The sequence below is a fragment of the Micromonospora inaquosa genome (assembly GCF_003857055.1).
Lineage (GTDB): Bacteria > Actinomycetota > Actinomycetes > Mycobacteriales > Micromonosporaceae > Micromonospora > Micromonospora inaquosa.
This window is the reverse complement of the sequence record NZ_QGSZ01000178.1, coordinates 1-55,020: the sequence shown is the minus strand read 5'-3', so window position 1 is coordinate 55,020 and position 55,020 is coordinate 1. Positions and strand designations below refer to the sequence as shown.

The following is a 55,020-nucleotide window of genomic DNA, read 5'->3' as shown; positions in this document are numbered from 1 at the left end:
GCTCGACGGCTTCGACATGCGGGTCGACGCGGGGCAGGTGCACGGCTTCCTGGGTCCGAACGGGTCCGGCAAGACCACTACGCTGCGTACCCTGCTCGGCCTGATCCGACCCGATGGTGGCCGGATGGCGCTGCTCGGGCACGAGGTCCCCGACGCGCTGCCCACCGTCGCCGGCCAGGTCGGCGCGATCGTGGAGAGCCCGCAGTTCTTCCCGCACTTCACCGCCCGGGACACGCTGTCCCTGCTCGCGGGGGCGGGCGAGGTGCCGGCCGTCCGGGTCGACGAGGTGTTGGAACTCGTCGGGCTGCGCGACCGGTCCGGCGAGCGGGTCAAGACGTACTCGCTGGGCATGAAGCAGCGGCTCGCCGTGGCCTCGGCCCTGCTGAAGAACCCGAAGCTGCTCATCCTCGACGAGCCGGCCAACGGCCTCGACCCGGGCGGTATCAGGGAGATGCGCACGCTGATGCGTACCCTCGCCGAATCGGGGATGACAGTGGTGCTGTCCAGCCACATCCTCGGTGAGATCCAGCTGATCTGCGACTCGGTCACCATCATCTCGCTGGGCCGGCGGGTCGCGTTCGGCGCGGTCGACGAGGTGCTCGCGCAGCACTCGTCCGGTGCCGTCCGGATCCGGCTGGAGGCGGTCAGCGACCTGCCGATGGCCACCGAGGCGCTCACCGAGGCGGGGATCCGGGTCACCGGTCACCCCGACCACCTGATGCTGGCCGGCGTCGACAAGCCGGCGACGGTGACCCGGCTGCTCGCCGAGAAGAACCTCTATGTCAGTGAGCTGGCGCCGATCGCCGTCGACCTGGAGAGCGTCTTCCTCGAACTGACCGCCACCGCGCCGGTACCCGGTCAGCACCGGCAGGTCGACGAGTCCATGAAGGTCGGTGGGACGGGTCAGCCCGGTCCCGCCGGGGGAGGGTGGGGCGCGTGAGCCTCTTTCGTACCGAGCTGCGCCGGCTCAGCAAGCGGCGCTTCACCCGCTACATGTCGCTGCTCGGCCTGCTGGTGCTGGCCGCGGTGGTGGTCGGGGTGTTCTTCACCAACCAGAAGATCGACGCCGGCCAGCTCGCCCGGGCCGAGCGTCAGGCCGACCAGCAGTACCAGGAGCAGGTGCGCTGGAGCGAGCAGGAACGCGCCGCCTGTGAGCAGGCCAAGACGGCCGGCACCGCGACCGACGGCCGCTACCCGGACGACTGCTCGATGATCACGGCCCCGTCCCGGGACCAGATCGAGGCGAGCTGGTTCCTGCCCTCGACGTTCGACTTCAAGGAGACGTTCGACGAGACCCTGATCCCGTTCGCGGCGATCCTCGCCCTGGTCGGGTTCGTCATCGGCGCGTCCTTCGTCGGCGCCGAGTGGAGCACCGGCGGCATGATGAACCTGCTGCTCTGGCGGCCGAAGCGGCTCACCGTACTGCTCACCAAGCTGGCCGCGCTGCTCACCGGCATCCTGGCGGTGACGCTTCCCGCCGCGGTGCTGTGGTTCGCCGGGTTCTGGGCCGTCGCCACCTTCCGGGGCAGCACCGAGAAGATGACCTCCGGGGTCTGGCAGTCGTTCATGCTGACCGGCGTACGCGGTGTGGTGCTGGTGTTGGTGCTCACCACCATCGGCTTCGCCCTCGCCTCGCTGGGCCGGCACACCGCGATGGCCCTCGGCGGCGTGGTGGCCGTGATGGTGGTCGGCCAGTTCGGCCTGGGCATCCTGCTGTCCATGGCGAGCGTGCGGTTCGCCGAGGCCTGGCTGCTGCCGACGTACGCGCTGGCCTGGATGACGAAGACGGTCACCTTGCAGGACTGGAACTCCTGCAACGCGACCTACTACGGGGAGTGCAAGCCGGCCACGATGGACATCACCTGGCAGCAGTCCTCCGTCCTGCTCTCGGTCGGGGTGGTGGTGATCCTCGGGGCGGCGCTCTGGGCGATGCGTCGCCGCGACATCTCCTGACCCGACAGAAGTGACGCGGCGCGGTCGGCCCGGCCGTCGGGGTTCCCGGCGGTGCGGACCGGCCGCGCCGCTTGCTGCGTCCCTGCTCGCCGCTGGCTAGGCTGGGCGACATGTCCGCCGACACCACCCCGGCCGCCCCCGAGCCGTCCATCGACGCTCGTCCGGGTGAGGTCGCAGGTGCCGCCGGGCCGGCCGTCCCGAATCCCCGACCGGTGCCGCCCATCGAGACCGCCGACACGCCTGCCGCAGACGAGTCGGCGCGGCCCACCGTTCCCGCCCCGGGGCTGACCGAACGGGAGCGGGCCATCCTCGCCTTCGAGCAGCAGTGGTGGCGACACGCCGGTGCGAAGGAGCAGGCCGTCCGGGACACCTTCGGAGTCTCGTCGACCCGGTACTACCAGCTGCTCAACGGTCTGCTGGACAATCCGGCCGCCCTCGCCGCCGACCCCGTGCTGATCAGCCGGCTCCGCCGGTTGCGCTCGTCGCGCGCCCGTAACCGCCGCCGCTGACCGCCCGCGATCTTGCACTTTCTGTCGCCGTTTCGTGGCTTTTGCGCGTCTTTGTCGGGACACAAAGTGCAAGATCGCCGCGCCGGCCGCCGGCCGTCGGTCCGGCATGACGGCATGGCGGCTGGCCAGGCGGGTAGGCGGGAGGCGCGCCGAGGCCGCTTGCGACCTCGGGCCCAGGAAGGGAGCGGGGTATGACGGCAACGAACCAGAGCAGCACTGGACAGCAGGCCCGACAGGAGGCCTCGCGCGTCGGCCAGCAGACCGCGCAGGCCGGGGGTCAGGTCGCCCACACCGCCGCTGAGCAGGGCGGTCAGGTGGCCGCAGAGGCGCGGCGACAGGCGCAGCAGTTGACCGGTGAGGCCACCGGGCAGCTTCGGGAGCAGGCGCAGACACAGCAGCGGCGGGCCGCCGCAGGCTTGCGCGACCTGGGTCAGAACCTCGGTTCGATGGCCGAACGGGACGGCGATTCCGGGCTGGCCGGTCAAGTGGTACGCAAGGCGGCCGACGCCGCCCAGCAGGCCGCCGGCTGGCTCGACGAGCGTGAGCCCGGCGAGGTGCTCGACGAGGTTCGCACGTACGCCCGGCACCACCCGGCGACGTTCCTCGCGGGCGCGGCGGTGGCCGGGCTGCTGGTCGGGCGGCTCACCCGTGGCCTGACCGCGCCGGCCTCGGGTAACGGTCAGGGTGGCAGCGCGTCCGGTGCTCCGTCACCCGCGCAGGGCGCACCGGTGGACGCCGGTCAGCAGCCGTACGTGGGGACGGCACGAGCGCAGAACGTCTCGCCCGCCGGTCAACCGGCGCGGGACCTGCCCGGCGGGGTGGCACCGTGAGCGCCCCGGAAAAGGAGCGGACCCAGGCCTCGGTCGGCGAGCTGATCGGCGACGTGACCAGGGACATGTCCACCCTGGTGCGCAAGGAGGTCGAGCTGGCCAAGGCCGAGCTGCGCGAGGAGGCCAGTCAGGCAGGCAAGGCCGGCGGAATGCTCGGCGGTGCCGCGCTGGCCGGGTTCCTGGCGGTCCTCTTCGTGTCGTATGCCCTCTGGTGGGGGCTGTCCAACACGATGGACCAGGGGTGGGCGGCCCTGATCGTCGCGGTGCTCTGGGCCGCCGTCGCCGGTGGCCTCTTCATCAACGCCCGGACCCAGTTGAAGCGCGCGCGTACGGCTCTGCCCCGGACGAAGCAGACTGCCCGGGAGCTGCCGGACGCCCTGCGGGGCCGGTGAACGAGTCGGGAGGGAACAGGTCATGTCCAGTGATCCGGATCGGATCCGGCGGGAGATCGAGACCACCCGCAACGAGTTGAGCAGTGACGTCGACGCGCTGACCGACAAGGTCAACCCGCGTCGGATCGCCGGTGACCGCGTCGGGCAGGCCCGCGGGGCGGTCACCCGAGCGAAGGAGAAGATGATGGGCAGCTCGAATCACCTGGGGCAGCAGGCTGGCCAGCGGATGTCGCACGCGGCCGGCTCGGTACGTGACGAAACCCGTTCACTCGGGCAGCACTCCCGCGAGCAGGCTCAGGGCAACCCGATGGCCGCCGGCCTGGTTGCCTTCGGAGTCGGTCTGCTGGCCGCCTCGTTGATCCCGCCGAGCGGGCGTGAGCGGCAACTCGCCGGACGAGCGCGGAACATGGTGAGTGAGCACTCCGGTGAGCTGCGCGAGCAGGCGAGCCAGGTTGGCCACCAGATGCAGGACAACCTGCGGGAGCCGGCGCAGCAGGCGGCGCAGTCGGTCCGGTCCAGCGCCCAGCAGGGCGTGTCCGCGGTACGCGACCAGGGCCGTTCGGCCGCCGGTCAGGTGCAGGGAGAGACACATGCGGCCGTCGACGACCTTCGACAGCGCTGAGCCGTTCGGTGGGCCGGGGCCGGCGCCGGTGATGCGGGTACGCTCCGCGTCCGCGCCGGCCCCGGGCCGGCCGGTGAACGAGGACCTGGTCTTCCGGTTCGGCCCGTTGGTGGGTGTCCTGGACGGCGCGACAGTGCCGGACGGCTTCGACACCGGCTGCGTGCACGGGCCCGAGTGGTACGTCCGGCACCTGGCCGCCCGGATCGGCGTCGCCGAGGCGGTACGCCCGGCCGCCCGGCTGACCAGCAACCTGGCTGCGGCCATCCTCGCGGTGCGCGCCGACCACGGCGGTCAGTGCGACCTCGACCATCCGGGCACCCCGTCCAGCACGGTCTGCCTCCTGCGTGACTGCGGTGACCAGGTGGATTACCTGGTGCTCTGCGACAGTCCGCTGGTTCTCGACGTCGGCGGGCAGGTCAGCGTGGTCTCCGACAACCGGCTGGACTCGGCGATGACGGAGTTGCGGGAAACCGTGGCGATCGTGCCGGGCGGCGCGGCTGACCCGGTCACCCGGTTCCGGCACGCCGTGAGCGTCCAGCGGGAACGGATGAACCGAACGCACGGCTACTGGGTGGCGGCTGCCGACCCGGACGCGGCCTTCCATGCGGTGACCGGGACCGCACCCCGGCGCGGTCCGGGGGCGCTACGGCGGGCGGCCCTGCTCAGTGACGGCGCGTCCAGCGCGGTGGAGCAGTTCGGCCTGACCGACTGGGCGGGTCTGCTGGACCTGCTCGGCGCCGACGGTCCGGGCGCGTTGATCGACCGGGTGCGGGACGCCGAGCGCGACCACCCCGACCGACTGCGCCGGCACAAGTCCACCGACGACGCGTCGGTGGTGTTCTGCGAGTTCGAGTCAGCGGTTTGAGCGTTCGACACCCGGTCGGGTGACAACAGAGCGTGATGCGGAACACCAGGGCCGCCCGACCGGCCGGTACCGCTGTCCGGACCGCCAGTGGATGGCCAATGGGGTGGACTTCGGCCGATGAGGGCGGCAGACTGCGGCACGTGGCGGGTGCGGTCCGGCTGGAGCCGGTGGACGAGCGGAACCTGGAGCCGTTGCTCTCCGTAGCGGCTGCGGAGGCGGAGCCCGGCGATGTCATGCCCCCGGTCGAGGCCCCCGCCGGCTGGTCACTCGCCCGCCGCGAGGCCTTCCGGGACTTCCACCGGGCGAGCTTCGGCGGGCTGGACGGCCCGACCCGTTCCCAGATGTACGCCATCCTCGTCGGTGGCGAGGTGATGGGCATGGTGCGGATGACGCGCTGTGATGAGCCCGGCACTGTGGAGACCGGGATGTGGCTCGGCCGCTCGGCACGGGGGCAGGGGATCGGCGCCGCCGCCCTGCGGGAGCTGTTGAACTCCGCCGCTCGGGCGGGCATGCGGGCGGTGGTCGCCGAGACGACCCCGGACAACATCGGTGCGGTCGCGGTCCTGCAGAAATGCGGCGCGAAACTGCGCGAGGACGACGGCAAGATCCGCGCCGAGATCTGCCTCGACTCGACGCCGCCCGCCTTCTGAGGTGCCCGTTGGGCCGGCGGCGACCCCAGGGGCCGCCGCCGACCACCCAGGTCAGGCCGGCAGCCGGACGATGTCGTAGTCGGTGCTCGGCGTCGACTCCACGTCGAACCGGCCGTTCACCACGTACAACGCCGAGCCGAGCAGGTCACCGGTGGCCGGCGACCGTAGCTGCGGGCCGGTGATCTCCCGCTGCACCACCCCGGCGTTGAAGCCGGCGTTCATCCGGACCACCGCGATGACGTTGGACAGGTTGCGGATCACGTAGAGGGTGTGTCCGCGCAGCACCAGCCCGTCGGCCCGCTCGATCGAGTAGCCGCCGAGGTCGACGAGGCGGCTGCCGCCGGTACGCGGGTCGACGCGTACGAGTTGACCGTTCAACATCTGCGCCACCAGCAGATCGCCGTCCGGCAGTGCCACGATCCCGTTGTGGTAGACGTCCGGAGTGGCGGCCGGACCGCTGAGCTGCAGCACCCGGAAGGCGGTGGGGGCGGGAAGGCGGCCACCAGGGCCCAGGGGCACCACGTACAGCACCTGGCGCGCGGAGTCGGTGAAGTAGACCGCTCGCTGGGTGATCACCAGGTCGTTGATGTAGCTGCCCGGCACATCGGTGAACTGGTAGTGGGCCAGCTTGGTGCCGGTGTTCGCGTCGTACACGCTCGCGCCGCCGCCGGAGAAGTCGGCGGTCCAGAGCCGGCCCTGCGGGTCGAGCTTGAGGCCCGCCTTGTCGGTGCCCGGTGTGCCGGGGATCAGCACCGAGCCGCGGCCGGTGCGTAAGTCACCCCGCCATACGGCGCCGTCCAGAATTGACCCGACGAACACGGTGGTGCCCCGGCCGATCGTCAACCCTTCCGGGGTGAACCCGTCCGGCAGCGCGATCCGGGCGGGGAACGGCTTCGCCGGATGGGCCGTCGCCGGTGCGCCGACCGAGACCAGGGCCGCCGCCGCAACGAGGGGGACGAGGAGGAGAGAGAGCCGCTTGCGCAAGGAACACCACCTGACGTCACAGTGGATGACTCCACTGAGGAATATGACGTACTAGGAACGCCCTGGGCGTGACGAAAGGTTGTACTGGTTGGTCACTCCCGGTTGGCGGCGTACGCGGCCAACCAGGCGACCTGGGCCGGGTCGAGCGACGGGCGTACCCGGGCCCGGGCGGCCGACACGTGTTCGGCGGTGACCGTGGCGGCGGCGAGCGACTCCCGCATCGCGGCCAACGCCGCTTCGCGGACCAGCGCCGCGCAGTCCGCGGCGGAGAAGCCGGTCAGCTCGTCGCCGAGGGCGGCCAGGTCGACCTCCGGTGCCAACGGCACCTGCCGGGACGCCGCCCGCAGGATCTCCGTGCGGGCCGGCCCGTCCGGCGGTGGCACGTAGACCAGTCGCTCCAACCGGCCCGGCCGCAGCAGCGCCGGGTCGACCAGGTCCGGCCGGTTCGTGGCCCCGACCACCACCACGTTGCGCAGCGTCTCGATTCCGTCCAACTCGGTGAGCAGGGCGGCGACCACCCGGTCCGTGGTGCCACCGTCGGTGGCCTGGCCGCGCACCGGTGCCAGCGCGTCCACCTCGTCCAGGAAGATCAGGGTGGGGGCCGCCTCCCGGGCCCGCCGGAACAGCTCACGGACCGCGCGTTCGCTCTCACCGACCCACTTGGAGAGCAGTTCGGCGCCCTTGACCGACAGCACGTTGGCCCGCCCCGACCCGGCCAGCGCGGTGACCAGGTAGGTCTTGCCGCAACCCGGCGGCCCGTAGAGCAGCACGCCGCGCGGCGGCTGCACGCCGAGCCGGGCGAAGGTGTCCGGGTAGGTCAGCGGCCAGAGCACCGACTCGGTCAACGTCTGCTTGACCTCGTTCAGCCCACCCACGTCGTCCAGGGTCACCGACGCCAGGTCCAGGGTGGACGCCGCCATCGTGGTCGGCCGGACCACTTCCCGGGCGGCGGTGAAATCGGCCATCGACACCGTCGGCGTCTCGGCGGACTTCTGCCGCAGCGCCGCGCGAACCCCGGCCTCCCGGACCAGTGCGGCCAGGTCCGCCGCGACGAACCCGGGGGTCCGCGCGGCCACGTCGTCCAGCCGGACGTCGTCGGCCAACGGCACCTGCCGGGTCAGCACGGTGAGCTGTTCACGGCGCAACGCCTGATCCGGCAGCGGCACGCTGATCCGCAGCGACAGCAGGTCCGGCGCGCGCAGTGCGGGGTCGACCGCCTCCGGCCGGCCGGTGGTGCAGACCACGGCGATGCCGGCGCGGACGCTCTCCGCGAGCACCTGACGGAACACCGTCGCCACCGGGCCGGGCTCATCCGCGGGTACGAGCGCCTCGACGTCGGTGACCAGCAGCACCGCCGGCCCGCCGGCTCGGGCCGCCGCCGCCGCGGCGCGCAACCGTTCGGCGGCGGCCTGACTGGTCAGCGCCGCCACCTCCGGCGCCCAGAGCGGGTGCACGCGGGCACCGACCCGGGCGGCCACCGCCCGGACCAGCGCCGACTTCCCGGAACCCGCCGGGCCGACCAGCAACACGCCCAACGAGATGGTGGTGCCGAGCCGGCCCAACACCTCCCGGTGGTGGAAGCCGAGGTCCAGCAGCTCGGTCAGTTCCTCGGCCTGGGCCCGCAGACCGGGCAACTCGTCCACGTCCGGTGCGTCCTCCACCGGAACGGCGTCGGCGCTCGCACCCGGCCGGGCCGGCGTCGCGCCGCCCGGAGCAGGCCCGCCGTGGGTGGTCGCGCCGTGCTGCCAACCGACCGACGTGCCCATGGTGACCAGCGCGCCGGCCGCCGGCTCGACACTGACCACGGTGAGCAGCGTGCTGGTCCAGGCGAAACCCACGGTGTTGGCGAGGCTGCGCCGCGCCGCCTCGACCAGGCTGCGGACCGAGGCGTCCGGCAGCACGTCCTGCGGCAGCAGCGACACGTCATCCCCGGCGGTGAGCACCTTGCCCAGCAGGGCCAGCCGGAGCATCTCGGGGCTGACCGCCGCGACGACCTCCACCGGCCCGGCCAGGACTACCCGGCTCGCCGGAACCAACGGCACCGGACTCACCAGCACCTGACCGCCGTCACGCAGACCCAGGTTGCCCAACGTCAGGTCGTCGGCGTACAGCAGAGCGCTGCTCGCGCCCGGCCCGGCGGCCACCGCGATTCCGGCCGTCTCCCGGCGACCGGCAAGGCGGACCGGGTCGCCGGGGCGCAGCCCCAGCGCGGTCAGCGCCTCCGGGTGCAGGCGCACGACGCCCCGTCGGGCGTCCAGCGCCGCCGGCCGCAGGCTCGCCGTCAGAGTCAGGTCGGGTTGCGCCACTGCCCGACCGTAGCCGCCAGCAGCCAGCCCCGCCGGTCAGCGCCGCGGATCCAGCTCGTCCAGCAGCGTCGGGTCGCGTCGGATCAGCTCGGCCAACCGGGCCGCCGGGTCCGGGGTCAGACCGTCCGGGCCCGGCGCCCAGGCGGGCACCGTCCGACCCGAGAGCGGCCAGGCCGGCGGGGGTTCCACCGGGGTCGGCGGAGGCACCGGCCCGACCGTGACCGCAGACCCGTCCCAGGACACCCGCATCGGGTACGCCCGCCCGGCGTGCTCCACCTGCACGGTCACCGCCAGCCCGGGGTGGGCCCCGACGACCTGGCGGACCGCCTCGGCCACCTCCTCGACCGGTCCCCATCCGGCCACCTCGCTCGGGGACTCCACCCCCGCGTGCCGCGGGTCGTGTCGACCCGACCGGGCGTTGCGGGTGTCGCCGCCGGGGCCGGGCGGGCTCGACGGTGCGGTGGTGTCGTCACGCTCGGCGGCCCGACGGCGCGACGCCTCCTCACGTCGGGCCAGCCGGGCCAGCGTCTCGTCCAGGTCGCCCCTCACCAGATCACCTCTTCCCGCCACGGCCGGAGCTGGCTGGCTCAGGCCTTCCTGTCCCGGGTAGCGCGGTCCAGCGCGCGGTCCAGGACGACCAGTAGGGCGTCCCGCACCGAGCGCCGGTCGCGGGCATCGAACTGCACCAGGGGTACATGATCGCCGATGGCCAGCGCCCAACGGATCTCGCCGAGCTCCAGGGCCAGTCGCCCGTCGAAGGCGTTGACCCCGACGACGAACGGCAGCCCGGCCCGCTCGAAGAAGTCGATGGCCGGGAAACAGTCGTCCAGCCGGGCGCTGTCCACCACCACCAGCGCGCCGAGCGCTCCCCGGGCCAGGTCGTCCCACATGAAGCCGAACCGGGTCTGCCCCGGCGTGCCGAACAGGTAGAGCTTCAGACTCCGGTCGATCGTCACGCAGCCGAAGTCCATCGCGACCGTGGTGGTGGTCTTGGCCGACCGGGCACCCGGGTCGTCCACGCCGATCCCTGCGCTGGTCATCTCGGCCTCGGTGGTCAGGGGCGCGATCTCGGAGATCGCACCCACTGTGGTGGTCTTACCCACCCCGAATCCACCGGCGACCAGGATCTTGACCGGGATCGGCGGTGCGGCCGGCCTACCGACCGGAGGCGGCACCGACCCTGTCCCGGACGAGGGCCGGTACGGCGGCGGCGCGGTCGGCGGTGGCCCGGCCCGCCCGACTATCGGCCCGGTGCCCGAAGACATGCCGTAACGGGCGGCGGCGCTGTTCGCGGCGACCCCGCCGAGCGGGGCGGCCGGCCATTCAGGAGATCGCACGGAGTCCATCAATCACTCGCAGGATGAGATCGGGGTCGACAGCGTCGTCGGTGTCGGTGACGTGCACGTCCAGGTGCCCGGCGGCGCGTAGGTCGCCGACCAGGACCCGGACCACGCCGAAGTGCAAGCGGGCGCGGGCCGAGATCTCGGCCACCGAGATCGGCTCGACGCAGAGCGCGATGATCGTCTGAAGCTCCGGTGCCAGCAGGGCGCCCGGCGGGCCGACCCACCCGGTGCTGTCCATGCGGACGGTCACCTGGGTCTCCAGCCCGATCGCCGGGTCGGCACCCGCCACCCGCCCGGCGGTGAGCACGAACGGACGGGGGCCGGACGGTTGGTCCCCGTCCGGCTCCGGCAGCACCGGTGTCGCCGCCGCGCCGTCCCCGAACGATGCTGACGTGCGCAGGTACGGGCGGATCCGAACCCTGGGTTCCGAATCCGGATCCTCGCCGGCGACGTCGGGGGTCACTGCTGAACGGCGTTCTTCAACTCGACGATCAGTCGCGGGGTCAGGGCGCCACCGGCCCGCCCGGCGAAGAGCGTCATCTCGTACGCGACGGTGCCCAGGTTCGCCGACCGGTCGGCGACCACCCCGAGCACGGAACCGCTGCTGATCGCGCTGATCAGCAGGTAGCCGTCGGCCATGTCGACGATCACCCGGTTCAGGCCGCCGAGCGCGTACCAGCTGGCGGCCCCGCCGGCGAGGCTGGTCATCCCGGACACGACGGCGGCCAACCGCTCCGCGTTGGACCGATCCTTGATCGCCGACATGGCCATCAGCAGACCGTCCGAGGAGACCGCGATCGCCTCCAGGACCCCGGCGGTGCTGGAGGTGAAGGAGTCCAGCAGCCAGTTGAACGTACGGGCCTCCGGGCTGAGGTCCCCATTGGTGCTGGGCTGGGTCTGGTCGACGTTGTCGTGCAGGAAGGGGCTGGTCACCGTGATGATCCTTCTTCGTTCCGGTGGTCGGGGCTGACTTCGCGGAGAGCGCGGGCGACGCCCGCCTCGAACTCGCTGATGAGGTCGCGGACCTCGGTCGGGTCACCGAGATGGGTGGTGGGCGGTTGGCAGGCCGGGACGGCGGCGAGGTTCGCCCCCGGTACCCGTCGGCTCAACCGGGGCCGCTCCGGTGCGGCATCGGTCGAGCCGCCATCACGCGGCACCGTGGGGCCGGCGCCTCCCGGTGTGCTGGGCAGGTCGACGGTCGGGCCCGGTTCGGCCACCCCGGCCCGCGCCGACGGGTCGCTGGTCGTCCGCGCCGACGCACCGTCGAGGCCCGGTGCCACCTGCATCTCGGCGCGGCGTACGCCGGCTTGGAACGCCTCGACCAGCGCGCGCGCGGCGGCGGGGTCCGCGCTGGTGGCGTCCACCGGCCGGGTCGTCGCGCCGGTGGCGTGCAGAGTGGCCCCGGGCACCCGCTGCCGCACCCGCGACCCGGCCGGCGTGCCCGCCGGCTGCGGGCTCTGGGGTTCGGGAACGGTCTCCTCCGGCTGGCCCCGACCGAACGCGTTCCAGGACGGGCCGGCGTCCAGGCTGCGGGTGGCCCGGCTGAGCAGGTCCGAGTCGAAGCGGGCCGGCACGGCGACGGCCGTCGCGCGGGGCGGCGCGTCGTGCTCGGGGTCGAGGGTCGCCGTGGTGCGCCGATCCCGATCCGGCACCGCGGCGCGGGCCACGGTGGCGCCGGCGCGGTCGGCACGGCGCAGCACCAGCGACGTCGACGGGATCTCCAACTGCGCGGTCACCCCGCCGCCGCCGGTGGAGGCCAGGGCAACCTGCCAGCCGTGCCGGCGGGCCAACCGGCCCACCACGAAGAGGCCGAGCACCTCGGTTGGGGCCAGGTCGAGCCGTTCCCGGCGGGTGAACCGGGCGTTCTCCTCAGCCAGCCGTTGCTCGCTCATGCCGATGCCGTGGTCCACCACCGTGAGCCGCGCACCGAGGCCGGACGTCTCGGCGGTCACCAACACCCGCGTGTGCGGCGGGGAGAAGACTGTCGCGTTCTCCATCAGCTCGGCCAGCGCCAGGACGAGGTCACCGACCACCGCCGGTGCGGCCGAGACGCCCGCCGGCACCTGTACCTCCACCCGGGTGTAGTCCTCGATCTCGCCGAGCGCCAACCGGACCACGTCGGCCAGCGGCACCGGCGCGGTGTGCGCGTCGGCCCCGGCCGAACCGGAGAGCACCACGAGGCTGCCGGCGTTGCGCCGCAACCGGCTGGAGATGTGGTCGAGTCGGTACAGGTGCTCCAGGCGGCCCGGGTCGGCCTCCTGCTGCTCCAGCCGGTCGATCAGCGCGATCTGCCGACCCACCAGATTCTGGGTACGCCGCCCGACGTGGCCGAACATCTGCGCCACGTTGCGTCGGCCGGCGACCTGCCGTTCGACCAGCTGCGCCGCGGTGCTCTGCACCCGGTCGAAGGCCCGCGCCAGGTCGCCGATCTCGTCGTTGGCGCGGATGTCCACCGGCTCCAACCGGACCGCCTGGGGTCTCTCCGTCTCGTCGTCGGTGACCCGGACCAGCTCCGCCTCGGCGACCCGGGCGACCCGGTCGGCCGAGCGGGTGAGCCGGGTCAGCGGTCGGGCCACCGTCCGCGCCACCGCCACGCTGAGCAGCACCACCAGCGTCAGGATCAACGCCGCCATGGCACCGACCAGGTACGCGGCGGTCAGCGCGCGCCGTTGCTCGGCCGTCACCTCGGCGAGCACGTCCGCGACCAGCTTCTTCTCGACGAACTGACCGAGCCGGATCATCGTGCGGACGGCCGGGAAGAGCGCCTCCATCGGCACGTCGCGAACGGCGCCGGCCGGATCCCGGGCGCTGGTCACCAGGAAGTCGGGGCTGGTACGCGCGGCCACCGCCGCCTCGTTGAGCTGGGCCACCGTGAGCTGCTCAGGCGTGATCAGGCTGCGGAAGCGCGAGTTGTCGACCTGGAGCGCGGCGATGCACGCCACGTACCCGGCGGTGGTGTCCGGGGTGCCGATCGCCTTGACCAGCAGGCTCAGGGTGGCGCAGGCGCCGAGGCCCTCGTCAGCGCGGAGCAACCCGTCGAGGGCGAGCACCTGCCGGCCCGGCAATGTGTTGGTGTCCACGCTGAACGGCAGCCGCAGTGACTCGATGATCCCCTTGTTGACCGGGCCGAACGCGTCCATCACCTGACCCGGGTTGGCGGCCCGGGCCAGGACGGCCGCCCGCAGGTCGATGAGGCTGGACACGCCGTCGAGGGCGCTGTCGACCTCGTCGGTCAGCGCGTCGCTGCGGGCCGCCCGGAGGTCGGCCACCCGGTCGTCCACGTCGGCGGACTTACGGACCAGTTCACTGCGTTCGACCCGGCCGAACAGGAAGCCGACGGAGAGGATGCGTTCCTGCTGGAGATCCTGGACCAGGCTGCCGACCCGGCTGGCCAGCCGGACCCGTTCGGCGGTGTCACCGGCCCGCTGCGCGGCGGCGACCCGGTCGAGCATCACCGGCACGGCCAGACCGACCATGCTGAGCAGCGGGATCACCACGAGCAGGGCGAGCTTGCCGCGGATCCGGAGCCTACCGAGCAGCATCGAACGCCCCCCACTGTGTGGTCTCCGGCTCACCGGCCGCGCCGGCCGGTTGCAGCGCCCGTGGCTCGTCGGCCGGCGGTTGCCACAGGTCGCGGTACAGCGGGGTGTCGTGGCCTTCCACGTGGGTCGCGGCCTGGGCGGCCCGACGCCGGGCCCGGCGAGCGGCGGCGATCAGCAACGCGGCGAGCCAGCTCAGCAGCAGCGCGGCAACGACCCCCGCTCCGGCGGTCAACCAGCGGTCCCGGTTGAACCGGTCGATGCGCTCGACCAGCAGGGTGTCCAGTTCGGTGAGGATGACCGGCTGAAGTTGGCGGGCCGAGCGGTGCGAGTTGAGCGCGGCGGCACTCAGCTGGCTCGGGTTGACCACGCCGGTGTCCTTGCCGGGCACTGAGTACGCGGCAAGCGCCTCCGCCGAACGCTGGTAGGTGTCCAGTGGGGTCAACACGTTGGCGCCGAGGTCGGTGCTCTCCGAACCGTCGACGGCCGAGCGCAGGTTGTCGACGAGGTCGGCGGCGGGTGCCAGGGCGGACACCCGTAGGCCGCTCAGCTCCATCAGGCCGCGCGGCTGCTCGGCGGCGGGCCGGCGGGAGACCAGCGTGCCGAGGTCGGCGAGTCGGCCGGCGGCGACCACCGCCTCGGGCAGCTCCTGGCCGGCGCTGTCCTGGAGGAAGAACGAGTCGGGGTCGGGGTCGCGGACCAGCCCGGAGCTTTCCCGGACCTTCCGGTGCAGGGCCAGCAGCAGGTCGGCGACCTCGCCGTAGGCGGTGTAGGCGGCCTCGGGGTCGGTGGCGCTACGGCCGCGCAGCGCCTCCAGCTTCGCCCGTACGCCGGCCCAGCGTTCCTGACTGAGCAGTTCCGCGCCGATGCGGGCGTCCACCGCGGCGGCCTCCTCGACCGCGCTGTTCAACGCGTCCCGTGCCACCGGGCGGCCGTTGACCGCGTTGGACTGGGCCTCCACGAGGGCGTCGGTGACCGCCGCCAGTGCGGTGAGGTACTGCACGCCGAGCCGTTCCCGGGCGGCGAGGTCCCGGTCGTCGGTGATCTGCCGCCAGTTCGACGTGACGAGCAGGCCCAATGGTGCCAACAACGCTCCGATGAGCAGCAGGGGCAGCAGTCGGCCCAGCGTGGACGGCCGTCGACGAGCCCGCGGCGCGGGGACTGTCATGTGTGTCTCCTCCGGCGTGGGGCGCGAGTCGGCGCGGCGTCGGGCTAGCCGACAAGTCCCGTCCACCGGACCGGAAAACTAATCGAACCCCCGACTGGTCAGACCTCACTGAACGAGTCAGGTTCGCGTCACTTCGAGTCATGTCACCATTTGTCCGCGTTGCCGACACGCTCTGTGTCAGCCGTGGGTGTGACATGGAGGGATCGAGGTGGATATCCCCGGAAGATCGGAATTCACGGGATCCGAAGTCAACTCGCTGTGCCGCGCCGGACGTTGCGCGCTCGCACCCGACTCCGCACCGATCGGGGCAACCGGACGGACGTACGGCGGATCTCAGCCAACGCTCAGGCTGCGGGCCGTACCGTGTGCCGCATGACATCGCCGTCGCCGGCCGCGTGGTTCCGGCGTGCCCTGCCCACCCGCCGCCGCGCGACCGCCGCCGCGGTGGTCGTCGTGCTGTCGGCCGCCGCTGTGACCTGGGCGGTGTGGCCAGAGGGACCGGGCGTACGCACCGAGAGCGCGATGCTCACCGTCCGCTCCGGACCGTCCGGCGACGAGCCGGTGGACCTGGACACCACGCTCTACCTGCCCGACGACGCCTCGTCCGGTCGGAAGGTGCCGGCGGTGCTGCTGGCGCACGGGTTCGGCGGCACGAAGGAGTCGGTGCGCTCCGACGCCGAGGAGTTCGCCGGGCGCGGGTACGCGGTGCTCACCTGGACCGCCCGAGGTTTCGGCCGCAGCGGCGGTGAGATCCACCTGGACAACCCGGACTACGAGGTGCGCGACGCTCAGCGGCTGCTGGACTGGCTGGCCGCTCGGCCGGAGGTGCGCACCAACGCCGCCGGTGACCCGCAGGTCGGTGTGGTCGGCGGCTCGTACGGCGGCGGGTTGGCGTTGCTGCTGGCCGCCCAGGACCGTCGGGTCGACGCGATCGTCCCCATGATCACCTGGAACGACCTGTCTCGCGCGTTCCTGCCGGAGAGCACCGGGGCAGCGCCGACCGAGGGCGTGTTCAAGAAGGGCTGGGCCGGCCTGTTCTTCGGCGGTGGCGGCAACGTGGGCTCCGGCCCGGCCGGGCTCTCCGGCGGGACCGCCGCCCAGCCGCAGGGCGCACCGGCGTCGGCCGGCCCGCCCAGCCCCGGGCCGGGTGCCGGACCGGGCACCGGCCCCGGTGGTGCCCCGACCGGTGCCGCCGACCCGTCCTGCGGTCGGTTCGCCGCCGACGTCTGCGCCGCCTACCTCCGGATCGCCACCACCGGACGCGCCGACCAGGCCGCCGTGGACCTGCTGCGCCGCTCCAGCCCGGCGGGTGTGCTTGATCGGATCAAGGCACCCACCCTGCTGGTGCAGGGCGAGGCGGACACGCTCTTCCCGCTCGGCGAGGCGGACGCGAACGCGCGCGGCATCGCCGCCACCGGCACCCCGGTACGCGTCGCCTGGTTCACCGGCGGCCACGACGGTGGCAGTGGACCGCGCTCGGACGAAGACCGGGTGAAGTTCCTGACCATCCAGTGGCTCGACCACTACGTCAAGGGCGAGGGGGATGCGCCCGGCGACGACTTCACCTGGTCGCGGATCGCCGGCTTCGACGCGCTCGACCGGGGTCTCGTCGCCACCGGTTTCCGTCGGGCCGACTACCCGGGTCTGACCGGCAACGCGCGCCGGGAGGTGACGGTCACCGGCCCGGCGCAGCCGATCGCCAACCCGCCGAACGGCAACCCGGCCGCCATCTCCTCCATCCCGTTCGCGGGCGGGCTCGCCTCGCTGTTGGACGGCGTGGCCGGCGACGTGCCCGGCCAGCACGCCCGGTTCGAGTCGGCCCCGCTGACCGAGGCGGTCGACGTGGCCGGTTCGCCCACCGTCACCCTGCGGGCCGCGTCGCCGACCGGTGAGGCGGTGCTCTTCGTCAAGCTCTACGACGTCGACCCGGACGGCGCGGCCACCCTGCCGAACGGCCTGGTCGCCCCGATCCGGCTCACCGGCCTGCCGCAGCAGGTGCAGGACGCCCGCCCGGTCACCGTGACGCTGCCCGGGATCGTCCGACGGGTGGAGGCCGGGCACCGGCTGCGCCTCGTCGTGGCGACCTCCGACCAGGCGTACACCACGCCCGCCGAGCCGACCGTCTACACGGTGGCCGCGGACGGCGCGGTCAGCCTGCCCACTGTCAGCGGCGAGCCGATCCCCACCGCTGCCACGATCTGGCGCTGGGTGCTCGCCGGCCTGCTCGCCGCCATCGTGATCGGGCTCGTCGTGGTCGTTGCCCTGGTCCGCCGCCGGCACCGCCGCCAGGACCGGTCGGTGCATCCGGAGTACGCGGACACCCCGCTGGCCGTGCGCGAACTGCGCAAGGAGTACGCGGACGGCTTCGTCGCCGTGTCGAACGTGGACTTCGAGGTGCACCCGGGTCAGGTCGTGGGTCTGCTCGGGCCGAACGGTGCCGGCAAGACCACCACCCTGCGGGTGCTGATGGGGCTGACCCAGCCGACCGCCGGGGAGATCTACGTCTTCGGTCGACGGCTGGTGCCCGGCTCGCCGGTGCTGTCCCGGATCGGGGCGCTGGTGGAGGGGCCGGGCTTCCTGCCGCACCTGTCGGGTCTGGACAACCTGAAGGCGTACTGGCGGGCCACCGGCCGGCCGTGGGAGGACGCGCAGTTCGACGCGGCGCTGGAGATCGCCGGGCTGGGCGACTCGGTGCATCGGAAGATCAAGAACTACAGCCACGGGATGCGTCAGCGCCTCGCCATCGCCCAGGCCATGCTCGGTCTTCCCGAGTTGCTGGTGTTGGACGAGCCGACCGACGGGCTCGACCCGCCGCAGATCGCCGAGATGCGCCGGGTGCTCCAGCGTTACGCCACGGACGGGCGCGCGGTGCTGGTCTCCAGCCACCTGCTGGCCGAGGTGGAGCAGACCTGCACGCACGCGGTGGTGGTCAACAAGGGCCGGATCGTGGCGTCCGGGCCGGTGGAGGAGATCGTGGGCGAGTCGCCGAGCGTGCTGTTCGACGTCACCGACCCGGTGGCGGCGCGCGCGGTCCTGGACCGGTTGCACGGGGTCACGGTGCTGCCGGAGAGCGACGGCCAGTTGGTGGTCGACACCAACGGCACGGCCCGCAGCGACGTGGTGGCCGAGCTGGTGCGCGCCGGCATCGGAGTGGACCGGGTGGTGCCCCGGCGACGCCTGGAGGACGCGTTCCTCGCCCTGGTGGGCGAGAACTCTCGGGGAAGCGGTGACCGGTGATGGCAGGCTCTTCAGTCGAAACGCCGCTGGGCGTGACCGACCCGGCCGGTGCGGCCCGGGGCTACCGGCCGTCGGCCACCATGCCCTTCGCGGCGGAGTTCCGGCGGCAGGCGTCCCGGCGGCGCACCCAGCTGGCGCTCGGGTTCATGGTGCTGCTGCCGCTGATCATCCTGATCGCGTTCCAGTTCGACTCGGGCGACGACGACAACGGTCGCAACGAGTTCTCCAGCCTGGTCGAGCTGGCCACCTCGGGTGGGCTCAACTTCACCCTGTTCTCGATCTTCGTCTCGGCGTCGTTCCTGCTGGTGGTGGTGGTCGCGCTGTTCTGCGGCGACACTGTCGCCAGTGAGGCGAGCTGGGGGAGCCTGCGCTACCTGCTGGCGATCCCGGTGCCCCGGGCCAGGTTGCTGACGGTGAAGCTGGTGGTCGCGCTCGCGTACTCGGGGCTGGCCCTGATCCTGTTGGCCGGCACCGCGCTGCTGGCCGGGACCCTGCGCTACGGCTGGTCGCCGCTACGCAGCACGGTCGCCGCCGAGCTGGAACCCACCGAGGGGTTGCTCCGGTTGCTGGCGGTGCTCGGCTACCTGGCGGTCGTACTCCTGGTGGTGGCCGGGCTGGCGTTCCTGCTGTCGGTGACCACGGACGCCGCGTTGGGCGCGGTGGGTGGTGCGGTGCTGCTCTGGATCCTCTCCAGCATCCTGGACCAGATCACCGCCCTGGGCGCGCTGCGCGACTTCCTGCCCACCCACTTCAGCACCGCCTGGCTGGGATTGCTCTCGACCCCTGTGCAGACCGACGACGTGGTACGCGGCTGCATCTCGGCGATCAGCTACGCGACCGTGTTCTGGGGGTTGGCGTTCTGGCGCTTCACCCGCAAGGACATCACCTCGTAGCGGGTCGGCTCACAGCCGGCTGTCGGGTGGGCTCACCGACGACGGCACCGCGCTCGGGGCTGGCGGCGGGGCTGGTCGAGTCGGCGCCGGGCTGGTCGGATCGGCCTTCTTCCAGGCGCTGACGCCGATCCGGCCGGTGTTGCCAAGGTCGATCGGCCCGTAAGGGTCAACCTCTTCGGCCGGCTGCCCGGCAGCGGGCGACACTGTCAGAAACTCGCCGTTGGTGGCGACCACTGTCGAGTCGGTGACCAGGTTGCGCCAGAGCACCGCGGCGGTGGCCCGCTCCCCGGCGGCGAGGGTGACCTGCCGGGGTGGTTGGTCGAAGCCGGAGGTGATCTCCTTGGCGCCGTTGACCACCTTCAGCATGATCGGCTCGCGGGCTTCGTCGAACACGTGCAGCACCGGGTACCCGTTGAGCTGGTAGGGGTGCTCGCCGCAGTTGACCAGCTCGATGCCGAGGGCGCGCAGGCCCGAGGCTGCGTCCCCGCCGGTCGACCGGATCCGAATGCCGGCCGGCGGGCACTCGGTCAGCGGGTCGGTGCTCGGCGACGGGCTCGGCGCGGTCGGCGGCCGGCCCGGAGGGTCCCCGCCCTGGCCCCGATGGTCGCCGGGAGTGCAGCCGCCGAGCACGAGAGCCATCGCGACCGTCGCGCTGATGCGCCGCCGTGCTGCCGTGTCGTGGGAGACCATTCGTTGATCATCGCCCACGTAGACGTGCCGCCGCCGCCCGCCCCTGACAGTCCCAGTGCTGTGTCGGGCTGCCCCGTGCCTGAGCCGGCTTCACTATCCTCGCCGGATCGCCTGCCGTTGCTCGCCGGGACGGGGCTCCTTGTCGTGAGCCTTTGGAGCTGATTCGTTTACGACATCGCTAGCCTGCTGACGCATCCTGGTCGAGCGATCCTCCGCCGTGTCGGTCACGGCGCTCGATCTCCAGAAGCTCGGCAAGGTCCCGTTCTTCCTGCCGGCGTGCCTCCTCAGCCTGCACAGCCCGGCGCCGATTGTCGTATTCGGCGTATATCTGACCCACCCGAGCCTCGGCGGCAGTGGCCGAAATCCCGCCAGCGCCAGCCAGTACCTGCCGTTCGTTGAAGGTCAGGAACGCGTCGGCGCGCTGAACCCACTCCGCCATCAGGATCTGCTGCCGACGGCGTGCCCGGTCTTCGGCGAAGTCGAGGAACATCGTCGTCAGGCGGTTCAGCTCGCTGACCTCGTCCGCAGTCAGATAGTTCTTGGAGATGGTCACGTCGGCCTTGCGGACCTGTTGGCCGCGCCAGGTGGTCAAACCCATGGTTGGCGACTCCGCGTCGCCCCGCTTCACCATCAGCTCGCCGGCGGTTTGGCCGGTGACGGCGTAGAGCAGCTTGTTCTGAATGGTGGCGAAGAACGTCTTGGCGGTGTCACTGGTGCCGGAGTAGTCGGCGCTGGTGGTGGCGAAGATGTCGCGAATCTTCTGGTAGAAGCGCTTCTCCGATGCCCGGATGTCGCGGATGCGTTCCAGTAACTCGTCGAAGTAGTCCGCAGCCGCGACGTCCTTGAGTCGCTCGTCCTGCATGGCGAAGCCCTTGATCAGGTACTCCGACAGGACTGTCGTCGCCCATTGCCGGAACTGCACCGCGCGGGGCGTGGTCACCCGGTAGCCGACGGCCAGGATCATGTCCAGGTTGTAGACCTTGATCTCACGCCGCACCTGCCGCGTGCCCTCGGCGCGAACTACTAACTCAGAGTTAATAGTTGCCTCAGTCACCTCCTCGTCGGCCAGCACTCGGCGCATGATCTGCACGATGTTGGGGACCGAGGTTCCGTACAGCTCGGCCATCTGAGCCTGAGTAAGCCAGACCGTCCCTCTGGTTGCACGAAGTTGGACGACGGACCCGCCGTCGTCGGCGCGGTAGAGGATCAGTTCGCCGACAGGGTCGGTCACCCGTGGCCCCCTTCGGCCAAGGCTCGGGTGATCTCGGTGGCGTCGAACCGGGCGGGCTGGAAGTCGGTGGCCGAGGCCAGTCCGAGCCACTCCAGCCGGTCGTCGTGTTCGGGGTGGCCGGGATCGTTCAACACTTCGACCAGTTCGGCGTAGCCCCAGATGCCACCGCAGTCGTCCGGCGGGGCCGCCCGCCGACCGCCCGTGCATCGTGGGTACGCGATGGGCTGGCGAGACAGCACTTTCTCCACCACGATCTCGTGGTCCCAGCTGTCGCCGAAGTCGTACGTGTAGTTGAAACGGTCTCCGACGGCGGGCGCGACCTGTTCCAGGGTCACCGGGCCTTCGGCGCGGTAGCCCAACTCCCGGTCGGCGACCCGGAAATCGCCGTATGCGGTCTCGAAGACATGCAGGTGGGAGTCGTTCCAGCCGAAAGCCACCTGGATGATGTCGTGCAGGTCGGCCAGGCTGGTGTCGGCGGGCAGTTCCAGACGCCGCCAGATCGGCGGCTTCGCCCCCCGCAGGCCCACCTTGAGCTGGTAGATGGGCGCTGCTGGGCCGGACTTCTTCCGCTTCGCCGGCAGCTTCCGCCCGGCGGCACGCCGTCCTGCGCGGGTTTGGATCTGCTGCGCCTGCCCGGCGATCTGGGTGATCATGTCCAGCAGATCGAGGGTGGTCTGACCGGCGTCGGCGTCGTGCTCGGCCGGTGGGCGCGTCGGCTCGGGCAGCGCACGGATTCGGGCTCGCAGCAGCACCGCCAGCAGGTGGTAGCCCGGACCGCCCTCGTCGTCGAATTCGTCGTCCAACTGCGCGGGGTCACGTTCCTGGTCGTGGTCTGCGCGGGCGTCGAGGGCCCGTGCGACCTGCCACCGAAACTCGGCCGGGTCCAACAGTTCCTCGGCGATCGTCAGACCGGCACGACGGCCGTTCTGCTGGATGGTGCTGACAACCTCGTCCAGGGCGTGGGCGGGAAAGAACACGATGTCGGCCGCCGCGTCACAGTCGAGGTGGTCGACGTGGAGGAGGAACCCGTACGAGCGTCCCGCCCGCTCGAAGGCGCAGACGAGCATGGAGGCGCTGCCAGCCGGGTCGGCAAACCGCCGACATGGGCCGACCCGCACGGGCTGGCGCAGCTCACTGGCCCAACTCGGCGCTGTGACGCCCGCGTCCATCAGACGCCGGGCGGCAGCCGCTGCGACGGTGCCCTCCCGGACGGCGTCGATCGCGAGTAGTACGGCGAGCGCCTCCGGCGTGCCGATCTCGGCGACGGCCGGCAGCATTCCCTCGTTGAGCGCCTCGGTGAAGTCTTCGCCGGCAAGATCACCGGCGGAGAGGAAATTCGCGGCAAACAACTCGGCCTCGACGGGGTCGTCCGTCTTGATCAGGTGTGCACCCTCGCCGACCAGGTCGTCGATGAAGTTCTGCGGATCAATGTCAGCACTTGAGCACGCCGGGCAGTCGCACTGATCCACCTCGGCGGGACTGGCCCGACGCACGACCTGCTGGCCGGATCGGCTGGGCTTGGCACGCTTACGACGGCGGCTCTCGGGACTCATCCGAGCATGTTTTCACGGCTGCGAGGGCCCGGCCGCACACGACCCGCCGGGGTGGTCGGTCGGCAGGGCGCAGCGGGCGCCGCCGGGGAGGCGACGGTCGCACCAGACCCGGGTATGCAGGAATTGCCGGTCCTCCTCGCTGAGGGTCGTCTCGCCGAAGTCGATGGCGAGCACATGGCCGAGGGAGTGGCGTAACGCCATGGCCAGCGCCGCAGCGTCATCGACCCGGTGCAGGGTGGTCGGCAGGTGGATGATCCAGTGCGGTTCGGTCACCGGGACCACCGGCTGTTCGGGGCCGTCGAGGTGTGCTGACAGATGGTGTGCCGCGACTGCCACTGCCGCAGGGCCTGCCGGATGCGTTCACCTTCGGTGTTGGCGGTGGCGAGGTCGCGGGCGAGTCGTTCCAGTTCGTCGGCGAGCAGGTCAAGGTAGGCGTACACCTGGGTGGGGTCGAGGCCGCGCCACCGGCGGGTGCCGAAGGTGGCGGCGCGGACGTGCTGGGGCAGCAGGCGCTGCATGGCCCGGTAGATCACTGCTGGACCGCCTTCCACTCGATGGGTTCGTCGGCGGCACCGGGGCGGGCGGGGTCGGCCGGCACGACCGCGCGTGGCGTACCGACCGGAGCCCGGCACCCACCCCGGGCCTTTTCCGCCCCGCGGAGGTCCGCGGGGAAGCTTCAGTCGGTGGCGGCTTCCGCGCCGGACAATCCGCCGGTGTACGACGTGAGCGCGGCGACGGCCGACGACAGGCTCTCGGTCATCAGCCCGAGCTGGTCGGCGGCGCGGTGCCACTGCCCGGCCGCCGTCTCGGTGGTCGGGTCGGTGGTCGGTTCGTGCTGGTCGGTGTCGAGGAGTTGCTGCCCGGCGGTGCTGATCCGGGCCGGGAGCTGCCCGATCCGGGTCGCGGCGACAGACAACTGGTCCCGGACGGTGTCCAGCACCTCGATCAGACCGCCGATGGTGGCCCGATCCTGGTGGCCGGCGTCGGCGCGGAGCAGGTGAACACCGTCGCTGAGCTGCCGCTCGGCGTCGCCGGCCAGGTCGAGCGCGTCCTCGCCGCTGCGGCGCGCCAGCCGGATCGCCGGGTGGGCGCAACCCGCCCCGGTCCGTTCCAGCAGCACAGCAGCGGCGGCGACGGCGAGGTACGTCTCGCGCAGCTCGGCCGTCACCTGCTCCACGGACCAGATCGCGCTCGCCGCTGGCGCTTCCGTCGCCGTCTCCGACACGGTCATGGGTGGATTCCTCTCGTGGGGTTACGGGGATGCCGGGGCAGCACAGCGGGGTGCCGCCCCGGCGGGGGAACCACCCAGTGCCTAGCTGGAAGCTCCATCCGCAGCTTTACCGATAATGCCAGTAAAGTCAACGATGCGCTTGAGGTATCTCGCGTGGTTGTGGTCAGATGGGCGTGCCTAGCTGGGAGTACCTCGCATGCCCTCACCACGAAAGTTCGAACCGCACTACCGGCGGATCATCGCTGACATCAGGAAGCGCATCGCCGACGGTGAGTGGCCGCCAGGTCACAAGCTGCCCTCGACCAAGGAGTTGGCGGATATCTACGACGTGCGTAGCCAGTCGACGGTCCGGCAGGCCATCACGATCTTGATCGAGACTGGCGAGCTGTACGGCCACCAGGGACTCGGTGTCTTCGTGGCTGAATAGGGCCATCGGTTCGGGACTGCGATATGCGTCGATCTCCTATACCGTATCCCCGATGTGCTTCGAGCGGGGACGGGTGGCCAGATGAGCATCGCAGATCTGAAGGCGACCCTTGGTGCTGCCATCGAGTCGGCCCGCCAAGGCCGCCGAACCCTCGATCTGGCGATTACTCAAGCTGAATCAGCCACCGGTGAAGCGGCCCGAGTCCTCCGGGGTAGCCAGCATGCCGAGGTAACCCGCACTCACAGCGCGCTCAGTTCCGCCCAAGCCGAGGTCGGACCGACTCGCCGACGCTTCGATGCCGTTGCCGAGAAGGTAGGCGACTACCGCTCTCAGCTCGGGTGACCAGCGTTGGCGATGTAGTCGCGCACCTTGTGGCGATACGAGCAAACCTCGACAGCGCTGCTGTGACCGCGTCTCGTGCACAGGCGGACGCCGAACAGGCGCTTGCGCATCTCTCTGAGGTCCGTCGGGGTGGCAACAATCAACTGCTGGCGGCTGCTGCCGCAGATGCCGAAGTCGCCAGGGACAAAGCGGGTCGTTACGCGCGGCTGCTGGCGGATGCCGCCCGGCACATCAGTGCCTACGTGAACGTCATCGCCCCCGGGGCCGCACCAATGGACCCGTCCGTCGACGCCTCCGCGCCCTCGGGGGAGCGTCTTGTCACCGAGGCGGAAGCCCGCGGCAGCAAAGCCGACATACTGTGGCGCCGGCAGGTCCAGAAGGCGGACGACACCGAAGACGCCCTCAAGAGCAGTGAAAGCGGCGCGAACCAGTTCCACAAGTTCCTCAGCCAGGACAATCGCGGCGGATCAAGTACTGGCACCGCCTCGCACGGACCAGCTCAGGAGTCTCCCCAGATCGACAATCCCGTGACGGCGATGGTGATGGCGGCGGGTGCCCTAGCCGTGATCGCCAAGGCGATGTGGAACTATGGCCACACTCGACGAGCGAGGAGACGGGACAGCGATGATCAAGCCTGACCTGATCGATTACGTCCGGACGATGATTCAGGGCGACTACGCTGCCAACGAGTCTGTCGGTGCCCGGCTCGACGCCGAGGGCTGGGACGGCTTTCCTCGGTTCCTTGCCGCTCTGTTCTTCGTCGCCGTCGACCGTCGATTCGGCGAGACTGCAGACCGGGCCGGCGTCATCAGATTTGTCGCAGACCTGCGCGCTCAGTATGACGGTGGCCCTGAGATCGGCGCTGAAGACGCCGAATCGTTGATCCTCTCCACCATCGATCCTTCGCTTGACTATGCGATCAGCCAGGAGATGATCGGACGGATCCAGGCGGCGACGGTCCAGAAAATCTTCACTGACGAGGCTCTCGCTGACGCCGAGTTGGAGGCGCTGCTCACGGAGGCAGCCCAACTCGCCTCGCGGAACTGAGGAATACCAGCGACAGAACAACCCACAGTGGCCTCGTCAGAGAGCTGACGACCAGTTACGCCCGAAGCGCAGGCTGTGGCGGGGGGACCACCTTGTCGAGCTGTCGCTCCAGGCTCAGCGGATCGTCGAAGAACTCGACATCGCTCACCGTCTGAAGCTCCGTCACTATCGCCGCCGGCCAGTCCCGCTTCGAGCCGGCCAAGGCGGCGATCCGGCGCTCCTTGGCGATCGTCGAGAGACCGAAGACGTGGTAGCAGTGCTCTGCCGCTTGGTCCGGGTCTCGCAAGCTGAGCGCTTGCACGTATGCCGCCTTGCCATCGTTGGTCACTCGCACCGTCACCGAGCGGGTGCGCCCGGACCCGAGCGGGATCGGCGCGTCCCGTTGGAGGTTGCGAGTGCGACCGGCCCAGACGGTGACCCGATCGGCAACCCGATCGACGAACCTCATGCCCGCCTGCCGGGGTGCGAGCCACCGAAGCTGATCGGCCCGCAGGGACGCCTGGGCGACGGCAAGGATCAGGCGGCCCAGATCGTCGGCGGTGCCGAAGGTAGCAAGCTCACCCGGGACGGCGTTGACCCCATTGAGCCCAGCACCGCGGGTGATCTCTGCGAACGCCTCCGCTGCGCGACCGGCGAAGAGGTTGACCCCCGCCATCGCCAGCAGAGTGGCCGCCGTTGCGCGATCACTGACCCGGAAGCCGGTGCCCATCGGCTCGACCAGCACGCGCACGCCGTCGCCGTCGCCGTAGGCCAACGGCAGATCAACCAGCAGGCCATCGCCGTACGGATACGCGACGGTGTTGTCATTGGCGGTCCGCAGGACCGCGCCGATCACGGTCGTGGCGTCCACGATCATCCCCCTCACGGTTCTGACCAGCCGAAGTCGGTGCCGAACGTGATGAAGCATTCCGCAGCGAACGCTTCCAGGAGCGCACGGTAGGTCCCAGGAGGCACCCGTGGTTGCAGCGGAACGAAGGGGATGTCGTCGGGCTCGTAGGCGGCCTCCTCGCCCCCGCCGGGCTCGACCCGGTGCTTGTGGGTGCCGGCGAAGGGACGGTGTGGCGTGTTGACGCACAGTCGGCGGGCCGAGAACGCCAGCCGGCCGTCACCGGCGAGATATTGAAATGCTGGCTCGCTGGGCTTTAGCTCGTTGATTAGTACTCGGAGTCGGCATGGGGCGAGCGCGGGGATCGACGTGTCGACCCGGACCAAGCCCTCCCGTGTGACGTGGTTTCTTGTGGTCCAGGTGATGCGGCCGACGGTCACCGCTTCCGCAAGGGGGACAACAGTGCACCGAGGTGGCCAGCCGTCATTAGCTGAGACCTCTGCTGACTCACAACTCGCCCTCCCGACGTGCGCTGTTCTGGCGGAGGTCAGCCGAGCACGTTCATGTAGTTGCGTGCGGCCTGAGAACTCCCCTGGAGCAGGGTCATCGCCTCCACGAGGCGTTGCTTGCTCTGCTCGCCGCGCGCGATCGCCTCAGCGATCGTCGGATGCCCGGTGCCAGCCGCCACCGCACGCAGCCGGGCGAGCGTCTGTTCGGTCGCCTCGATAGCCGCGCGGATCTGCTGCTGGGTGCTGTTGCCCTGCTCGGCGGCCTGGGCGAGTGCGGCCTTCACTTCCTCGATGCTCGCCATCTGGCCCCCTCCGGCTGATAGGCGAGACATTCTCGCTCCGCGTGGTGGGCCGGACACTATCGGATACTGCCGTCTCGCCGCTGCCCCGAAAAATCGCCAGAGTCGGCAAGGCGACACCACGTCAAAGGCATCGGGCGCAGGGCGACGGGTTCCCGGGATCAGCGGGTGTGTCGTGGCCTTGCGGGCTCATGACGGGCCGTACCCACAGTGTGGGAGCGTGCCCACGGCGGTCGGCGTGGCTCGAATCTTTCTCTTTTCGCAGCTCAGGGACTCGGGCGGCCCGCCTGCGAGGCTGCGAGCGCTCGACGTGGGGCCCTGGACGTCGGTACATTCCGACCGGGGACTTTCCCACTAACAAGGAATTTATAAACGTCGATACTTAGATGCCTCACATTGGAGAGATCCGATTCCTTCGATGGAGGTACCGATGAACGTTTCTCGGCTCGGCGGGCCGACCCTGTCCCTGTTTCGCATCGTGATCGGTCTGCTGTTTGCGTTGCATGGCTTGACCTCGGTGTTCGGGTTGTTCGGCGGCAACCCGATGACCGGCCAGGCGGAGCCGGTCGGCACCTGGCCGGGCTGGTGGGCCGCGCTGATCCAGCTCGTCTGCGGCGCCCTGGTGCTGGCTGGTCTCTTCACCCGACCCGTCGCTCTGCTCGCATCCGGCTCGATGGCGTACGCCTACTTCGTCGTGCACCAGCCGGATGGTCTGCTGCCGTTGCACAACGGTGGTGAGCTGTCGGCGCTCTTCTGCTGGTCGTTCCTGCTGGTCGCGGCCCTCGGTCCGGGTTCTTGGGCGCTCGACACGCTGCTCGCGCGTCGCCGCGACATTCGGCCTGTGCCGGTGTCGTCGATGGCCGAGAGCAGCTCGATCGTCGTCTGACCGCACCCGTGCTGCGTCGCCGGGGCCTCGACTAGGCGGCCCCGGTGACGCGCCGGTCAGGGAGTGGCCTGCTGAGGAGCGTGCGCGGGTGGCAGGTGTCTACCCGCCCCGCAGCGGTGCCCGACGCGAAGCGCGAGGGGTGAAGCGTCAGGCCGGCGGGCGTTGGGTGAGGACCGCGTCCAGCAGGCCGGGGTAGAGCTGGTCCAGCTCGTCCCGGCGGAGCCGGACCAGTCGGCTCGTGCCGGCGGCGCGGGTCCGGGTCAGGCCCGCCTCGCGCAGCACCTTGAGGTGATGGCTGCGGGTCGCCTTGGAGACGCCGAAGTCGAAGCTGCCGCAGGCGGACTCACCGCCTTCGGCGAGCGCCCGGACGATCTGTAGGCGCACGTCGTCGGCGAGCGCGGCCAGCACGCTGGTGACCGGTACGGCGGTCAGGTCGGGTTCGTGCGGCTCCATGTGACCAGTGTAACCCTTGTTCGACAATAATCGAACAACACCCTATGGTCGGTGTCGTTGGTTCGACGATACTCGAACAAGGAGTTGCCGATGCGATCCCGCGCCGTCGCATACCCACTGCTCGCCGTGCTCGGCTGGGGCGTGATGTTCCCGATCCTGGCCAGCGCGCTCAACCGGGTCGACCCGCTCAACCTCACCATCGCGCGCTACCTGCTGGCCGTCGCCGTCCTGGTCGCCATCCTGCTGTTCCGCGAGGGTGCCAGCGCACTACGGCACGGCGGTCGGACGGCCGAGGTGGTGGTGCTCGGCGTGGTCGGCTTCGCGGGCTTCAACCTGCTCACCAACCTGGCGCTCGAACACGCCACCCCGCAGCAGGTCTCCCTCTTCGTGGCCACCACGCCGGTGATCACCCAACTCGTCCGCTGGGTTCGGGACGGCATACGCCCGAAGCCGCTTCTGCTGGCCCTCTCCCTGGTGGCGCTCATCGGGGTTGGCCTGGTGATCACGCGCGGGAGCCTGGCCGGCCTCGGCCAGTTCGGCCTCGGTGGGCTGATGATGATCGGCGCCGTGTTGGGCTGGGGCATCTACACCCACGGCGCCAGCCGGTTCGGCGAGTGGTCGCCGCTGCGCTTCACCACCCTGACCGCGCTCGCCGGCACAGCCGCCATGCTCGTCGTGAGCGTCGGCGCCGACGCCGTCGGCTGGCAGCACGCGCCGGGCGCCGCCGACCTCGTGGCGATCACCCCGCAGTTGGCGTACGCCGTGTTGGTGGGCGCCGTCATCGCGGTCCTGGCCTGGAACACCGGCGTGCAGCGACTCGGCGCGGCCAACGCCGCGCTGTTCATGAACCTGGTCCCGGTGACCACCTTCGCGGTACAGATCGCCCGCGGCTACCGGCCGGTCGGGGTTGAGCTCGCCGGGGCGGCGCTCACCATCGCCGCCCTGGTCGCCGCCAACGTGGCGACCCGTGCCCGCACCACCCCCGCCTCCCAGGCGACCGCCGTCGCCGACCCGGTGGCGGTTGTCGACCCGGTCGCGGTGGTGAGCCGTTAGCTAGCCCGGCCGGGTCAGTTCCACGGCGACCAGACCGGCGGGGTGGTTGAGCACGACCCGATAATCGCCGACCCGGCCCTCCTCCCGCTCGGGCCGCGCAGCCTTGCCGACGGTGATCCGGCGATCCAGCCAGGCGTCGAGGCTGTCGCGGTCCGCGGCGGCGGCGAGGACCCCGAGAACGCAGTCGTCGATGAACTGCCGCCCCTCGTCGGTGAGCGACCGATCGCCCGGGCCGCTGGCCCCGCAGTAGACGCCGCGCAGCCGTTTCTCCTGGTCGATGAGCAGCGTTACCTGCCGGGTTCCGCTGGCCGGGTCGCCGGCCGCCCCGCTGCGCCGGGTGGCGGAGCCGAAATACGGATTGCTGTAGAGCCGCAGCTTCCACCGTTCTGCCAGCCGTTGCATCAACGCCTGCGGATCGACATCGGGTATCGGGGTGTCGCCGTTGTCGAAGGGTGAGCGGGTGGGCGCCGGCTTGCCTCCGTCCAGGGAGGCGCCGGGGGCCGCGGAAGCCCCTGCGGTCGGCGTGCCGGTGTCCGGCCCGACCGCCCCTGCGGCGCCGGGGACGGCGGCGCTGCTCGGCGTGTCTCGCGCCGCGTCGCGCCCCACCGGTGGGGCGTCGGTCCGCCGGGTGACGGCGACCGCCGCGGTGACGACCACTGCCGCGATGGCGAGCACGAGCGCCAACCACCACGGTGGTCGCCTTTGTCGGTGCCGCTCCGAAGAGTCGGCCGAAGGGTGCCCGGTGGCCTTGTCGATGGTCATGCGGTTGCCACCATGCTCGATGCCTATCACGCAATATCGACACACGCCACCGCCGCGCGTGCGGCGGGGTCCCGCGGGTCGTTCGTGGCGGGGCTGGTCGGCCTGTTCACCACGCGGGACGGGCGTGGGCGTCCCGCTCGGCGGTGCGTAGACTCGACGGCACAACTGAATACCTCATCCAGAGGGGCTGAGGGATACGGCCCGACGACGCCCCGGCAACCACCCCGCGCGCTCACCGCTGAGCGCCCCGCGGGGCAGGTGCCAATTCCGTCCCCGCCGCACGGTGCGATGCGGGGAAAGATGAGAGGACTCTCGACATGACGTCGACGCTCGCCGCCTCCGGCATCGACACCTCCGCCAGCCCCGCCCGCGCCCTGGTCTGCCGTGCCTGTTCGGCCCGCTACCCGCTCGCCGCGCAGCACGCCTGTTACGAGTGTTTCGGCCCGCTGGAAGTCGACTACGACATCGCCGCACTGGCCACCGTCACCCGGGAGCAGATCGAGGCCGGCCCGAAGAACATCTGGCGGTACGCAGCCCTGCTGCCCGCCGGTCAGGACCCGGCCAGCCGGGTCACCCTCGACCCGGGGCTGACCCCACTGGTGTCGGCCCCGCACCTCGCCGCCGAGCTGGGCATCACCGCGCCGCTCTGGGTGAAGGACGACAGCGCCAACCCCACCCACTCGTTCAAGGACCGGGTCGTCTCGGTGGCGCTCACCGCAGCCAAGGCGCTCGGCTTCACCCGGTTCGCCTGCGCGTCGACCGGCAACCTGGCCAACTCGGTGGCCGCCCACGCGGCCCGCGCCGGCGTACCGTCGGTGGTCTTCATCCCCAGCGACCTGGAGCAGGGCAAGGTCATCACCACCGCCGTCTACGGTGGCGAGTTGGTCGCCATCGACGGCTCGTACGACGACGTCAACCGGCTCTGCGGCGAGCTGGTGGAGACCGACGAATTCGAGGACACCGCGTTCGTCAACGTGAACGTCCGGCCGTACTACGCGGAGGGCTCCAAGACCCTCGGCTACGAGGTGGCCGAGCAGCTCGGGTGGCGGATCCCGGCGCAGGTGGTCATCCCGATGGCCAGCGGCGAGCTGCTCACCAAGATTGACAAGGCGTTCTCCGAGTTGGTGGAGATCGGCCTGGTCGAGGCGCCGGTCGGCGGCTGGAAGGTCTTCGGTGCGCAGTCCGCCGGCTGCAACCCGATCGCCGCCGCCCTGCACGCCGACACCGACACGATCACACCGGTCAAGCCCACCGGCATCGCCAAGTCGCTCAACATCGGCGACCCCGCCGCCGGCCTCTACGCGCTGGAAGCGGTCCGCCGCACCGGCGGCTGGATGGAGTACGCCGACGACGACGAGATCCGGGCCGGCATCCGCGATCTGGCCCGTACCACCGGGGTCTTCGCCGAAACCGCGGGTGGGGTGACAGTGGCCGTGCTGCGCAAGTTGGTCGAGTCCGGTCGGCTCGACCCGACCGCCGAGACCGTCGTGTTCAACACCGGCGAGGGCCTGAAGACCATCGACGCGGTGGCCGGCCAGGTCGGGCCGACCCACCACATCAAGCCCTCGCTGCGTGCCGCCCGCGACGCCGGCCTCCTCGGCTGACCCGCCGGCCCGGTACCCGTCGGCCGCCCTCCGGGTGGGGGATGGGCGGCCACCCGAATGGGGGACCGGGCGGATCCGCCGGGTAACTGGCTTTTCGCGGTGAGTGTGGAAAACCCGCCGCTACGGACTTGACGGCAGGAACCGGACGGCGCAAGATGCTCCGTGCGGGAGGGCATTTCGCCGAAGACTTTTGAAGTTCTTGCGACCCAACGCCGGAGGCGTTGTGCGAGTGTCCCTCCCGACCACGTTCGATCGGGCCAGCGATTAATTCGCTGGCCCGATCGCTTTTCTCGGGTGCACGCTCACCGGCATGAGCATCACGATCGCGTCGTTCGACGGCGCTGACCGGACCGCGGTCGACGAGGCGTACCGGATCGGGTCGGCGGCCAACGACGCCGATCTGCCGGACTTCCCGCCCTCCTGTCGGCGCCGCTTCGACGCGCTGTTCCACACGCCGATGCCCGGCACCCGGTCACTCTGGGCGCTGGCCCGACTGGACGGCGTGCCGGCCGGCTACCTCCAACTGGACCTACCGCAGCTCGACAACACCGACAACGCCACCGTCGAGCTGCTGGTGCATCCGGAGCTGCGGCGTCGCGGCGTCGGCCGGGCCCTGCACGAGTACGGGGTGCGCCTGCTCCGCGAACACGGCCGCAAGCGGGCTGTGGGGATGGCCGTCTCCGCGCTGCCCGGCGGGCCGGCCCGAAGCGTGGCCGGTGACGCGTTCGCCGCCGCGACCGGAGCCCAGCCCGCCCTCGCCGAGGTGCGCCGCCGGCTCGACGTCAGCAAGATTGACCGGGTCGCGCTACGGGCGGCGCTCGCCGAGGCGCGCCCGCGGGCCGAGGGCTACCAGTCGGTCTGCTGGCAGGGGCCGACCCCGCAGGAGTACGTCGCCGACGTCGCCTACCTCGACGGCCGGCTGCTGATGGACGCGCCAATGGGCGACGTGCAGTGGGAGCCGGAGCAGGTGGACGCCGAGCGCATCCGTGGCAACGACCGGGCGCTGGACGCCCGGGGTCGGCGGCGCTACCACCTCGGGATGCGCCACGAGGAGTCCGGTCGCCTGGTCGCCTGGACGCTGCTGGACGTGGGCGCCTCCGCCGACTGGCACGCGTACCAGCAGATCACCATCGTCGACCCGGCCCACCGTGGGCACCGGCTCGGCCTCATCGCCAAGGCGGAGAACCTGCACCACCTGCTCACCCACGAGCCGGCGGTACGGGTCATCGACACCTGGAACGCGGCCAGCAACAGCTACATGGTGGCGATCAACGAGCAGCTCGGCTTCCGCCCGGTGGACTCCTGGACCGACTGGCAGCTCACGCTCTGAGCGGCGATCGGCGCTACTGCTCGGGGGCGGGACTCAGGCATGATGGCGGGCATGACGGAGACCCCGCATCCCCTGTACGACAGGCACGCCGACACCCTCAACCGTGCGCTGACCGCGATCACGGAGCGGGGCTACTGGTCCGCCTACCCTGAATCCCCCAGCCCCCGGGTGTACGGCGAGACCGCCGCCGCCGACGGCAAGGCCGCCTTCGAGGCGTACCTCGGTGGTGACTTCCCGCTCGACCAGCCCGGCAGCGGCGCTCGGGCCGCCACCGAGACGAGCCCCTTCGGGGTGGAGTTGGCGGTGCGGTACCCGCACGCCGGCACCGGTGAGCTGGTCGACGCCGCCTCCGCCGCGCTGCCGGCGTGGCGTGACGCCGGCCCGCAGGCCCGGGTGGGCGTCTGCCTGGAGATCCTCGACCGGCTGCACAAGCACATCTTCGAGCTGGCCAACGCTGTGCAGTTCACCAGCGGGCAGGCGTTCGTGATGGCCTTCCAGGCCGGTGGCGCGCACGCGCTGGACCGGGCGCTGGAAGCCCTGGCGTACGCGTACGCCGAGATGACCCGGCACCCGGGAACGGCGGGCTGGGAGAAGGCCGCCGGTAAGGGTGACCCGCTGCGGATGATCAAGACGTTCCATGTGGTGCCGCGTGGGGTGGCGCTGGTGATCGGCTGCAACACGTTCCCGACCTGGAACTCGTACCCCGGGCTGTTCGCCTCGCTGGTCACCGGCAACCCGGTGATCGTCAAGCCGCACCCGCGCGCGGTGCTACCGCTGGCCATCACCGTGAAGTACGCCCGGGAGGTGCTCGCCGAGGCCGGGTTCGACCCGAACCTGATCATGCTGGCGGCGGAGGCGCCCGGTGAGAAGCTCGCCAGCGACCTGGCGCTGCACCGCTCTGTGAAGATCGTCGACTTCACCGGCTCCACCGAGTACGGCGACTGGCTGGAGACGCACGCCCGGCAGGCATCGGTCTACACGGAGAAGGCCGGGCTGAACACCGTCGTCATCGACTCCACCGACGACTTCGCCGGCATGTGCCGCAACCTCGGTTTCACGCTGACCCTCTACAGCGGGCAGATGTGCACCACCTCGCAGAACATCCTCATCCCGGCCGGCGGCATCGAAACCGACCAGGGGCACAAGAGCTTCGACGAGGTGGCCGGCGGGATCGCCGCCGCGGTCGGCAAGCTCACCGCCGACCCGGCCCGAGGCGTGGAGCTGACCGGCGCCATCGTCAACGACGGGGTGCTGGAGCGGCTGGCCGAGGTGACCAAGGTCGGCGAGCCGGTGCTGGAGTCGCGCGCCGTGGCCCACCCGTCGTACGCCGACGCGGTGGTGCGTACCCCGACGATCGTGAAGTTGGGCGCGGACGACGCGGAGACGTACGGCCGGGAGTGGTTCGGGCCGATCTCGTTCGCCATCGCGACCGACTCCACAGCGCACAGCCTGGAGCTGCTGCGTCGGACGGTCGGCGAGAAGGGCGCGCTCACCGCCGGGGTCTACTCCACCGAAGAGGCGGTGCTGGACGCGGCCGAGGCGGTGGCGGTCGAGGTCGGGGTGCACCTGTCCTGCAACCTCACCGGCGGTGTCTTCGTCAACCAGTCGGCGGCGTTCTCCGACTTCCACGGCAGTGGAGCCAACGCGGCGGCCAACTCGGCGCTGACGGACGGGGCTTACGTGGCGAACCGGTTCCGGATCGTGCAGTCTCGGCGGCACGTGTAGCGGTTGCGGTTGGGGTTTCCGGGGCAGCCCGACCCGCTCCGGGCGGTCAGGCTTGATCCCTGCGCGGGTCGGGCTGCCCCGGAAACCCTGACGTGGACACTGTTGTCGCTGACGCGTCCGGCCTTGGGACATCACCGGGGTTCGTTCTGCCTTGGGATGAGTTCTTGGGTTTAGGCGGTTTTGCGCATTTGCAGCTCGGTGAGGGCGGGGACGGTGGGGTGGGGGACGCGTACGCCGGTGTCCTTGAAGCCCAGGCGCTGGTAGGCGCGGTAGGCGCGGTCGTTGCCGACCACCACCTCCAGCAGCAGCTCCGGTCGGCCACAGGCGCGCGACCAGGCGGCCACCCCGTCGATCAGCTCGCCGAGCAGCCCGCCGCCGCGCCAGCGCGGCGTGACGTACACGGCGTAGATCACTGTCAGCCCGGGTTCGTTCGGGGCGGTGGTCCCGCCGGCGTGCCCGACCAGCCGGCTACCCGGGTCGGCGATGAACTGGGCGTTACTGGAACCGGCTGAGGTGTAGGCGACCCGGGCGGCGAACTCGTTGTGCGGCCGGGCCGCCGCGTCCGCCAGGGTCTCCAGGAAGGCCAACGGCGCGTCGGCCAGCATCTCCAGGCGCAGCGCCCGCATCCGGGCGGCGTCCTCCGGCCGGACCCGGCGGATCTCCGCGAGCCGCAGGGCCGCTGAGCCCATGTCGGTGGTCATGTCCGCATGCCTACCACAGGAGATGGACGCCCCGCAGGGTGTCCGGTTTGTGGCCGTGCGCGGCCGTCACACCTCGTGTAGCGTGCGATTTCGGTCACTGATTCAATGGCGGTCATCGATCGCTGAGTCGGTGGTCCGGGGCGCCCGGCTGCGCCGTGCGCCGGGTCAGGCAAGGCCGTGCTGAGTAAGGGAAGTGCACCGTGGCACAGGGCACCGTGAAGTGGTTCAACGCCGAAAAGGGCTATGGCTTCATTGCCGTCGACGGCGGTCAGGACGTGTTCGTCCACTTCTCCGCGATCGAGATGGACGGTTACAAGGCGCTGGACGACGGCCAGCGGGTCGAGTTCGAGATCTCCCAGGGTCAGAAGGGCCCGCAGGCCGAGCACGTACGCGTCACCGGCTGAGCTTTCGGGCCGATCGGCCCCGGTGAGTCGGGGCTGCGGCAGGGGCGTGCAGCCGGGAAGATCGTGAACCGTTCCAGCCGATGCTGAGGAGCGTTCATGACCGACCTGCCGCCCCCGCCCACTCCGTCCTCCGGGTCGGGGGAGCCGGACCCGTCCTCGCCCGCCGGCAGCCCCGGCCACTCCGGTCCGCAGCCCGGTTGGGAGCCGGGCCCGGCTGGCCCGCAGCACGGCTGGGGGTCGGACCCGTCCTCGGCTGGCCCGCCGCCCGGTGGGGATCCCACCCAGGGTGTCTGGGGTGCTGCCCCGCCGCCACAGGGCTGGGCGTTCCCGCCCACCGGGGGCTACCCGCCCGGGCCGGGCCCCTACGGCGGCCAGCCGTGGTATCCGGGGCCGCCGCCCGGCTGGTATCCGCCGGGCTACGGGTTCGACCCGAACGACGCCCTGGTCACGCCGCCCGGCGCCGGCCTCGGTGGCTGGTTCAACAGGTGCGGGGGAGCGTTGCGCCGGGGCTGGCGGCAGTTGGTGCCGATCATGTTGCTCACCCAGGTGCTGCCGGCGGCGGTGCTCTCGGTGATCTCCCTCGGGCTGGACCCGTCGGCGAAGTGGGCCGCCCAGGCCGAGTCGAATCCGAGCCCGGCGCTGCCGGACAACTTCGCCGTCGATCTGCTGAGCCTGCTGGTCGTGCTGGTCGGCGGCAGCCTGCTGGTCGGGTTGGTGCAGGCCGTCGGCTGGGCCGCCGGCACCAGGGTGATCACCCAACAGGCTGCCGGTCAGCCGGTCAGCCTGGAGTCGGCGCTGCGCTACGGCCTGCGTCGGGCACTCGGGCTGTGGGGCTGGACCCTGCTGATCAGTCTGCTGATCGGCGTTGGCCTCTGCTTCTGCGTGCTGCCGGGCATCTACCTGGCCTTCGCGCTGAGCATGGCCGGACCGGTCTACCTCTTCGAGCGCCACAATCCACTGGGCCGAGCGTTCCGGATGTTCCACGACCGGCTGGGCCTGCTGCTCGGCCGGGTCGCCCTGGTGGTCCTGGCGGTGATCGTCGGCACCATGATCCCCGGCGCCCTGGAAGGGGTGGGCACCTCCGCGTTCGGAACGGATCCGTTCACCTCGGCGGGCACCGCCGCCGGTGCGGTGGTGGTGATCGGGGTCACCTCCGTGCTGACCCTGCCGGCCCACCTGGCCCAGTTGATCGGTCTGCTGGTGACGTACGCCGAGCAGCGGGCCCATGAGGCGCCGGTGAACACCGCTGGACTGGCTGCGGAACTCGGCTGAGCGGCGGCATCGTGCTTGCACTCGGCAGGGGAGAGTGCTAAACAAGTCATTGGCACTCGCATACCGTGAGTGCCAATGGTCGGGACGGTGGGGCCAGGTTGCACCGGCGTGGAGACGCCGGGGTGACACATGGCCGGTCGTCGCGGGCTATCCGGCCCGGCCGAAGGACGTCGTCGTCGCCAGGTGGCGACGTCCCAAGGTGCGTACACCAGGCGGCCCATCCGGGGCACACATCTCGGGTGGCCCGTGAGTGTCCAGGAGGACAACGCCGTATGGCCAAGATGATCGCGTTCGACGAAGAGGCGCGCCGCGGCCTCGAGCGGGGCATGAACCAGCTCGCCGACGCCGTAAAGGTGACCCTCGGCCCCAAGGGCCGCAACGTCGTGCTCGAGAAGAAGTGGGGTGCCCCCACCATCACCAACGATGGTGTGAGCATCGCCAAGGAGATCGAGCTCGAGGACCCGTACGAGAAGATCGGCGCTGAGCTGGTCAAGGAGGTCGCCAAGAAGACCGACGACGTTGCCGGTGACGGCACGACGACGGCGACCGTCCTGGCCCAGGCCCTGGTTCGCGAGGGCCTGCGCAACGTGGCCGCTGGCGCCAACCCGATGGCCCTGAAGCGGGGCATCGAGGCTGCGGTCGCGAGCGTCTCGGAGGAGCTGTCCAAGCTCGCCAAGGACGTCGAGACCAAGGAGCAGATCGCCTCCACCGCCTCCATCTCCGCTGGCGACAGCACCGTCGGCGAGATCATCGCCGAGGCGATGGACAAGGTCGGCAAGGAAGGCGTCATCACCGTCGAGGAGAGCAACACCTTCGGGCTGGAGCTGGAGCTCACCGAGGGTATGCGCTTCGACAAGGGCTACATCTCGGCCTACTTCATGACCGACCCGGAGCGTATGGAGGCCGTCTTCGACGACCCGTACATCCTGATCGCCAACAGCAAGATCTCGTCGGTGAAGGACCTGCTCCCGATCCTGGAGAAGGTCATGCAGTCGGGCAAGCCGCTGCTGATCATCGCCGAGGACCTGGAGGGCGAGGCCCTCGCCACCCTGGTGGTCAACAAGGTCCGTGGCACCTTCAAGTCGGTCGCCGTCAAGGCGCCGGGCTTCGGTGACCGCCGCAAGGCCATGCTGACCGACATCGCCATCCTCGCCGGTGGCCAGGTCATCAGCGAGGAGGTCGGCCTCAAGCTCGATGCCGCCAGCGTTGACATGCTGGGCCGCGCCCGCAAGGTCGTGGTGACCAAGGACGAGACCACCATCGTCGACGGTGCCGGTGACGCCGAGCAGATCCAGGGCCGGGTCAACCAGATCCGGGCCGAGATTGACAAGAGCGACTCCGACTACGACCGGGAGAAGCTGCAGGAGCGGCTGGCCAAGCTGGCCGGCGGCGTTGCGGTGATCAAGGTCGGCGCGGCCACCGAGGTCGAGCTCAAGGAGCGCAAGCACCGCATCGAGGACGCCGTTCGCAACGCGAAGGCCGCCGTCGAGGAGGGCATCGTCCCGGGTGGTGGCGTCGCGCTGGTGCAGGCCGGCAAGACCGCCTTCGACAAGCTCGACCTGGTCGGCGACGAGGCGACCGGTGCGAACATCGTCAAGGTCGCGCTGGACGCCCCGCTGCGGCAGATCGCCGTCAACGCCGGCCTTGAGGGCGGCGTCGTGGTGGAGAAGGTCCGTAACCTCGAAGCGGGTCACGGTCTCAACGCCGCCAACGGCGAGTACGTCGACCTGCTGGCCGCGGGCATCATCGACCCGGCCAAGGTGACGCGCTCGGCGCTGCAGAACGCCGCTTCCATCGCGGCGCTCTTCCTCACCACCGAGGCTGTTGTCGCGGACAAGCCGGAGAAGACCCCGGCTGCCCCGGCTGGCCCGGGTGGCGGGGAAATGGACTTCTGAGTCCAGTTCCGACACCGAACGGGGCGGGCCGCTGACGCGGTCCGCCCCGTTCGTCGTCAGGTCGGTAGGGGGCGCTGGTTGCGCCGTTTCTGTGCCCGGTTGTACGGCGGAAGCAGTTGGATCGGCGCGTCCACCATCTCCTGCGGCTCCTCGGTCACCGACGACTCGCCGTCGGTGGTCATCTCGGCCAGTTGCTCGGCGTCGCCGTAGTCGAGCCGGTCGAACGGCAGTTGGCCGGGGAGTTCACCCACCGGTTTCCAGGTGATCGGCGGGCCGTCCTCGGTCTGGTTGTCATCCGTGGTCATGGCTGCCTCCTCTACCGAAACGGTAGGGGGCGTCGATGGCCGATGCGGGCGAATGGATCTACGTCCTGTTTGCCCCGGTTAGGTGGTCGGTAGCACTCGCCGGTACAGGAAAAAGACCCGCTCGATCCGCGCACCCGCGCTGCCCGAATAGAACGGCACCGGCCCCACCCAGCCAATCTCGGCCCGGTCCAGCCCCGCCGCCCGCTGGTCGCGCAGACAACGCCGCAACAGCACCCCGCCGATACCCGACCCCTCCGCGGCCGGCGCGGTGCCCATCGGCCCGAACCAACTCGGCCGGGACGACCCGTACGCGGCGAAGCCGAGCACCTCGCCGTCCCGCTCCGCCAGGTGGCAACCGGCGTCGGCACGCCCGACCGACCCGGCCAACTCGCCATCCCACGTACCGCCGAAGGTGGACCGGGCGAACGCCGTCAACGCCGGCAGGTCCGCCGGCTCCGCCCGGCGTACGGTGACGCCCTGGCCGGCCAGCCGCCGCTCGCCCGCCTCGGTGGACCGCAGTGCCGGCGACCCGTCGTACGACAGGTCCGCGGTCATGTTCCAGGCGGTCCGGTCCTGCTGGTAACCGATCGCGAGGGCGGCGCAGACCGCCGGCGTGTAGCGGACGTCGATGCCCGGCCACGCGTAGTACGGCGGATTTCCGGCCAGCAGCACCTCGGTCGCCCCGCGCTCGGCGAGCACCCGCTCGGCCCGCCGGAGCAGTGCCCGGCCGACGCCCTGACGCCGCTGATCAGGCAGGACCGCGACCAGGTCCACGTGCCCGATCCCCGGCTCGGCCGACGACATCGAGCAGATCAACGCCCCGACCAGGTCCGCACCCCGGTACGCGCCGAGCCCGACCACCGGCCGGTCGGCGGCCCGGGGCCAGAGCACGTCCACGATGGAAGCCGCCTCGGCGGCGTCCTCGGGTAGGTCGAGAGCCTGCTGGCAGAGCTGGACGACGCTGGGGACCAGGTCGGCGGTCAGCTCGGTGACGGTGATCTCGGCGTCCATGGTCGCCGACCATAGATCACCCGTTGTCGGATCGCACCCCCGCCCGTGAGGCGTCGACTACTGCTGGGCGGCGCGAACCGCGGCGTACGCGTCGACCTGGCCGGCGCCGGTCACGTTCGACGGGCCACCGCAGGCGTCGGAGGGGCTGTCGGAGCGATAGGTGGGCGTCGCCGCCGTGGCGGTGTCCCGAAGGATCTGCCGGGTCCGGTTCACGTCGCCGACCAGCGCCGGGTTCGCCGACCACATCAGCGCGACCACCCCGGCCACCTGTGGGGTCGCCATCGACGTGCCGTCCAGCGCGGCGTACGTGCCGCCCGGCATGGCCGACACCACCCCCACCCCCGGTGCCAGTACGTCCGGCTTGCCCGAGCCGCCCGGCACCGGCCCGCGCGAGGAGAACTCCGCGACCCGCCGCTGGGCGTCCACCGCGCCGACGGTCAGCACGTCCGTGTACGGGGCTGGCGGGTCGTCGATCGAACCGCACCACGGGCCGGTGTTGCCGGCCGCGGCCACCACGAAGATGCCGGCGGCGTCCAGTGCGGCGGTGGCCGGTCGCAGGACCCGCTGGTCGCAACCCTCGATGGGTGGGCAGCCCCACGAGTTGGTCAGCACCTGCGGGGCGCGCTCCGGACGGCCGTCGGTGAACGGGTCGCCGCCGGTCGGAAAGGGCGCCAACATGAACTGGAGGCAGTCCAGGTAGTGCCCGGGGCTGCCGAGGTTGCGGTCCAGGTTGACGCAGCCCACCCACTTCGCGTCCGGTGCCACTCCGATGCCGTCCCGCCCGACCGCGCTGCCCACCGTGTGGGTGCCGTGCCCGCCCTGGTCGGTCGGGCTCCGGGTGTCATCCCACGGGTCGTACCACGAGTCGTCTCCACCACGGAACCCGGCTCGTAGCGCCGGATGGGTGCCGTCCACCCCCGAGTCGGAGCTGCCGACCACGATGCCCGCGCCGGTGACCCGCAGTTGGGACCACACCCGGTCGGCCCCGATCTGGCGAATGTTCCACTCCGGGCCGGTGGGCTTGGGCGCGCTGCCCCGGCTCTGCCCGGCCGGGGCCGGCAGCGGGCGTAGGCGCTGGCTGACCAGCACCCGGGCCACCTCCGGTCGGCCGGCGAGCCAGGCTCGCACCGCCGGGCCGCCGTCCACCTCGACCGCGTTGACCAGGTAGTACGACACCGGGTCGAGTCGAAGGCGATTCAACCCGCGCAGCAGGTCGCCCTGGCTCTGCTCGGCTGTCCGGACGAGCCGCCGGTAGACCTCCGTCGCGCGGGTGTCCCGCCCGGCCTGACCCGGCGCGCCGGCCGGAAGATCGCTCAGGTCGGCCTGCGCGCGCAGCACCACGAACAGTCGTTCGCCGTACAGGCCCGGCTGGCCGGGGCCGAGGTCGACCACGCCGAACGCCACCAGCAGCACCACGGCCGCCACCGCGGCGACCCGCCTGTCCGGGGTGCGTGCCGTCGGGCGGGCGAGCAGCACCGCGTACCCGATGGCGACCAGGACCGCGACGGCGAGCCCGACGCCGGCGGCGGCCGCCACCCAGAACGGGACGTCCCGGGTGCCGACCAGCAACAGGGTGATCTCTTCCGGGTCGGTGAAGGCAAACGGGCCGAGCGCGGCCAGGCCCACGAGCCAACCGCTCGCCGTTCGGCCCGCACGCCTGGCCTCGGCCGGGTCGGCGGTGGGTCGCCAGGCCGCCGCCCAGAGCGCGGCCAGCGCGAAACCCACCGGCGGCACTGTCAGCAGCGCGGGTAGCTGCGCGCCGGACTGGCCGGACCCGGCCGCAAGCAGCAGCAGCGCCACCCCGGCGACCAGGCCGCCGACCAGCACCAGCCGAGCCGGCCGGGGCGGTCGACCAACCGCGAACGCCGACCAGAAGGGGGCATCCAGCAGAGTCGCGGCCAGCACCCCCAGCGCGGCCGCCGCCAGCAGCGCCAGTGCGGTCTCCAGGAGGCCGCCGAGCGCGCCCAACCAGGCCCACGGCAGCAACAGCGCCAACCCGGCGGCGACCGCGAGCAACGGCACCGGGCCGGGCCGGCGCACCCGCCGTCCGACCGGCTGCGGGCCCTCGCCAGCCCTCGAAGCGGCGTCGGCGCTCGACCCCGGGCCTCCGACGGCCTCGGCTCGGGCGGCGTCACCGCTCACTGCCGCACCACCACCGCTGCCGTCGGCGGCCGTCGACGCGGTGGCGTCGGGCGGGGTGCCGACATTCGAACCCGACGAGCGGCGCACGGCGAGCGCGCTGAGCAGCGCCACGCCGGCCAGCCCGGCGAGGTACGCCTCGTGATGCACTGGCGGCACGACCCGCAGCAGGGTGAGCGCCCCGAGGGCGAGTGCCCCGATCAGCCAGGCTCGCCCGGTGGCCCGGACCGCGGCCGACCGGGGTAGCACGGCCAGCAGCGCGGCGGGCGTGCCGACCAGCACGACGGTGGCCAGGCCGAGCACCGGCCAGAGCCAGCCGAGTCGGTCCCGCCCGAAGCCCAGCAGCACCTGATCGGTGAGCCAGCCACCGGTCTGGGTGCCCACGGTGACCGCGACAGTCCAGCAGCCGACCAGTACGGCCGCGACCGCCGGCCAGGGGGACGTTCGAGCGCTGACTACGTGGTGCGGGGGCTGACCTTGCATCCGAGAACCTTACGACCACGACGACGACTTTCGACCCGACTGCCGGCCCACGGCTCGACCGAAAGAGCAACCAGCCGACGACCCCCACCGGGGTCCGCCCCGAGCTGATCGACGGGCGCGATCCGCCCCGAGGTGGTGGTAGCGAGATGTGAAGGTCCTCCCGGGGCGGGCGGCGAAATGTCGACACGGTGGCACGGCGGTTACGGTGGACGGGTGCGCGACCCCAATATCTCCCGATCCGTCGCCGGCCAGCTCTCACCGGTCCGCCGTGCGTCCGACCTGCGTCGACTGCGTGCCGAGCGCTTCGACGTGCTGGTCATCGGTGGTGGGGTGACCGGCGCCGGTGCCGCCCTGGACGCGGCGTCCCGCGGCCTGAAGGTGGCGCTGGTCGAGGCCCGTGACCTCGCGGCGGGCACCTCCAGCCGGTCCAGCAAACTCATCCACGGTGGCCTGCGCTACCTGGAGCAGTTGGAGTTCCACCTGGTCCACGAGGCGCTCACCGAGCGGGGCCTGTTGGCCACCCGGCTGGCGCCGCACCTGGTACGCCCGGTGCCGATCATGGTGCCGCTGCCGGCCGGGCGGGGCCTGCGGGACCTGCCGGCGCGGGTCTTCCGCCGTTCGTACTACGGCGCCGGGGTGGCCGCCTACGACGCCTTCGCGGGGGTCTTCGGCGGTGGCCGGGGCATGCCGCTGCACCGTCACCTGACCCGGGAGGGTGCCCGGCGGATCTTCCCCAGTCTGCGGGCCGACGCGCTGGCCGGGGCCATCCGCTATTACGACGGGCAGGTCGACGACGCCCGGCTGGTGGTCACCCTGGCCCGCACCGCGGCCAGCCTCGGGGCCACGGTCGTGAGCAGCGCCCGCGCCGTCGGGCTGATCCGGCAGGCGCGCGAGGTGACCGGGGTCCGCGTCCGGGACCTGGAAGCTTCGCCCGGCTCGCCGGACGCGGAGTTCGAGGTGCAGGCCCGTACCGTCATCGCCGCCACCGGGGTGTGGAGCGACGACATGTCGCGGATGCTCAACGACGTGGGCCTGCGGCCCGGCGTCCGGGTGCGCGCCTCCAAGGGGGTGCACCTGGTGGTGCCCCGCTCGGCGATCACCGGCGAGACGGGGCTCATCCTGCGTACCGCGAGTTCGGTGCTCTTCGTCATCCCGTGGGGCGGGCACTGGATCATTGGCACGACGGACACCGACTGGCGGTTGGACCGCTCCCACCCGGCCGCCTCGGCCCGTGACATCGACTACCTCCTCCAGCAGGTCAACACCGTGCTGGACCGGCCGCTGACCACCGCCGACATCGAGGGGGTGTACGCCGGGCTGCGGCCGCTGCTGGCCGGCGAGGCCGACTCGACCTCGAAGCTCTCCCGTGAGCACGCGGTCTTCGAGCCGATGCTCGGGCTGCTGCTGGTCGCCGGCGGCAAGTACACGACGTACCGGGTGATGGCGTCCGACGTGGTCGACCGGGCCGCTCGCCGGCTCGGTGGGGCCCGCCAGTCGCGCACCGCCGACCTGCCGCTGCTCGGCGCCGACGGGTACCCGGCGATGTGGCGGGACCGGGCCGACCTGGCTCGCCGGCACGGCGTGCCGGTGGGCGTGGTGGAGCACCTGCTGGAGCGGTACGGCACCCTCACCCTGGACCTGCTGGCGCTGGTGGACGCCGATCCACTGCTGGCGTCGCCGCTGGCCGGTGCTCCGGAGTACCTGGCGGCGGAGGTCGCCTACGCGGCGCGGGCCGAGGGTGCGCTGCACCTGGAGGACGTGCTGACCCGGCGGACCCGGATCTCGTTCGAGACCAGCCACCGGGGGCTGGAGTCGGCGGAGCACACCGCCGAGCTGATGGGGGCGGTGCTCGGGTGGGATGCGGCCACCCGGGCGCGCGAGGTCGAGCACTACCGCGCCCGGGTGGAGGCGGAGCGGCAGTCCCAGTTGATGCCGGACGACGCGGCGGCGGACGCTGCCCGGCTGGGTGCTCCGGACGTCCGGGGTTACGCGGCTGACCGGGGTGGCGACGACGATCAGGCGGAGCTGCGCCCGTCCGCTAGGTGACGAATTGCGACGTTACCAATGGGTAACTATCGATACCAGCCCGGATGGTGGTTTCGGACGCTACCTACGGTGGGGTAGGTTTCCGCGCGTGCAACCCCGCGCGCGCCCTCGTCTGCTCGTATCCCTGCTCGCCGTCGCGCTCGCCGCCACCCTGACCGGGTGCTCGCTCTTCGACCAGGACAAGCCGAGCGACCCGGTGGCGCAACCGACCGCCGGCACAGCGGGTGGCGGAACGCAGCTGGAGATCCCCACCACGGTCGCCGCCGGTCAGGTCAGCCTGCTCCAGCGGCTCGGCGAGGACGGGCCGATGCGCACGCTGAGCGTCGAGCGCAACGGCGCGTGGCAATGCGTCGACTGCGCCGGCGACGGTGTGACCTCCCGGGGCACCCTCGCACCCGAACTGACCGAACGGCTCCAGGTGCTGCTCGCCAACCCGGCGCTGGCCGACGAGACCGATCAGGCCCGCCGGTACCGCACCACCTGCATCGACGCGCTGACGTCCAGCCTCATCACCTCGACCGGGCTGATCACCTCACAGGACTGCCCGGGTGAGGAGCTCACGCCCGTCGCCGGGGAGATCCTCCTGCTGCTGACCCAGGCGACCCCTGCCGAGGTCAAGGGTTGACCGCAGCCGGTCAGAGCACCTTGCCCGGGTTGAGCAGGCCGGCCGGGTCGAGCGCCGACTTGATCGCCTGATGCACCCGGACGCCGACCGGCCCGATCTCCCGGGCCAGCCAGTCCCGCTTGAGCAGCCCCACCCCGTGCTCGCCGGTGCACGTGCCGCCCAGATCCAGGCCGAGCCGCATGATCTCGTCGAAGGCCCGTCGGCCGCGCGCCACGCTCGCCGCGTCGGCCCGGTCGACCACGATGTTCGGATGCATGTTGCCGTCCCCGGCGTGCCCCACCACGCCGATCGGCACCTCGCACTCGGCCGCGACCCGGGCGACCCCGTCCAGGAGCGCGGCGAGTGCGCCGCGCGGCACCGCCACATCGTCGATCACCAGGCCGCCGTTACCGCCCGGGTAGGCGTCGGCCGCGAACTTCTCCATCGCCGGGTGGGCCAACCGGCGAGCCTGGAGCAGCGCCGCCGCCTCCACCGCGTCGGTGGCCGCGTACACCTCGTCGGCACCGACGGCCTCGCACACCTCAGCCAGCACGGCCAGGTCTTCCGCCGCCCGGGTGCCGGTGTCGGCGGCGGCCAGCAGCAGGGCCTGCGCGTCGGTCCGCAACCCCATCGGCTGGTACGCCTCGATCGCCCGTAGGTGGGTCTGGTCCAGCAACTCCAGCAGGCTGGGGGTGAGCCCGCGAGCCGCGATCTCGGCCACCGCCGCGCCGGCCGCTGAGATGGATCCGAAGACCGCCACCAGGGTCAGCGAGTCAGCCGGGGCGGGGCGCAGCGCCACGGTCACCTCGGTGATCACGCCGAGGGTGCCCTCCGAGCCGACGAACAGCCGGGTCAGGTCGTAGCCGGCCACTCCCTTGGCCGTACGCCGCCCGGTGCGCAGCACCTCGCCGGAGGCGAGCACCACCTCCAGGCCGAGCACGTACTCGGTGGTCACGCCGTACTTGACACAGCACATGCCGCCGGCGTTGGTGGCCACGTTGCCGCCGATCGTGGAGGACTCCCAGGAGCCGGGGTCCGGCGGGTACCAGAGGCCCTGTTTGGCCACCGCCCCGGCCAGCGCCGCGTTGACCACCCCCGGTTGGACCACCGCGATCCGGCTCACCGAATCGATCTCCCGGATCTCGTTCATCGCGACGGTGCTGAGCACCACCGCGCCGTCCACCGCGTTCGCCGCGCCGGCCAGCCCGGTCCGCGCGCCCTGCGGCACCACCGGTACGCCGTGCCGTGCCGCGGCCTGGACCACGGCGACCACCTGCTCGGTGTTGCGCGGGCGGGTCACCACCAACGGGATGCCGGCGGCACACAGGTCGGCCTCGTCGCGCTGGTGCATCCGCAGCAGGTCCGGGTCGGTGAGCACGGCGTCGGCACCCAGCGCGGCGCGCAGGTCGTCGAGGAGCGCGGCGGTGGGGGCCATGCAGCCGAGGTTAGGTCGCCGACCGGCGATCATCAACATGATCGACTCGGCGGGATAGCTTGTGCGTCATGCTCTACCTGGACCGGCCGGCCTGGCCGTGGCGCGGTCGACTCTGGTCGCACCTGATCAGTGACCTCTCGTACGCCGAACTGCACGCCTTCGCCGAGACGCTCGGCGCACCCCGGCGCGGATTCGACCGAGACCACTACGACCTTCCGGCCGACCGGTTCGAGGCGGCGGTGTGGCTTGGCGCACAGGTGGTGCCGAGCCGGGAGCTGGTCCAGTTGCTCCACACCGCCGGCCTGCGTCGCCCGAAGCACCTGGTCAGCCCGCGTTCTTCGGCTCTCCGCTGAGCGCGGCCAGTTCGCGGCGCACGTTGTACCGGGCGGGCTCTTCCCACCGGGTCGCCAGCGGCGGCAGCCGGAACAGCGCGGGCAGCGCCAGCAGGCCGGTCAACACCGCGGCCCGCCCAGCCCGGAAGGCCGGTTCCGGCACATGGGCGTACTCCTGGCGGATCGCCGCCGCGTACCGCTCGTAGTGGGCCGGCGGCGCCGCCAGCACGGCCAGGTCCGCATCGCAGAGCAGCGCGCCGTCCCGGTCGTCCTCCGCCACCGAGTGCCCGGCGGTGAGCAGCACCAGCCGGCGTACCTCGGTCACCGTGGACGTCGGCACCCCGAGCCCGGTGAGCACGCTCCCGGCCAGGGCCGCGCTGTCCCGTTCGTTGGCGTCGCCAGCGGCCCGGGGGTCGTAGACCGCGTCGTGGAACCAGGCCGCCAGGCGGACCACGTCGGCCCGACCGGCCAGGTCGGCGTGCTGGTCGACCAGATCGAGCACCACCGTCAAATGGGCCAGGGTGTGATAGTGCCGGTGCGGTTCCCGCCACCGGGCGATCACCATCTCCCCGGCCCGGGTCGTATCCGGATCGGGCCTCGCGCCGGCATCCCGGGTCGCCGCCCGCCACCGGTCCAGCAGATCAACCACCGCCCGAGTCTGCCGCATCCGACCGCGACACGCGGGACGGAAGGATTCAGCGAGCCCACCACGGGTAGTCGCGCCCATGGCCGTGGCCCGGGACAAGCGACCTCGGATGATGCGACGTACCGCGCTGCGTGCAGGGCTGGTGGACATCGACGGCGCGCGGATCGCCGAAGCCACCCAAGAGCTGCGCCATCGCGGTCGGGCCACCCTGCACGACCGGCTGCACCGGGTACGGATGGCCGGTGGGCTCGCGGTGCAGGCCGGGCTGGCTGCGGGGATCGCGTACCTGATCTCGCACAAGTTGCTCGGCAACCCGCAACCGGTCTTCGCGCCGATCTCCGCGGTCGGCACCCTGGCCGCCTCGGTCGGCCAGCGGTTCCGCCGGACCGTGGAGCTGATCGCCGGGGTCGGCATCGGGGTGGCGATCGGCGACTTCCTGATCTACCTGCTCGGCACCGGGGCATGGCAGCTCGGGCTGGTGGTCACGGTGGCGATCCTGTTCACGATCTTCGCGGGGGCGAGCGTGGCGATCGTCATCCAGGCGGCGGCCACGGCGGTGCTGATCGTCACGCTCAGCCCGTCCACCCAGAACCTGGAGATCCCTCGCTTCGTCGACGCGTTCCTCGGCGGTGGGGTCGCGCTGCTGGTGACGGCGGTGCTGCTGCCACTGAACCCACTCCGAGTGATCAACCGGGCGGCCCGGCCCGCCCTGGACCTGCTCGCCGCCCAGCTCGACGCCACCGCCGACGGGCTGCGCAACCGGGACCGCGCCAGCATCCAGGCCGCACTGGACCGTTTGCGCAACAACAAGGAGGAGTTGGCCAACCTTTCCGAGGCGATCGAGGGCGCAAAGGAGACGGCCACCCTCTCTCCGGCCCGCTGGCACCGCCGCAGCGAGCTGATCCACTACGCGGAGGCGGCCGACCCGATCGACCGGGCGATGCGCAACAGCGGCACGCTGATCCGCCGGTCCGTCACCCTTATCGAGGACGAGGAACCGGTGCCCGATCCGATGCCGGACGCGATCGGCCACCTCGCCGAGTCGGTCCGGCTGCTCAAGCACGAGTTCGCCGCCGGCGAGGAGCCGGAGAAGGCCCGGGAACGGTCGCTGCGGGCGGTCAGCGAGGCCGGTCGGGGGTACGGCGACGGGGTCGGCTTCTCCGGCAGCGTGGTGATCGCCCAGATCCGCACCACCGCGAGTGATCTGCTGGTCGCCTCCGGAATCGAGCAGGAGGAGGCGAACCGGTGGATCCGCACCGCCTTCGGCGAGCAGGAACGCCCGGTCGGTGAGCCCGCCGAACCCGGCGAGGCACCGAAGCCACCCACCGCCCCGCCGGTCGGCTGAGCGCGGGCCACCGCCGGCCGGCCTCAGCCCAGCTCGGCCAGCGCGGCGAGCAGCCGGTCCACCTGGGCGGCCGTGCTGCCCAGCCCGATGCTGGCGCGCAGCGCGGTGGGCGGCAGATCCCGCCGGCCGGTACGCCCCGCCGCCTCGCTGAGCAGCCGCCGGGCCAGCGGGTGGGCACAGAACAACCCGTCCCGTACGCCGATGTGGTGCTCGGCGGCCAGCCTCGTGGCCACCTCGGTGGAGTCCCATCCGGCGACCACGAACGAGACGATGCCGACCCGGGGCGCGTTCGGGCCGAAGGTGCGCAGCTCGACGACGTGCGGCAGGGCGGCGAGGCCGGTCCTCAGCCGGGCCAGTAGGGCCTGCTCGTGGGCGGCCAGCGCGGTCTGGTCGGCGTCGTCGAGGGCCGCGCACACCGCCGCCAGCGCCACCGCGCCGAGCAGGTTCGGGGTGCCACCCTCGTGTCGGGCCGGACCGGTCGCCCAGGTCACGTCGTGGGTGGCCGGCCCGACGTGGCTGGTGGCTCCACCGCCGGCCAGGTACGGCGGGGCGGCGTCCAGCCAGTCGGCTCGGCCGATCAGCACGCCCGCGCCGAACGGCGCGTACAGCTTGTGACCGGACACGGCCAGGTAGTCCACGTCGAGCGTGCGCAGGTCGACCGGGGCGTGCGGGGCGAGTTGCGCGGCGTCGAGCACGATCCGGGCACCGTGCCGGTGGGCCACCCGCGCCAGTTCGGCGACCGGCCACCGCTCACCGGTCACGTTGCTCGCACCGGTCACCGCGACCAGCACCGGCAGTGCCGGGCTGCTGCCCCGACGCAGCTCGGCGAGGGCGGCGGCGAGGTCGCGTACCGCCCCGTCGGGGTCGCTGGGCACCGGCAGTCGCACCGATCCGCGCGGCCAGGGCAGCAGGTTGGCGTGGTGCTCGGAGGCGAACGTGACGACCGTCGTACCGGCCGGCACGGCTCGCGCCAGCAGGTTGAGCGCGTCCGTCGTGTTGCGCGTGAAGATCACGTGATCGTCGGCGCGAACGCCGAAGAAGTCGCCGACCGTCTGCCGGGCCTGCTCGTACGCGAGGGTGCAGCGCCGCGACAGCGCTCCCGCTCCGCGATGCACGCTCGCGTACCAGGGCAGCAGCTCGGCCACCGCGTCGGCGGCGGCCCGCGCGCACGGCGCACTGGCCGCGTAGTCCAGGTTGATCTCACCGGGCACGCCGAGGACGTCGAGTGGCGCGGACGGCGCGGACGGCAGGGTGGGCAGCGCGGGAACGAGAGTGACGGACACGCCGGAACCTCCGGGGTCAGGGACCCCGGGGTGCGACATCGGGACGGGGTCCGCGCTTGCCCAGCACACCGATCGGGCTGGGCCCGGTCATCACCCGGGGCACCCCACCGCGAACTCGACGAGGGTTGCCGGCCAGCAAACCGGGGCTTGACGCTGGCGCTCGTGACCTGCCGGCAGCATAGCGGCTACCGATGCGACCGAACCAGCCGGCAGCGGATGGCTACGCTGACCGCATGGCCGACACCCCGCCCGGTTCACCGCTGCCGCCGTCGCCCCCCAGCCCGCCTGCGCCCGCCGTCCCGCCCGTGGGCGGGACGCCTCGGATGCCGCTGCGTCGGCTGGGCTGGCGGCGGTTTCTGGTGCTGGCCGGGGTGGTGCTGTTCATCGCGGCGTGCGCGGTGTTCATGGTCTTCACGCTCGGCCAGTCGCTCGGGGCGCAGGCCCTGCTGATCGGGGTGGTCGCCGCGATCCTGCCGGTACCGGTGCTGGTCGGCTGCTTCCTCTGGCTGGACCGGTACGAACCCGAGCCACTGAAGTATCTGATCTTCTGCTTCGCGTGGGGGGCGTTCGTCTCCACCGCCGCCTCACTCACCGTGAACGACTTCGCGGCCAACCGTTTCGCCGACTGGGGCCTTCCGTCAGCGCTGACCGGGGTGCTGGTGGCACCGTTCATCGAGGAGCTGACAAAGGCGCTGGGCCCGATCCTGCTGCTGGTGTTCCGCCGTCGTGAGTGGTCCGGGATCACCGACGGCCTGGTCTACTGCGGGCTCTCCGCGGTCGGCTTCGCGATGGTGGAGAACATCCTCTACCTGGGTGGGTTGGGGTTTGCGTCCGGCGCCGACCGCTACGGCCCGGCCACCGGCATCCAGCAGGTCATCGCGATCTTCATCCTGCGGATTCTGCTGTTCGGGTTCGCCCATCCCCTTTTCACCTCGATGACCGGTGTGGGGCTGGGTATCGCCTCCCGGACGGCCGATCGGCGCATCCGGGTGCTCGCCCCGATCGCCGGGCTGCTGCTGGCGATGATGCTGCACGGCACGTGGAATCTGCTGCCCACGCTGACCCAGGCCACCGGCGAGGCCATGATCATGCTGTACGGCTTCCTGGGCCTGATGGTGCCGGTCTTCTTCGGCACCGTGGGGCTGGCGCTGTGGCTGCGCGCCTGGGAGGGGCGCCTCACCGAGCGGGTCCTGCCCGACTACGTGCGCGCCGGTTGGCTCAGCCCGCCCGAGGTGGCCGCCCTGAGCAGTCTCGGCAGGCGGCACGCAGCCCGCAGTTGGGCGCGCCGGGTGGCCGGCGACGCCGGGGTGCGGGCGATGCGGGGTTACCAGTCCGCCGCCACCCGGCTGGCCCTGCTGCGCGACGGGACGCTGCGCGGTCTGGACCGCAAGCCCGCCGACCAGGAGCGGACCGCACGCGAGGAGCGGGAACTGCTGGACGCGATCAGCGCGTACCGGTCGTTCTTCGTCGGTCGGGACCCGCAGGCCCCGGTGGGGGTCTGGGACGGCAGCCGCTACCTGCTGCGGTTCCCGGACGGTACGCGGCGTCCGGTGGACGCGCCGGACGAGCCGGTGGTGCCGATCCCGGTGGTGCTGGCGCCCGCCCCGGCTCCCTTGGGGTACGCCGCGCCCGGCTGGCCCGGCCCGCGATCGGCGCCGCCCTGGCCGCCGACGCACCCCTGACGGCTGACGGCACCCGGCCGCCAGCTCAGGTCGGCGCCGAGCGGTTCAGGTCGGCGCAGCGGTTCAGGTCATCAGCGAGGTGAGGAAGTCACCGAGGCCCTGGAACATCGCGATCAACGCGGCTCCGATGGCCCGGAACATCTGCGCGGCGCCGTCCGGCCGGAAGGCCATGAAGTAGATCAGGAACGCGACACTGCCCCAGGTCAACAGCTTCTTCACGAATACCGGCATCGTCCCTCCCCAGGGCCACGGTCGCCGGATGGCTTCCCGTCGTGCGGCCGGGCAAACGGTGCGCGACGGTGCCTGGTGGCCGGGGGAGGTGCGTCAGAGGTAGAGGCCGGTCGAGTCGTTCTCGATCCGCTCGGCGGCGACAGCGTGCACGTCCCGCTCCCGCAGGAGCACGTAACCGCGGCCGTGCAGTTCGACCTCGGAGCGGTCGTCCGGGTCGAAGAGCACCCGGTCGCCGGAAACGATGGCGCGGACGTTCGGCCCCACCCCTACGGCGGTGGCCCAGGCGAGGCGCTTGCCGACCGCGGCGGTAGCCGGAATGACGATGCCAGCGGTGGAGCGGCGTTCGCCCTCGCTGCCCTCCATCCGTACCAGCACGCGGTCGTGCAGCAGGCGGATCGGCAGGCCGGCGTCGAGATCGTTGTCGGCGGTCACGCCGCAGACGCTACCGTGTGGGCCGATGGTGGCCCGCCGGTGGTTACGCCGGAGGTCGTCGGGGCATTGTGTCGCGGAACCCCCCTATGGTGTCGGGAACGGACGTATGCTGTCCGACCTGTCGCCCTGGGCGGGCCGGGTTCTCTGCCAGGAGGTGCGCTTGAGCCGCTTCGAGCGGGTACGCGGGCGGCTTCGCCGCGCCTACCAGTCACGACAGGAGTCGGCGCGGGCCGACGAGGGCGCAGTGAGTGACGCGCTGGACGACGCGTCGGCGGACGCCCGGGTGGCGTCGCCGGGCGTGCCGGGGCCGGCCGCGCCCTCGAACGCCATGGTCTACGGCGCGGAACCCCCGACGGACCTGCACAGCTCCACCTCCAGTCGGGACGACGCCGACGTTCCGCACGGGCTGCGCATCGCCGCCGCGTGGTGTTGGCGGCTGATCGTGATCGGCGTGGTGGCCTGGGCCCTGCTGCGGATCGTCGGCACGATCAAGATCGTGATCATCCCGCTGGCCATCGCGCTGCTGCTCTCCGCGCTGCTGGCCCCGGCGGTGGGCTGGCTGCTGCGGATCCGGTTCCCCCGGTCGCTGGCGACGGCGGTGGTGCTGGTCGGCGGCCTGGTCGCGGTGATCGGCACGCTGACGCTGGTGGTCAACGAGTTCATCCGGGGCGTACCGGAGCTGAGCCAGAAGTCGTCGGAGGGCGTCCGGCAGATCCAGAACTGGCTGAAGACGGGCCCGCTGCACCTCTCCGACACCCAACTCGACCGCTACATCGACGAGGCGCAGGTCTGGATCAACGGCAACACGTCGAAGTTCACCAGCGGCGCGCTGAGCACCGCCGCGACGCTGGCGGAGGTGCTGACCGGCACGCTGCTCGTGCTCTTCGCGACGTTCTTCTTCCTGCGCGACGGCAACCGGATCTGGCGCTTCCTGGTCCGGCTGCTGCCGGTGGCCGCCCGGTGGAAGGTCGACGACGCCGGCCGCGCGTCCTGGCACACGCTCGGTGCCTACGTGCGCGCCACGGTGCTGGTCGCCTTCATCGACGCGGTCGGCATCGGCATCTTCCTGGTCGCCTTCGACATCCCGTTCGCCTTCCCGCTGGCCGCGCTGGTCTTCCTCGGCGCGTTCATCCCGATCGTCGGTGCGGCGCTCTCCGGCGGCGTCGCGGTTCTGGTGGCCCTGGTCGACAGCGGCCCGCTCACCGCGCTGATCATCCTGGGCGCGGTGATCGTCGTGCAGCAGGTGGAGGGTCACATCCTCCAGCCGCTGATCATGGGCCGGGCGGTCGCCCTCCACCCGCTCGCGGTGATCATCGGTATCGCCGCCGGCGTCGTGCTCGCCGGCATCACCGGCGCGCTGGTGTCCGTGCCGCTCATCGCGGTGCTGAACACCCCGTTCGCCTTCCCGCTGGCCGCGCTGGTCTTCCTCGGCGCGTTCATCCCGATCGTCGGTGCGGCGCTCTCCGGCGGCGTCGCGGTTCTGGTGGCCCTGGTCGACAGCGGCCCGCTCACCGC

At 71.7% G+C, this 55,020-nt stretch carries 56 protein-coding genes and 2 riboswitches (1 of these 58 only partly in view); of the genes, 28 read left to right on the top strand and 28 right to left on the bottom strand.

Features of this window, described 5'->3' with window-relative positions:
- From DLJ59_RS10620 to DLJ59_RS10585, 8 genes are all read left to right on the top strand, one after another.
- On the top strand, positions 1-940 hold the 3' portion of the coding sequence (locus DLJ59_RS10620; protein WP_124772336.1) for an ATP-binding cassette domain-containing protein. The gene continues 71 nt to the left of window position 1, outside the view; only the last 940 of its 1,011 coding nucleotides appear in the window; the start codon falls outside the window, past its left edge; the stop codon is at positions 938-940.
- The gene (locus DLJ59_RS10615) at positions 937-1,953 is read left to right on the top strand and encodes an ABC transporter permease subunit (protein ID WP_124772335.1); all 1,017 of its coding nucleotides are present in this window, start codon (positions 937-939) and stop codon (positions 1,951-1,953) included. Before DLJ59_RS10620 ends, DLJ59_RS10615 begins: the two co-directional genes overlap by 4 nt.
- 110 nt (positions 1,954-2,063) lie before the next feature.
- A complete protein-coding gene (locus DLJ59_RS10610; RefSeq protein WP_124772334.1) occupies positions 2,064-2,462 on the top strand; it encodes a DUF3263 domain-containing protein in 399 nt (132 codons plus the stop codon).
- Between the two features lie 191 nt (positions 2,463-2,653).
- Positions 2,654-3,292 carry a hypothetical protein gene (locus DLJ59_RS10605; RefSeq protein WP_124772333.1) on the top strand — a complete coding sequence of 213 codons (639 nt, stop codon included), beginning with the start codon at positions 2,654-2,656 and terminating at the stop codon, positions 3,290-3,292.
- Positions 3,289-3,684: a phage holin family protein gene (locus DLJ59_RS10600; protein ID WP_124772332.1), complete on the top strand. Its 396-nt coding sequence runs from the start codon at positions 3,289-3,291 to the stop codon at positions 3,682-3,684. The genes DLJ59_RS10605 and DLJ59_RS10600 overlap by 4 nt, the downstream gene beginning before the upstream one ends.
- A 22-nt stretch (positions 3,685-3,706) precedes the next feature.
- A complete protein-coding gene (locus DLJ59_RS10595; protein WP_124772331.1) occupies positions 3,707-4,306 on the top strand; it encodes a DUF3618 domain-containing protein in 600 nt (199 codons plus the stop codon).
- Positions 4,275-5,171 (top strand): hypothetical protein, encoded by an 897-nt coding sequence (locus tag DLJ59_RS10590; RefSeq protein ID WP_124772330.1) that lies wholly within the window; start codon positions 4,275-4,277, stop codon positions 5,169-5,171. The genes DLJ59_RS10595 and DLJ59_RS10590 overlap by 32 nt, the downstream gene beginning before the upstream one ends.
- 140 nt (positions 5,172-5,311) lie before the next feature.
- Entirely contained in the window at positions 5,312-5,821 is a 510-nt protein-coding gene (locus DLJ59_RS10585) for a GNAT family N-acetyltransferase (protein WP_124772329.1), read from the top strand.
- A gap of 51 nt (positions 5,822-5,872) precedes the next feature.
- Here DLJ59_RS10585 and DLJ59_RS10580 read toward each other — a convergent pair whose 3' ends face one another.
- The 8 genes from DLJ59_RS10580 to DLJ59_RS10545 all read right to left on the bottom strand — a co-directional run bounded on the left by DLJ59_RS10580 (position 5,873) and on the right by DLJ59_RS10545 (position 15,161).
- A complete protein-coding gene (locus DLJ59_RS10580; protein WP_124772328.1) occupies positions 5,873-6,805 on the bottom strand; it encodes an SMP-30/gluconolactonase/LRE family protein in 933 nt (310 codons plus the stop codon).
- Between the two features lie 92 nt (positions 6,806-6,897).
- Positions 6,898-9,111 carry an AAA family ATPase gene (locus DLJ59_RS10575; RefSeq protein ID WP_124772327.1) on the bottom strand — a complete coding sequence of 738 codons (2,214 nt, stop codon included), beginning with the start codon at positions 9,109-9,111 and terminating at the stop codon, positions 6,898-6,900.
- A gap of 36 nt (positions 9,112-9,147) precedes the next feature.
- Entirely contained in the window at positions 9,148-9,660 is a 513-nt protein-coding gene (locus DLJ59_RS10570; protein ID WP_124772326.1) for a hypothetical protein, read from the bottom strand.
- Positions 9,661-9,698: 38 nt separating this feature from the next.
- The gene (locus tag DLJ59_RS10565) at positions 9,699-10,457 is read right to left on the bottom strand and encodes a GTP-binding protein (protein ID WP_208648621.1); all 759 of its coding nucleotides are present in this window, start codon (positions 10,455-10,457) and stop codon (positions 9,699-9,701) included.
- The gene (locus DLJ59_RS10560) at positions 10,435-10,917 is read right to left on the bottom strand and encodes a DUF742 domain-containing protein (RefSeq protein WP_124772325.1); all 483 of its coding nucleotides are present in this window, start codon (positions 10,915-10,917) and stop codon (positions 10,435-10,437) included. The genes DLJ59_RS10565 and DLJ59_RS10560 overlap by 23 nt, the downstream gene beginning before the upstream one ends.
- Positions 10,914-11,387, bottom strand: a complete 474-nt coding sequence (locus tag DLJ59_RS10555) for a roadblock/LC7 domain-containing protein (RefSeq protein ID WP_124772324.1) — start codon at positions 11,385-11,387, stop codon at positions 10,914-10,916. The genes DLJ59_RS10560 and DLJ59_RS10555 overlap by 4 nt, the downstream gene beginning before the upstream one ends.
- On the bottom strand, positions 11,384-13,996 hold the full coding sequence (locus DLJ59_RS10550; protein WP_124772323.1) for a nitrate- and nitrite sensing domain-containing protein: 2,613 nt from the start codon (positions 13,994-13,996) through the stop codon (positions 11,384-11,386). Before DLJ59_RS10550 ends, DLJ59_RS10555 begins: the two co-directional genes overlap by 4 nt.
- Positions 13,983-15,161, bottom strand: coding sequence for a hypothetical protein (locus DLJ59_RS10545; protein WP_124772322.1), 1,179 nt, complete (start codon positions 15,159-15,161; stop codon positions 13,983-13,985). The genes DLJ59_RS10550 and DLJ59_RS10545 overlap by 14 nt, the downstream gene beginning before the upstream one ends.
- 372 nt (positions 15,162-15,533) lie before the next feature.
- Between DLJ59_RS10545 and DLJ59_RS10540 the strand changes: the two genes are divergently transcribed.
- Together DLJ59_RS10540 and DLJ59_RS10535 are read left to right on the top strand one after the other, a co-directional pair.
- Positions 15,534-18,398 (top strand): alpha/beta fold hydrolase, encoded by a 2,865-nt coding sequence (locus DLJ59_RS10540; RefSeq protein WP_124772321.1) that lies wholly within the window; start codon positions 15,534-15,536, stop codon positions 18,396-18,398.
- Positions 18,398-19,291, top strand: a complete 894-nt coding sequence (locus DLJ59_RS10535; protein WP_124772320.1) for an ABC transporter permease — start codon at positions 18,398-18,400, stop codon at positions 19,289-19,291. The genes DLJ59_RS10540 and DLJ59_RS10535 overlap by 1 nt, the downstream gene beginning before the upstream one ends.
- A 9-nt stretch (positions 19,292-19,300) precedes the next feature.
- Here the strand turns inward: DLJ59_RS10535 and DLJ59_RS10530 are convergent, their stop codons facing one another.
- The 6 genes from DLJ59_RS10530 to DLJ59_RS10505 form a co-directional block, all read right to left on the bottom strand.
- Positions 19,301-19,981 carry a DUF4232 domain-containing protein gene (locus DLJ59_RS10530; RefSeq protein WP_244235948.1) on the bottom strand — a complete coding sequence of 227 codons (681 nt, stop codon included), beginning with the start codon at positions 19,979-19,981 and terminating at the stop codon, positions 19,301-19,303.
- Positions 19,982-20,159: 178 nt separating this feature from the next.
- Positions 20,160-21,053 (bottom strand): virulence RhuM family protein, encoded by an 894-nt coding sequence (locus tag DLJ59_RS10525; protein WP_208648620.1) that lies wholly within the window; start codon positions 21,051-21,053, stop codon positions 20,160-20,162.
- A gap of 155 nt (positions 21,054-21,208) precedes the next feature.
- Entirely contained in the window at positions 21,209-22,765 is a 1,557-nt protein-coding gene (locus DLJ59_RS10520; RefSeq protein WP_124772318.1) for a plasmid pRiA4b ORF-3 family protein, read from the bottom strand.
- 12 nt (positions 22,766-22,777) lie between these two features.
- Positions 22,778-23,047, bottom strand: coding sequence for a hypothetical protein (locus DLJ59_RS10515; RefSeq protein WP_124772317.1), 270 nt, complete (start codon positions 23,045-23,047; stop codon positions 22,778-22,780).
- On the bottom strand, positions 23,035-23,298 hold the full coding sequence (locus tag DLJ59_RS10510) for a DivIVA domain-containing protein (RefSeq protein ID WP_244235947.1): 264 nt from the start codon (positions 23,296-23,298) through the stop codon (positions 23,035-23,037). The genes DLJ59_RS10515 and DLJ59_RS10510 overlap by 13 nt, the downstream gene beginning before the upstream one ends.
- A 143-nt stretch (positions 23,299-23,441) precedes the next feature.
- A complete protein-coding gene (locus tag DLJ59_RS10505) occupies positions 23,442-23,996 on the bottom strand; it encodes a hypothetical protein (RefSeq protein ID WP_124772315.1) in 555 nt (184 codons plus the stop codon).
- Between the two features lie 196 nt (positions 23,997-24,192).
- Between DLJ59_RS10505 and DLJ59_RS10500 the strand changes: the two genes are divergently transcribed.
- The 4 genes from DLJ59_RS10500 (at position 24,193) to DLJ59_RS10485 (ending at position 25,812) form a co-directional block, all read left to right on the top strand.
- Complete coding sequence (locus DLJ59_RS10500; protein WP_124772314.1) at positions 24,193-24,423, top strand: GntR family transcriptional regulator; 231 nt, start codon at positions 24,193-24,195, stop codon at positions 24,421-24,423.
- A gap of 81 nt (positions 24,424-24,504) precedes the next feature.
- A complete protein-coding gene (locus DLJ59_RS10495) occupies positions 24,505-24,765 on the top strand; it encodes a hypothetical protein (RefSeq protein ID WP_124772313.1) in 261 nt (86 codons plus the stop codon).
- 62 nt (positions 24,766-24,827) lie between these two features.
- Positions 24,828-25,403, top strand: a complete 576-nt coding sequence (locus DLJ59_RS10490) for a hypothetical protein (RefSeq protein WP_124772312.1) — start codon at positions 24,828-24,830, stop codon at positions 25,401-25,403.
- Positions 25,390-25,812 carry a hypothetical protein gene (locus tag DLJ59_RS10485; protein ID WP_124772311.1) on the top strand — a complete coding sequence of 141 codons (423 nt, stop codon included), beginning with the start codon at positions 25,390-25,392 and terminating at the stop codon, positions 25,810-25,812. Before DLJ59_RS10490 ends, DLJ59_RS10485 begins: the two co-directional genes overlap by 14 nt.
- A 55-nt stretch (positions 25,813-25,867) precedes the next feature.
- Here DLJ59_RS10485 and DLJ59_RS10480 read toward each other — a convergent pair whose 3' ends face one another.
- The 3 genes from DLJ59_RS10480 to DLJ59_RS10470 form a co-directional block, all read right to left on the bottom strand.
- Positions 25,868-26,662 (bottom strand): hypothetical protein, encoded by a 795-nt coding sequence (locus tag DLJ59_RS10480; protein ID WP_124772310.1) that lies wholly within the window; start codon positions 26,660-26,662, stop codon positions 25,868-25,870.
- Between the two features lie 11 nt (positions 26,663-26,673).
- Complete coding sequence (locus tag DLJ59_RS10475) at positions 26,674-27,024, bottom strand: hypothetical protein (protein WP_124772309.1); 351 nt, start codon at positions 27,022-27,024, stop codon at positions 26,674-26,676.
- A gap of 161 nt (positions 27,025-27,185) precedes the next feature.
- Positions 27,186-27,449: a hypothetical protein gene (locus DLJ59_RS10470; RefSeq protein ID WP_124772308.1), complete on the bottom strand. Its 264-nt coding sequence runs from the start codon at positions 27,447-27,449 to the stop codon at positions 27,186-27,188.
- Between the two features lie 427 nt (positions 27,450-27,876).
- Here DLJ59_RS10470 and DLJ59_RS10465 point away from each other — a divergent pair, with 427 nt between their 5' ends.
- Positions 27,877-28,332 (top strand): DoxX family protein, encoded by a 456-nt coding sequence (locus tag DLJ59_RS10465; protein WP_124772307.1) that lies wholly within the window; start codon positions 27,877-27,879, stop codon positions 28,330-28,332.
- 147 nt (positions 28,333-28,479) lie between these two features.
- Here DLJ59_RS10465 and DLJ59_RS10460 read toward each other — a convergent pair whose 3' ends face one another.
- The gene (locus DLJ59_RS10460) at positions 28,480-28,785 is read right to left on the bottom strand and encodes an ArsR/SmtB family transcription factor (RefSeq protein ID WP_124772306.1); all 306 of its coding nucleotides are present in this window, start codon (positions 28,783-28,785) and stop codon (positions 28,480-28,482) included.
- Positions 28,786-28,875: 90 nt separating this feature from the next.
- Between DLJ59_RS10460 and DLJ59_RS10455 the strand changes: the two genes are divergently transcribed.
- Positions 28,876-29,838, top strand: coding sequence for a DMT family transporter (locus tag DLJ59_RS10455; RefSeq protein WP_124772305.1), 963 nt, complete (start codon positions 28,876-28,878; stop codon positions 29,836-29,838).
- On the opposite strand, the gene DLJ59_RS10450 is transcribed toward DLJ59_RS10455, so the two are convergent.
- Positions 29,839-30,600: a hypothetical protein gene (locus DLJ59_RS10450; RefSeq protein WP_124772304.1), complete on the bottom strand. Its 762-nt coding sequence runs from the start codon at positions 30,598-30,600 to the stop codon at positions 29,839-29,841. It lies immediately after the preceding gene.
- Positions 30,601-30,771: 171 nt separating this feature from the next.
- Positions 30,772-30,907, top strand: a riboswitch (SAM riboswitch).
- 10 nt (positions 30,908-30,917) lie between these two features.
- On the opposite strand from DLJ59_RS10450, the gene thrC reads away from it, so the two are divergent.
- The 3 genes from thrC (at position 30,918) to paaN (ending at position 35,259) form a co-directional block, all read left to right on the top strand.
- Positions 30,918-32,204, top strand: coding sequence for a threonine synthase (gene thrC / locus DLJ59_RS10445; protein WP_124772303.1), 1,287 nt, complete (start codon positions 30,918-30,920; stop codon positions 32,202-32,204).
- Positions 32,205-32,514: 310 nt separating this feature from the next.
- Positions 32,515-33,534, top strand: coding sequence for a GNAT family N-acetyltransferase (locus tag DLJ59_RS10440; RefSeq protein WP_124772302.1), 1,020 nt, complete (start codon positions 32,515-32,517; stop codon positions 33,532-33,534).
- Between the two features lie 51 nt (positions 33,535-33,585).
- Positions 33,586-35,259: a phenylacetic acid degradation protein PaaN gene (paaN, locus tag DLJ59_RS10435; RefSeq protein WP_208648619.1), complete on the top strand. Its 1,674-nt coding sequence runs from the start codon at positions 33,586-33,588 to the stop codon at positions 35,257-35,259.
- A gap of 170 nt (positions 35,260-35,429) precedes the next feature.
- On the opposite strand, the gene DLJ59_RS10430 is transcribed toward paaN, so the two are convergent.
- Positions 35,430-35,960: a GNAT family N-acetyltransferase gene (locus tag DLJ59_RS10430; protein WP_124772300.1), complete on the bottom strand. Its 531-nt coding sequence runs from the start codon at positions 35,958-35,960 to the stop codon at positions 35,430-35,432.
- 200 nt (positions 35,961-36,160) lie between these two features.
- On the opposite strand from DLJ59_RS10430, the gene DLJ59_RS10425 reads away from it, so the two are divergent.
- The 3 genes from DLJ59_RS10425 (at position 36,161) to groL (ending at position 39,531) form a co-directional block, all read left to right on the top strand.
- A complete protein-coding gene (locus tag DLJ59_RS10425; RefSeq protein ID WP_124772299.1) occupies positions 36,161-36,364 on the top strand; it encodes a cold-shock protein in 204 nt (67 codons plus the stop codon).
- A gap of 96 nt (positions 36,365-36,460) precedes the next feature.
- Complete coding sequence (locus DLJ59_RS10420) at positions 36,461-37,636, top strand: YciC family protein (protein ID WP_124772298.1); 1,176 nt, start codon at positions 36,461-36,463, stop codon at positions 37,634-37,636.
- A 272-nt stretch (positions 37,637-37,908) separates the two neighbouring features.
- Positions 37,909-39,531: a chaperonin GroEL gene (groL, locus tag DLJ59_RS10415; protein ID WP_124772297.1), complete on the top strand. Its 1,623-nt coding sequence runs from the start codon at positions 37,909-37,911 to the stop codon at positions 39,529-39,531.
- Positions 39,532-39,587: 56 nt separating this feature from the next.
- Here the strand turns inward: groL and DLJ59_RS10410 are convergent, their stop codons facing one another.
- The 3 genes from DLJ59_RS10410 to DLJ59_RS10400 all read right to left on the bottom strand — a co-directional run bounded on the left by DLJ59_RS10410 (position 39,588) and on the right by DLJ59_RS10400 (position 43,469).
- Positions 39,588-39,836 carry a hypothetical protein gene (locus DLJ59_RS10410; protein WP_124772296.1) on the bottom strand — a complete coding sequence of 83 codons (249 nt, stop codon included), beginning with the start codon at positions 39,834-39,836 and terminating at the stop codon, positions 39,588-39,590.
- Between the two features lie 78 nt (positions 39,837-39,914).
- Positions 39,915-40,847 (bottom strand): GNAT family N-acetyltransferase, encoded by a 933-nt coding sequence (locus DLJ59_RS10405; RefSeq protein ID WP_124772295.1) that lies wholly within the window; start codon positions 40,845-40,847, stop codon positions 39,915-39,917.
- 57 nt (positions 40,848-40,904) lie between these two features.
- Entirely contained in the window at positions 40,905-43,469 is a 2,565-nt protein-coding gene (locus tag DLJ59_RS10400; protein WP_124772294.1) for a S8 family serine peptidase, read from the bottom strand.
- A gap of 228 nt (positions 43,470-43,697) precedes the next feature.
- On the opposite strand from DLJ59_RS10400, the gene DLJ59_RS10395 reads away from it, so the two are divergent.
- Positions 43,698-45,515, top strand: coding sequence for a glycerol-3-phosphate dehydrogenase/oxidase (locus tag DLJ59_RS10395; protein ID WP_124772350.1), 1,818 nt, complete (start codon positions 43,698-43,700; stop codon positions 45,513-45,515).
- 88 nt (positions 45,516-45,603) lie between these two features.
- On the top strand, positions 45,604-46,140 hold the full coding sequence (locus DLJ59_RS10390; RefSeq protein WP_124772293.1) for a hypothetical protein: 537 nt from the start codon (positions 45,604-45,606) through the stop codon (positions 46,138-46,140).
- Positions 46,141-46,150: 10 nt separating this feature from the next.
- On the opposite strand, the gene DLJ59_RS10385 is transcribed toward DLJ59_RS10390, so the two are convergent.
- On the bottom strand, positions 46,151-47,554 hold the full coding sequence (locus tag DLJ59_RS10385; RefSeq protein WP_124772292.1) for an FAD-binding oxidoreductase: 1,404 nt from the start codon (positions 47,552-47,554) through the stop codon (positions 46,151-46,153).
- A gap of 68 nt (positions 47,555-47,622) precedes the next feature.
- Between DLJ59_RS10385 and DLJ59_RS10380 the strand changes: the two genes are divergently transcribed.
- On the top strand, positions 47,623-47,907 hold the full coding sequence (locus tag DLJ59_RS10380; protein WP_124772291.1) for a DUF4031 domain-containing protein: 285 nt from the start codon (positions 47,623-47,625) through the stop codon (positions 47,905-47,907).
- Here the strand turns inward: DLJ59_RS10380 and DLJ59_RS10375 are convergent.
- Complete coding sequence (locus DLJ59_RS10375; RefSeq protein WP_244235946.1) at positions 47,879-48,535, bottom strand: HD domain-containing protein; 657 nt, start codon at positions 48,533-48,535, stop codon at positions 47,879-47,881. The genes DLJ59_RS10380 and DLJ59_RS10375 overlap by 29 nt on opposite strands.
- Before the next feature lie 106 nt (positions 48,536-48,641).
- Between DLJ59_RS10375 and DLJ59_RS10370 the strand changes: the two genes are divergently transcribed.
- Positions 48,642-49,877 carry an FUSC family protein gene (locus DLJ59_RS10370; protein WP_124772289.1) on the top strand — a complete coding sequence of 412 codons (1,236 nt, stop codon included), beginning with the start codon at positions 48,642-48,644 and terminating at the stop codon, positions 49,875-49,877.
- 23 nt (positions 49,878-49,900) lie between these two features.
- On the opposite strand, the gene DLJ59_RS10365 is transcribed toward DLJ59_RS10370, so the two are convergent.
- On the bottom strand, positions 49,901-51,199 hold the full coding sequence (locus DLJ59_RS10365) for an aminotransferase class V-fold PLP-dependent enzyme (protein WP_425271408.1): 1,299 nt from the start codon (positions 51,197-51,199) through the stop codon (positions 49,901-49,903).
- Between the two features lie 8 nt (positions 51,200-51,207).
- Positions 51,208-51,328: riboswitch (SAM riboswitch) on the bottom strand.
- A 23-nt stretch (positions 51,329-51,351) separates the two neighbouring features.
- Here DLJ59_RS10365 and DLJ59_RS10360 point away from each other — a divergent pair.
- Entirely contained in the window at positions 51,352-52,842 is a 1,491-nt protein-coding gene (locus tag DLJ59_RS10360; RefSeq protein WP_124772287.1) for a PrsW family intramembrane metalloprotease, read from the top strand.
- 63 nt (positions 52,843-52,905) lie between these two features.
- Here DLJ59_RS10360 and DLJ59_RS36575 read toward each other — a convergent pair whose 3' ends face one another.
- Positions 52,906-53,073, bottom strand: coding sequence for a hypothetical protein (locus tag DLJ59_RS36575; protein WP_167337262.1), 168 nt, complete (start codon positions 53,071-53,073; stop codon positions 52,906-52,908).
- A gap of 93 nt (positions 53,074-53,166) precedes the next feature.
- Positions 53,167-53,505: a GroES family chaperonin gene (locus DLJ59_RS10355; RefSeq protein ID WP_030327790.1), complete on the bottom strand. Its 339-nt coding sequence runs from the start codon at positions 53,503-53,505 to the stop codon at positions 53,167-53,169.
- 160 nt (positions 53,506-53,665) lie between these two features.
- Between DLJ59_RS10355 and DLJ59_RS10350 the strand changes: the two genes are divergently transcribed.
- A partial coding sequence (locus DLJ59_RS10350; protein ID WP_425271407.1) for an AI-2E family transporter occupies positions 53,666-55,020 on the top strand: 1,355 nt, incomplete at its 3' end.

What these genes read in the sequence shown, in the direction of transcription:
- DLJ59_RS10610 (WP_124772334.1), top strand. Translation starts at nt 2,064, where the DNA reads ATGTCCGCCGACACCACCCCGGCCGCCCCCGAGCCGTCCATCGACGCT.
- DLJ59_RS10605 (WP_124772333.1), top strand. Translation starts at nt 2,654, where the DNA reads ATGACGGCAACGAACCAGAGCAGCACTGGACAGCAGGCCCGACAGGAG.
- DLJ59_RS10595 (WP_124772331.1), top strand. Translation starts at nt 3,707, where the DNA reads ATGTCCAGTGATCCGGATCGGATCCGGCGGGAGATCGAGACCACCCGC.
- DLJ59_RS10590 (WP_124772330.1), top strand. Translation starts at nt 4,275, where the DNA reads ATGCGGCCGTCGACGACCTTCGACAGCGCTGAGCCGTTCGGTGGGCCG.
- DLJ59_RS10565 (WP_208648621.1), bottom strand. Translation starts at nt 10,457, where the DNA reads ATGGACTCCGTGCGATCTCCTGAATGGCCGGCCGCCCCGCTCGGCGGG.
- DLJ59_RS10550 (WP_124772323.1), bottom strand. Translation starts at nt 13,996, where the DNA reads ATGCTGCTCGGTAGGCTCCGGATCCGCGGCAAGCTCGCCCTGCTCGTG.
- DLJ59_RS10545 (WP_124772322.1), bottom strand. Translation starts at nt 15,161, where the DNA reads ATGACAGTCCCCGCGCCGCGGGCTCGTCGACGGCCGTCCACGCTGGGC.
- DLJ59_RS10540 (WP_124772321.1), top strand. Translation starts at nt 15,534, where the DNA reads ATGACATCGCCGTCGCCGGCCGCGTGGTTCCGGCGTGCCCTGCCCACC.
- DLJ59_RS10535 (WP_124772320.1), top strand. Translation starts at nt 18,398, where the DNA reads ATGGCAGGCTCTTCAGTCGAAACGCCGCTGGGCGTGACCGACCCGGCC.
- DLJ59_RS10530 (WP_244235948.1), bottom strand. Translation starts at nt 19,981, where the DNA reads ATGGTCTCCCACGACACGGCAGCACGGCGGCGCATCAGCGCGACGGTC.
- DLJ59_RS10520 (WP_124772318.1), bottom strand. Translation starts at nt 22,765, where the DNA reads ATGAGTCCCGAGAGCCGCCGTCGTAAGCGTGCCAAGCCCAGCCGATCC.
- DLJ59_RS10505 (WP_124772315.1), bottom strand. Translation starts at nt 23,996, where the DNA reads ATGACCGTGTCGGAGACGGCGACGGAAGCGCCAGCGGCGAGCGCGATC.
- DLJ59_RS10500 (WP_124772314.1), top strand. Translation starts at nt 24,193, where the DNA reads ATGCCCTCACCACGAAAGTTCGAACCGCACTACCGGCGGATCATCGCT.
- DLJ59_RS10495 (WP_124772313.1), top strand. Translation starts at nt 24,505, where the DNA reads ATGAGCATCGCAGATCTGAAGGCGACCCTTGGTGCTGCCATCGAGTCG.
- DLJ59_RS10485 (WP_124772311.1), top strand. Translation starts at nt 25,390, where the DNA reads ATGATCAAGCCTGACCTGATCGATTACGTCCGGACGATGATTCAGGGC.
- DLJ59_RS10470 (WP_124772308.1), bottom strand. Translation starts at nt 27,449, where the DNA reads ATGGCGAGCATCGAGGAAGTGAAGGCCGCACTCGCCCAGGCCGCCGAG.
- DLJ59_RS10465 (WP_124772307.1), top strand. Translation starts at nt 27,877, where the DNA reads ATGAACGTTTCTCGGCTCGGCGGGCCGACCCTGTCCCTGTTTCGCATC.
- DLJ59_RS10460 (WP_124772306.1), bottom strand. Translation starts at nt 28,785, where the DNA reads ATGGAGCCGCACGAACCCGACCTGACCGCCGTACCGGTCACCAGCGTG.
- DLJ59_RS10455 (WP_124772305.1), top strand. Translation starts at nt 28,876, where the DNA reads ATGCGATCCCGCGCCGTCGCATACCCACTGCTCGCCGTGCTCGGCTGG.
- DLJ59_RS10450 (WP_124772304.1), bottom strand. Translation starts at nt 30,600, where the DNA reads ATGACCATCGACAAGGCCACCGGGCACCCTTCGGCCGACTCTTCGGAG.
- thrC (WP_124772303.1), top strand. Translation starts at nt 30,918, where the DNA reads ATGACGTCGACGCTCGCCGCCTCCGGCATCGACACCTCCGCCAGCCCC.
- DLJ59_RS10440 (WP_124772302.1), top strand. Translation starts at nt 32,515, where the DNA reads ATGAGCATCACGATCGCGTCGTTCGACGGCGCTGACCGGACCGCGGTC.
- paaN (WP_208648619.1), top strand. Translation starts at nt 33,586, where the DNA reads ATGACGGAGACCCCGCATCCCCTGTACGACAGGCACGCCGACACCCTC.
- DLJ59_RS10430 (WP_124772300.1), bottom strand. Translation starts at nt 35,960, where the DNA reads ATGACCACCGACATGGGCTCAGCGGCCCTGCGGCTCGCGGAGATCCGC.
- DLJ59_RS10420 (WP_124772298.1), top strand. Translation starts at nt 36,461, where the DNA reads ATGACCGACCTGCCGCCCCCGCCCACTCCGTCCTCCGGGTCGGGGGAG.
- groL (WP_124772297.1), top strand. Translation starts at nt 37,909, where the DNA reads ATGGCCAAGATGATCGCGTTCGACGAAGAGGCGCGCCGCGGCCTCGAG.
- DLJ59_RS10410 (WP_124772296.1), bottom strand. Translation starts at nt 39,836, where the DNA reads ATGACCACGGATGACAACCAGACCGAGGACGGCCCGCCGATCACCTGG.
- DLJ59_RS10405 (WP_124772295.1), bottom strand. Translation starts at nt 40,847, where the DNA reads ATGGACGCCGAGATCACCGTCACCGAGCTGACCGCCGACCTGGTCCCC.
- DLJ59_RS10400 (WP_124772294.1), bottom strand. Translation starts at nt 43,469, where the DNA reads ATGCAAGGTCAGCCCCCGCACCACGTAGTCAGCGCTCGAACGTCCCCC.
- DLJ59_RS10385 (WP_124772292.1), bottom strand. Translation starts at nt 47,554, where the DNA reads ATGGCCCCCACCGCCGCGCTCCTCGACGACCTGCGCGCCGCGCTGGGT.
- DLJ59_RS10380 (WP_124772291.1), top strand. Translation starts at nt 47,623, where the DNA reads ATGCTCTACCTGGACCGGCCGGCCTGGCCGTGGCGCGGTCGACTCTGG.
- DLJ59_RS10370 (WP_124772289.1), top strand. Translation starts at nt 48,642, where the DNA reads ATGATGCGACGTACCGCGCTGCGTGCAGGGCTGGTGGACATCGACGGC.
- DLJ59_RS10365 (WP_425271408.1), bottom strand. Translation starts at nt 51,199, where the DNA reads ATGTCGCACCCCGGGGTCCCTGACCCCGGAGGTTCCGGCGTGTCCGTC.
- DLJ59_RS10360 (WP_124772287.1), top strand. Translation starts at nt 51,352, where the DNA reads ATGCGACCGAACCAGCCGGCAGCGGATGGCTACGCTGACCGCATGGCC.
- DLJ59_RS36575 (WP_167337262.1), bottom strand. Translation starts at nt 53,073, where the DNA reads ATGCCGGTATTCGTGAAGAAGCTGTTGACCTGGGGCAGTGTCGCGTTC.